Here is a 57,671-nt window from a genome sequence, read left to right as displayed (position 1 = left end):
GACTCACAATGAAAGTTTGATTAAGCCGTCAATTCCAGTCGATTGCCATCTGGATCAAACACGCAACTTTCATAGTAGCCGTCACCAGTGCGTCTCGGGCCGTCAATCTTCTCATATCCATCTTCCACTAAGCGTACTGTGAGCTCATCTACCGCTTCTTCTGAGCCTAAAGAAATCGCCATATGGATAAAACCGGTGAACTGTTCATATCGGTCGTCTTGAGACTGAGGAATAGAAGGCATTTCCATGATCTCTAAACGGCTACCGCTCTCGAAAGACAAGAAGTAAGAGGAGAACTTCTTCTTAGGATTAAAGTATTTATCGTTGGCTGTGGCATTAAAGTATTTGATGTAGAAATCTTTTAATGTTTCAAGTTGGTTGGTCCAAATCGCGATATGTTCAATTTTCATTCTCAAGTATTCCCATTAATTTCGAGACTGTTCGTTTCAGTACTGATGGTTTTCAGTACCGAACAATTCAATACAGATAGGTTAATGGGAAATAGAGGAACAAAAAACAGAACATAACTTGGTAATTATGTTCCGATTTTATTTTGTGCAAATTCGTAAGTTAGCGAAAGCTGGTTTATTCCTCACGGCAGCTTTCACTCGCCTCATGACGTAACCCTCGCTACATAGTTAAACGGATAATCACATCCAGCATTTGATCAAAGCATGGACCTAGCGCTTCTTCATCAACAGCATGGCAATACACCCCTTCTAACTGATCCGATTTATAATCACTGGCGAGATCAGCATCATCCAACATTGCAGGATCATTTGCCATTCTCAGAAGAAGATCTTCCCCATACTCACCATCAGGTCCTGAGGTCGAAGTTAACGATGATCCGAGCCCAAGCGTGAACACATAAGTACCTTCTAGCCTTGCGGCTTCAGCCATGTCTTCCACCAAATTACGCGCGACTCGATTCACTCTGGTAAAAAGCTGGCTGGTACTGTGGGTTGTGTACTGTGTTACGGGTCTCACCGTGTGGCTTGGATTCAATACTTTAAACTCAGCTTCATCTTCATCATGCGGGTTATAATGGTCAGGCAATTCTTCCAAGTCCGTGTAAATAGAACTACCAGAATACCCATCCCCAGATAGTCTTGTTGCCATCGAGTCATGCCGCCACAGTCCATAAGGGGTGCCGCTGCTTTCATCGTTAGTACGAATTGCACCCGCGTAGGTATTACCATCAGAAAACTCAAAATGAGAGGCGAATGTATTTGGTGCGCCATCCGTAAAAAATACGATGACCTTTAAGTTCGCAGGATTAGAAACATTTCTCATCTCATCAAGCGCACGGTACATCCCCTCAGATGCATTAGTATATTGAGCGTTCCAAAAGCTCCCAAAGCTGAACGCATCTATTGCGGTGGTGATATCGGATCTGCTGTGACCTCTTGCGTCAGTAAACTCAACTGGGACTTGCGCCCCGAAGGCAAATTTAACTAATGAAATACGGTCGAAGCTTTCATGAAAATTTTCTACAAATGATTTCGATCGCTCCACCACATCTTGGGTGACATCGCCAATGCTGCCGTAACGTAGAGAAGTGGTGTTATCAATGACTAAGACCAAATCTACAGGTCGCCGAACAGACTGAGCTTCAACATGCGATTCAAAGCTATCAAAACCTAGTATTCCTAAAAACAGGTTCTGCACTTCTACTGTGGCGTCAATATCGATTGAAATATTGCCAAACTCATCATACCCATAGTTCACATTATTTAAGGTAGCGGTACTTTTATGAAAATCAGCGGGCATATTTGCGGAAAAATATCGGTTGGCGGCTTCTCGCCCTGCATCTTCACCATTTGCGACCGCCCTTGCAGCCGCAATACTTGCCGCATCGACTGCAGAGAACAGCTTCGCTTTTACTAAGAAAGTACGACCGGTATCCACAGCTAAACCAATAACGGCAAGTAAAAGTGGTAACGTAAGAATGGTCAGTACTGCGACTAACCCTTTTGAACGTTTCCATTTTATTGGAGGTAACTTCTTCATAACCAGTACCTTCTATAAGCCCGTAACTTTATGAACCAGTGTCTTCTAATAAGCCAGAAGCTCTTATGACCTGTAGCTTCATGAACCTGTCGCTTTATGACCTATATCTTTACGACCTGTAAATTCTATAAATAAGTGGTATCAGTTATTGAAACACCACTTTCTAAGAAGAAGCTGAAAGCCGGGTTGTATTCATACAAAACTTCAACAACGTAGACAGATTCCCCTTCCCCTAAATCAATCGCAAAGTTAGATAAAGTAGGCAGATTATCTTCATCCAACTCACATTGATCGTCGCTATCCCAATTGGCACAATCACCCCATGTTCCACTGTCCACGGAGTAACCAAAATCATCCCATCGGTGTTGGCTACTTACATAAGGATCATCATCATCTTGACCAACAACCAAAGTGATATAGATATTTCCGTCCGCACTCAAATCTAATGGAGAGCTTGTACTAGCAACAATATCCATAATGTCTTGTGGAGTTTCAGTGCTACTCCTAGAAATGATATTCGCCCCTTCTCTACTCACACTTATGATTAGATAGTTCGCCTGAATCATTTGAATTAATTCAATCAACCCGACAAGAATCAGTAACAAAACAGGGCTAACAATAACGGTTTCAACCGCCGCAAAACCACGCTGTTTTGAGTAAACAGATTTGAGGTGACTGGCTTGGGAATGAGCTAAAGAAGAGGAAAAGTGATTAGACATAAGTACACCTAAAACAGCTCGTTTTTCATCGCGGCGCTGACCGTGAATTTGTAAGTACCATCGTCAACAAAAGGTAATATATAAGGGCTCGATGTTGCCCACTCACAATCTAAGTGGATTGCGATAAGATCACCAGGGCCACCAAAGCCTGTTACCGCATTACCATCAAGATCTTCAACACGTATTTCATCGACTTCGATAACTTGTGAGAACAAGCCGTTTGATGAGTTAGTCATTTTTTGGATGATTGCCGCTTCTCGGTTACTAGAAGCATCTGGGTCTAGCCCTGACTGACCTGTCACTGCATATCGCGCCCCTTCTCTCACAGCATTTTGCATGGTGAGTTTGACGTAACCGTACATACCTATATCAATGATCGTTAGGATAAGAGTTAAGAAAAAAGCAACGACCGCGGTAAATTCAATCACGGCAATACCGCTCTGTTTATCCTTATTGGCTACGGCAACTTTTCTTATGGGTGTGCTCTTCGCAGTGATACTTCCCACTGTTTGACTTTGTGACGTGTATTTGAGGTTTGAGGCAGCGGTAAAAGGCTCTTTATAGAGAACCAACGGTTGCTCAATTAAAGAGTCATACTTCTTAGCAAGATAAACTTTGGGGGGGTTGAAAAGGGCTTTCATAATCAAGTCATCACCCGTACTTTTAATTACACACAAACTCATGCAAATAAGTTATTGATGACACTTCTATAGATTAGATCTGGTGGTTTTACTAATGCAATTTACTTAATTATCAAAAGTGAGACAGTTAAGGATTTTAAGGAAAATGACTCACCAGACCTAACACCTTCTAAACTAGCCATTAAGTATGCTGAAGCTATTTTTGGCTAGTTTGTTCAAAAAAATTAATTTCTGCGCTGAGCTGTATCAACTTAGCTTTATCGACTGAGATTTATAGGCTGAATTCTCAGGGCTAGGAGCGACTGTAAAAGCAAAACACATGCGAAAGCCTGTACCTAAAGCTTATGCCAATTTAAGCCAGTTTGCGAACCTCAAGCCAATGAGCAAACTTCCCGTCAATGTGCAAACTTCCAGCCATCGTGCATTAGCCTTTAGAAGCATATTAATCTGGTCAATGACCACAATGTTTCTGCAGTTCGTCAATAAGCGGCCTAGGTTTCGCGATCCCAAAACCTTGGGCGTACACCACTTCTAAGGTTGTCAGCAATTCAGCGTGAGACTCAGTTTCAACAAACTCAGCGACCGTCAATAACCCCATATTTTGGGCAATATGGCTGATGTTTTTTACGATGGCTCGGTCGGTTTCATCCGTATTAATGTTTTTAACGAATGAGCCATCTATTTTAAGAATATCAACGGGGATACGGCGTAAATAGTCAAACGAAGCATAGCCAGTACCAAAGTCATCAAGCGCAATAGTGCAGCCAAAAGACTGCAGGCGAGTAAGGTTGTCGATAACCAAACATTCGTTGGTCAAAGGCATGCTTTCGGTTATCTCAAAACAAATCTTATTTAACGGAATATCAAATTCTTTTGCACAATCTAAAATGTAATGATCAAAATCGAGCTGCATTAATGCCTGCGCTGTCAGGTTGATGCCACATCGATCAATGCTTTCCCATTGGTTCACATGCTTCGAAAGCTGTTTAAAGGTATTTCTGATTACCCACTTATCGAGCTCTACTTCTAAACCAAACTCATTAATCAAAGGAAAAAAATCCGCAGGCGCTAACACATCACCGCTTTGCTTTGGCAAACGTAGCAAGACTTCAAATGAGAGTTCTGAACTTTCAGGGTTTTGTAAGTTTCGATATGGTTGGCAATACAGCTCAAACTCATCTTCATCAAACGCAGCTTGAATCTGACTTAATTTACGAATAGAAGGATCAGCCCCACTGGATAGAATGACTTGCGAAATAGGGCTTTGCGAGTGGATATCAATGGTTCGTGAACAAAGCTGTGACACCACTTGTTCGAATTCTAAATCGGTATCAAGGAACACATAACGCACTTGAGGTTCAAGGATTTTTATCGAGCGGTTATTCCAATCAAAAGAAAACTCTCCTAGCTGATTATGCAGCTGTTCAAGCTCATTATCTAAGCCTGAATTTTTGGGTAAAAGGTAGAGTAATGATGTAGTAAATGGAGCAACATAACCTTGGTGACATAAGCGATTGTTCTCTTGTAGGAACTCACTGAGTTGCTTGAGTAACTCACTTTTTTCAGCCAACCCTAACGCTTTTACGCGCCTTGATACTTGAGAAAGATCGATAACAGCAAGCACAGGGACCTCAGGGAAGGCTTTAGCATCTACTTTAAGTTGTGCAAGCGTATACAAGCGCGTATATGGGTCCCTACGCTCAGACTCGATTGCCGCTTTATTCGTGAGGTAGTTTTTGATGGCTTGCGTGATCATCAAGAAAATAGTCACACACAGTGAGAACAGCACCACAATCAAACCATAGAAAACACTACTATCAATTAACTGCTGTTCGTAGGCACTGACCGCTCTAGCAACATTAAACAGCACAATTATCGCGGTAAAAATTGCAGGTAGAATAAAGCCAAATTGCCCTAACCCTAATCCAACAATCGGCATAATTAATACGGAAAGTGCACTAGAGGTAACATGATTTTTAGCTCCAAACGCAGTTAATAGCACTAAGCCTATCGCTCCCAACCAGTACCAATGAAGCTTTGAACGATTAGATTGTTCATACATAGCGCGGTTGAGCGAAAGCAAATTTTTCCCTCCCTCAACCGAAGCAAACGCCAACATAAAATACAGTAAGGGAGTTAAGACTAACTGCGTCATCGAGCCGCTTAAAATAGCGTAACCGTAATAATTTAAGTCCGTCATTAGCGGGTAATCATACATGTATGCAATCAACGTCATTACTAGAGTATTGATAATCGGATAAAGCACGATCATCAAACCTGTGTAGGCAATTGCAACAAGAGTGAGGTTTTTATCAGATAGCCGTTTTTGGACATAAAGAAACAGTTCTGAAAACAGCATCATGACTATTGGCAATGCAAACGAGAAAGTTAAGGCAACCGCGAGCCCGCGCTGTGAAATGAACAAATAGTGTAAAGCGAGCCCTGAAATTATGCCAAGCAAGGCTTGTTTTCGGTAACGAAGAAGAAGGGCGGAAACTAAACCAGCAGTCAACGAAATAACATGCACTCTATCGGCTTCAAGCGTAAACCAAAAGGAAAGTTGGAAGCTCAGCAAGAGTAAAAAAGCGGTGGCAACACTTGATAGAGTAAAATTTAATGTCGAACGGCCAGTAAACAGCGAGGGGTACGAATTATTCATTATAAAATCTCAAGCATTACAAATAATAGTATGGCATTCGCATATTCTAATGCTAATACGCTTCTTTTACAGCCATTATGGTCGACTTTTCTTCAACCTTTCAGATTACCTCGTTCGGTTATCTGATTGACTTAAGACTCCGCGCACTCTGGAGCAATAACTATCAAAAATCAACCAGCCCATAAGCCTATGAAATCAAACAAACTAAACCAATAATAAAAATTAATCTGACATTTATTGTTATTAATTTCGTCTTTTCTTGTTGGTCACCGTCTTAAGGGTGCAACTACAAAATAATGAATAATTTCGGAGAAAAACCATGGTTAAATTGATTAGCTTTAAGAATTGCCCCTTTGTACAACGTGTTATGGGTGCGCTTGTTATGAAAAATGTTCCGTTTGAAATCGAATACATCGAACTGAATAACAAGCCTCAATGGTTCTTAGATATTTCACCAAATGGTCAAGTGCCAGTATTAGTCACAGAAAATGACACGGTGCTGTTTGAGTCTGATGCGATTGTTGAATACTTGGATGATAAATACGCACCGATCGAGGAAGTATCCGCAGAGCAAAAAGCATTAGATCGAGCATGGTCTTATCAAGCAAGTAAGCACTACATGCCTCAATGTGGCACCATGGCCAGTAAAGACAAAGAGACCTTTGAAACTCGTCTTACTAACCTTGCTAAAGCCTTCGCAAAAGCGGAAGGAAAACTCGGTGATACGCCATTCTTCAAAGGTGACTATGTGTCTAACGTAGATATTGCATGGCTACCACTACTTCACCGAGCATCGGTTATCAAAAATCACTCAGGCTACGACATGCTAGATGGTTTCCCTAAAGTCCAGAAATGGCAAGCGGCATTAATTGAATCGGGTCTAACGGCTAAGACAGTTCCAGCTGATTTTGTTGAGAAGTTTAGTGGTTTTTACCTAACCAATACTTACTTAGCAAGCTTAAAAGACAATAAAGAAGTAGCGTAACCAAGGCTCTCGGCTCTAGTAGAGATAAACTGCCGAAAAGGCTTAATCCATTCACTTACCGTTACTCGATCCCCCTGAATCGCGAGTTCTTACGACCTCGCGATTTTTCTATGCTCATCACTAATTCCCCAGCCATTCATTCGGCACTCTGACCGCCACCACATTCGCTGTGGCGCATACAACCCCTTTTGATAATAACTGGCAATCTATTGTGATTTTATTCTCTTTGGTTTCTTGAATCGTTGCCTGCAATTCTACTTCACAATCTATCGCGACAGGCTTTAAAAACGAGACATCTAATTTCCCCGTGGCAAACCAAATGGTTTCACCTTCACCAATTGAACGCCCTGCCAATTGGTAGCCTTTCGCAATGGCTGTACAGACACAGTGACAATCGATAATTGTGGAAATTATACCGCCGTTAAGAAAGTGGAGGGGTCCTGCTGAGTGGTGGGAAGATGGCATAAAAACACAAGAAGAGGCATCTTCCGCTGTCCAATAACTTTTGATTTGCAGCCCATCAGGGTTTTCTGCACCGCACCCGTAACAATGGTTATTTGGAATTTGGTCTTGAAACATCATTGGCTTAGTCATACTCCCCTCCCTTTTTACAAAGTATATAAGAGTATGAAAAAAGTGCAGGTTTCTATGCTTTACACGATGTCAGTTCCACTAGCTGATCAAGGACATCTTTATCTAATATTGGATGAGGCTTCACGCCCAAAACCAAAACAATATCCACAGAGGGTAATACTGGCATATTATCTAAGACTTTCAGATTCGAAGTCGTGCTCAATTTACCCAGCACACCTATAGCTAGGCCTTCTTGAACAATTCCCCGCAATGCTGAGGCAGTATTACAACATGCGAGCAATTGGTAAGGGGTGCCTTGTTTGGTCAGCACATCAACTGCCGCACCGTGGTATTTGCAATCTGTCTGAAACAACGCAAGCGGTAAAGGTTGTGATTCATCAACCTCATAATCGGGATGACTTATCCATACACCTACGTCATTGGTTAGCCAGTACCCTTCCTCAGTGCCAGGAGCACGAGTCAGAATTGCCGCGTCTAATTTTCCTTCATCTAACCATTCCCGCAGTGTAATGCTGGGTTGGCTGAATATTTGGATAGAACACGTTGGTTCTGACTGTTTTAAAATACGGATGACTTTTGGAAGAATGGCATCGTTGTAATCTTCAGGGCAACCCAGTCGAAGTGGTTGTTTATTTTCGTAACGCTTCACTTGTTTCAAAGCTTTGTTATGTAAAGCCACCAGTTGTTCAGCATGAGAACGTAATGCTAGCCCAGCTTCACTTAGCACTAAATTTCGCCCTTCTTTCTCAAACAGGGTGACACCAAGCTCTTCTTCCAACTTGCGCATTTGCGCACTGAACGCCGATTGGGTGCGGTTAATCTGCTTGGCTGCTCGAGTAAAGCTGCTGGTTTCAACAAACGCTAGAAAGCTTCTCAACGCATCAATATCCATATCTTTCGCTATCCATCGTTTCTATAAATGTATGACATCAAAATTATCCGTTAGTCCCGGATAACACAATCCCTTAATCTGAAAACACACAAGGCAAAACTCACACTCGCGACACACAAGGAAGAATCATGCAGCTTTTTATTGGTAATCAAAACTACTCCACTTGGTCATTACGCGCTTGGCTTATCTTTGCCCAATATAAGATTGAAGCCGACATTACTAAGCTTCAACTGTTTAGTGATGATTTTTACAACACATTGCAAACAGTGACACCTACGGCAAAAGTACCCACATTGGTCGATGGTGATATCCATGTGTGGGACTCTCTCGCCATTTTGGAATACGTGAATGAAACCTATCTAAATGGGCAAGCGTGGCCAGCTATCGCAAAAGACAAAGCTCACGCACGAGCCATTGCCGCTGAAATGCATTCTGGATTTTTTGACTTAAGAAATGAACTGCCAATGAATTGCCGCGCCAAGCGCAAGCTGGATCTAAGTAAGGGAGCATTAAGAGATTTAGCTCGTATTGATGAGCTTTGGTCGCAACAGGTGGAGCTGTACCCAGACGGATGGTTATTTGGCGAGTGGTCGATTGCAGACGCTATGTATGCGCCAGTTGCATTAAGAGTAGAAACTTACGGTATTAAGCTATCTGAAAAAGCGACTGTCTATCAAAAAAAGGTACTGAATAGCTCTGCGGTAAAGCAGTGGTTAGCCGAAGCAAGCCTAGAAACCGACATCGTAAAAGAAGACGAGGCTGGTTCTCCGGCTTAACCGCTCTAAGGTCACGTTAGGTAAAATCAGTTAAATCAAGCAGAGCCCAGCAAGGCAATGAATAAAACACCGCTCCAATTTCGAAGCGGTGTTTTATTTCTGGGGGTCGGTATAAATCGCTTTAGGTAAGTACAAATATTTTTAGGTAAGTACAAATCTATTTAGGTAAAACAAACCGTTCTAAATGCACAATACAATCGAGCCGCAAAGCATTAATAAGATGGTCGCATACCAAAATGCTTGCACTTTCTTATCAGCCACGTTCACTCGAATATAGTTAACCTCTTCATTTGCCATGGTGACAAACTCAGAATAATCGATTGATAACTCTCTGTTCGAATCTTTTAAATTTTGTTGAAGCTTACTAAAAACAGTATCAATAAAACCGCCAGCTCCCCCTTCTGTGCCCGCAGAAAGGGCTAGATTATCCCATACCACCATCCGAGATTCGTATTCACTCTCACTTACTCGGTTCATTGCACGTAAGTCATACTCACGTTTAGTACGTTCATAACCCATTTTTTTCAGGCTAAGGTTTTGTAAACCATTCACAGCTGGTACTCCAAAAATTTCATATAGATATAAAAGAGCATTTAAAGGCTCATAAACTGTGGCAAAACAGATCTTTAAAAGGGTTATCTAATGACAATTTTTTCAGGATAAATATATCTCAGAACTTGAGAGGACGAATTAAGTCGTACACCTGAAGCTCTTGGTTTAGGGCAGGCATAGTAGTTAGGTCGTTAATTCATCGCAACTAGGGGATTTTGTCTACACGATAAATAGTTTTACGCGAGTTTACTGTTAGCAAAAAATAAAGTGCAGAAGAGCCAATTTTGATTAACAGCAAACTAAAGCTGGTTATGCGAAAAAGAGAAGGCTGAGAAAGAAAGAGAATAGAGAGAAGAAATAATTTGAAGATAAGTACCGTAAAGCGAACGTTTACGATACTTATACCAACCACCTAAATCATGATGATCCGAGAAGTACGGGAATATCTGTCAGTGATTAATTCACCGCAGCGTGATGCCTTACCAGTTGTGTATGCAGTTTGTCTTTAAGCTCCATGCGTTCAACTTTAAGATTGTGCATATTATCGTCATCAATCGGGCTACCAGAAATTTCTAATTGGCGAATGTCATAATCAAGCTCATGATATTTTTGGAGAGCGGCTTTGAATACTGCATCATCATGATTTAGCTGGACAATATCGAGTTTAAGCTCTGGAAAATCTAAAATAAAAGCATGGTTTTCATTTAGCATCGGCATTTCCTTTTATAGTCTGATTGTTCGTTAGTATAGAAGTAAATCTCAACCAGAAATGCGGCTTAAAACGCAAAATTGCCAGCTTATTATGACTCTACTGTTTTTCAGTAAAAGTCACTTCATATTGACCCAACCCACTGTAGGTAACTTGGGTAAGTTGATTAAACTCAACAGCAACAACACCGCAGTAAGAACCTGTAATCAACGCTTCACCTGCTTGAAAATTAACGCCTCTGCGAGTCATGTAATTCACTAACCAGTAGATAGGACTGACTGAGTTATCATTTGGGTGAACACCAGCAAAAGACTGCGTGTTATCCCCCTGAGTAACTTCAATCGCGATAGAGGCTGCCGAGAACGCTTTATCACGCTCAATTTCAGGACCAATAAACAAACCTTGATTCGCTAGCCCATCAGCTAATAAATCTGGAAATTCTGCCCCGCTGTCTGCTGCATAGCGTGCTTGAATGAGTTCCAAAGCCATATGACAAGAGCCAATAGCATCATTGATTTGTGCCTCAGTGTAGCCTTCACTATTTGCAGGCAACCCTTTCGATAACACAAACGCAATTTCTGGCTCAATGCGTGCTACGCCTTTGTCTGCATAAAGCTCACAATGCTCGCCCTGCTGCATGTCATTGGCGAAGATAGGTCCCACAACCAACTTACCTCCCGCTAATGGTTGCAAGCATTTCCAACCCGCCACACTGTCATCATGCAGTTCCATCATTGCCGATTGAATGCACAGCGCGTCTTCAACATTACTCGGGCGGAGGTCTGCGCTTAAACATGGCGCTTTCTTTCCAGCGACTCGACGGCTTAATAGCTCTTGAGCGGCTTGCTTGTATACATTACTCATATTGGAACTTCTTTATTTGTGTTATTAAATTATATTTATGGTATATCAATTTCATTGTACAAAGTAGAAAATCATACTTGTTCTTTGACAGCCTGATTAAGGGTTCAAATAAACGTTATTCTTTATCAAAACTATCCACAATAATCGCGCCCATTGAAGCAGGCATGGTGATCACAATGACACGCTTAAACGAAACGATAGGATCGTCAATCAAAGGCAACTTATCAATACAGAACAGCACTAACGCAACGACAAAAGCCGCCATTAAATAAGCAATGACGATTCGAGAAACGAACACCCACTTCCTATTACTGATTTGTCTCTGAAAGACACTTTCATAGGTATATAACCCAAGGAACACAACAGACAGAGTAAACAGCAGCATTAAATTTGTGGCTGGTAAGGTTTCCCCCAATCGCCACGCTTCTTCAGAAAAAGAGATAGGTACAGCTAAAGCAAATGCGCCAACGAATATCTGGCTTGCATCTTCAATATTAAAGCTCCATTTCATTTTAGCCTCCGCTTTATCCGGTTTAGTTTCTAGCCCGTTTTAGTTTCTAGACAGCTTCAGTTTACTCAGCACATCATCTTAATAAACTATGCTTCGCTGTTAAATCCGCGGAAAATGTTCATCAACGTAATCATGGTAAATACAATAATCACGAAGGATAAGTGCCACGCTTCACCTAAACCTAACTTCACCAATCCCATACTGACTAGCGATGACACCACCATTTGCCCGCCGCCCGACATCGCAGCCGCTGCGCCTGCATTTTTCTTATAAGGCTGCATGACTAATGCTTGTGCACAAGGCAAGGCAATACCGTTACCCAAAATCATTAGCAGTTGACCAAGCATCAAATACAAAGGTTCAACGGGGCATAAAAAGAACCACAGAGCCGCTGATACATGCAAAACTGGCGTGCATAGCAGCATTTTCTTGCTACCTAAAATAGGGCGAAATCGATTACAAATACTGGTGCCGCCCAGCATACCCAACGCAGGAATCACCGCCCACATTGCATATTCATCTGAAGTCATTCCAATTTGATTTTGCATAATAAAAGGCATCACGGAAACCGTGGTGATCATTAAGCTAAAATTCAGCCAGCCAATACTCGCAAAACTCATAAAGTAACGTGAGGTCAACAGATCTTTGTATTGCAGCACCATATTCTTGACCGATGGAATACTTGAACGCTCAGTCACCGTTTCTTTAAAACGAAACGCAATCACCACCCACGCTAATGAGACATAACCAAACAAAGAGATGAACACCATACTCCAACCGAAGTGGAAGTTGATGAAACCGCCAAGCACAGGTGCAATTAAAGGAGTAATTGAGGCAGCCATAGCAATATAAGACATCGCAACAGGCAGTTCTGCACCACTGAAACGATCACGCGTTGATGCCCTAGCAAGTACGGCGCAACACCCTGTCCCTAACCCTTGTAGGAAACGCCCCATCACAATTCCAGTAAAGGAATCACTCAAAAAGATGATCATCAACAAACCGAGCAAAGCAATAAACAGCCCTGTCAGTAGCACTTTCTTACGCCCTAATGCGTCTGAAATAGGCCCGTAAATAAACTGAGAAGGTCCAAAGCCCAATAGATAAATACTGACAAGCAGTTGAGCTTCTTCAAGCGAGATAGAAAAGTCTTTCGCTATCCAAGGCAGTGACGGAAATACCAAACCCATGCTCAGTTGGCCAACACTGATAATTAAGCAGGCTAAAAGAATGGTTCTAAATTGAAATGGGCGGCTCATTACTTAGTGCCTTCGTCTTCAAATTCATCGACTAACCGCTGCGCACCATTTCCATTTTCATGCAGAATGTCTTCAGGGTTGAGTAAATGACATTTTTTCATGCTTAAGCAACCGCAACCTATACAGCCCGTTAAGTTATCACTCAAAGACTGGATTTGTTTCATTTTGGTATCGAGATCTTTTTGCCACTTCTTCGCGACCTTTTCCCAGTCTCGCTTAGTCGGTGTTTTGTTCATCGGTAAACTAGCAAGCTCAACCGTGATTTCTTCAAGCGTGAAACCGACAGATTGTGCGACTTGAATAAGAGCAATTCTACGCAGCATAGAGGTGTTATATCGACGTTGATTACCGTTGGTCCTTATCGACGAAATAAGATTCTTAGTTTCGTAAAAACGCAGAGCCGATGCCGCAACCCCACTTCTTTCTGAAAGTTGCCCTACGGTTAGGTAGTTATTATTTATCATGATGTTAAACCTAAAATACAACGATGAGGCGAATATAAAAAAGACATTAACTTGAAGTTAACTTTAATTATACACTATACGCCAACGGGCAAGTTTTGTTCGAATAATTAAACTGATCTCTTATATTTCCCTATTTATATTCACTCATAAAAGGACCTAACCGGTTTTGTATTCCCAATGATGCAGGATGACAAAATTGGGAATTATAAACATGAGTAAATAACGGATTAGTTACCGCCAAAACATAAATACTTCACATCCAAATATTCATCGATGCCTTGTTTAGCACCTTCTCGCCCAATACCCGACTGCTTGATTCCACCAAAAGGGGCAACTTCTGTTGAAATGATCCCTTCATTAATCCCCACCATGCCATATTCCAACGCTTCAGCAATTTTCCATACTCGATGAATATTCTGACTATAAAAATACGCCGCTAAGCCGTAAATAGTGTCGTTCGCCATATGGATTAACTCTTCATCACTGTCAAAGCGCATGATTGGCGCCACGGGACCGAAGATCTCTTGCTGGACGATATCCATATCATGAGACACATTTCGAAGTACCACTGGCTGCATGAATAATCCAGGAAGCGTTTTAAGTGGAGTGACAGGGATAGCACCTTGCTCAATAGCGCGGTCAATTTTAGATTGAATACTCGTCTTCGCTGATTCACTGATCACTGGACCTATATTCACATCGCTTTCCAAACCGTTCCCTACTTTTAGCTTTTGCACCTCAGCATCTAACTTAGTAACAAAAGTGTCGTACACATTGCTGTGAATATAAAAGCGGTTCGCGCAGACACAAGTTTGCCCAGCATTACGAAACTTAGATGCCAGTGCGCCTTTTACTGCGGCATCAATGTCTGCATCTTCAAATACAATAAACGGAGCATTGCCGCCGAGCTCCATAGATGTTCGCTTAATGTCATGCGCGCTTTGCTGCATCAACAGGCTTCCAACTTTAGTCGAACCAGTAAAGGACAGTTTTCGTATCAATGGGTGTGAGGTAAAAATATCTCCAACTTGAGGTGCAGTATTTCCTAGCACCACTTTTATCACGTCGCGCGGAATGCCCGCTTGATAGGCAAGTTCAACGACAGCAAACGCTGATAAGGGCGTCAGTTCTGAAGGCTTTACGATAAAGCTGCACCCAGCAGCAAGTGCAGGAGCCGCTTTGCGAGTGATCATCGCAATAGGGAAATTCCAAGGAGTAATCGCACATGCCACGCCAATTGGTTGTTTGATGGTAACAAAGCGTTTATCACCAGAATGAGCGGGAATGGTTTCGCCATATGTTCGCTTAGCTTCTTCTGCAAACCATTCAATGAAACTTGCCCCATAGAGCACTTCACCTTGCGCTTCATGTAATGGTTTACCTTGCTCTAAGGTCATTAAACGGCTTAAATCTTCTTGGTTCTCTAGCAGTAATTCAAACCAGCGCTGTAAAAACCCTGAACGAGTTTTCGCGGGTAGTGCTGCCCAGTGTTTTTGCGCCGTATGCGAACGCTCAATGTCAGCTAATATTTCAGCGTCACTTGAAACTGGAGCATAACCGATAATATCAGCAGTCGCGGGGTTGCTGACAGCAAGAGCACTGTCAGATTCTGTAACCATAAAAGACAGTAAGCTTTGGTTTTTTAACTGTTGCATACGAATACCTTTCGTTGTCTAACGTTCTTAGCATTAAGCAATTTTTCATACTTTAAACAAGCTTCATTCACTCATCATACTCGCTATAAACATCTCAATGACCGAAAAGTATCGAATTTTTATTTATACCACTACGTCTACCTTGCCTCTATATGTCTAGCTTGCCTCTATATGTCTAGCTTGCCTCTATATGTCTAGCTTGCCTCTATATGTCTAGCTTCGACCTATCCCCTACACCGCAACACACATTGGAGTGCCGGAAACAGGATCGCTGAAGACTTTGGCTTTTAGATCGAAAACATCATTAAGTAATGATTCGGTAAAGACTTCTTCGGGTGATCCCTGTGTGACTAAGGCTCCTTGCGCTAGAACGATCAAATGGTCACAGTAGCGGCAAGCTTGATTTAAATCGTGCAACACCACGACAACGGTTTTGCCATTGTCGTTCATTTGCCTCATTAAATTCATGAGCTCCACTTGATGAGACATATCCAAGTAAGTGGTCGGCTCATCCAGCATCACAATATCTGTATCTTGAGCCATCACCATTGCAATCCAAGCCCTTTGCCTTTGACCTCCAGATAGCGACTCAACCGGTTTATCTGCAAATTCCGCCACCCCTGTATCTAACATGGCTTGTTCAACGATCTTTTTATCTTCCTGATTCAGACGCCCCCAATGAGATAAATAAGGTGAGCGGCCGTACTCCACCAGCTTCCTAACAGTAATTCCTTCGGGGCTAACTAAAATTTGAGGCAATAGCGACAAAGAGCGAGCTAGAGATTTATCTTGATAACTGCTTATGGCTTTACCCTCAAACAGTACTTCCCCAGAAGACGGTTTATTTATACGCACCAAGGTTTTCAATAAGGTGGATTTGCCACAGCCATTAGGTCCTACAAGAGCCGTAATTTTCCCTTTAGGAATATTCAAAGACAAATCTTGAATGATGGTTTGTTTGCCGTACGCGACGGAAAGGTTCTGCGTTTGTAGCATGTTTACCAACCTCGATAACGATACAGTAGAAAGATGAAATACGGTGCGCCAATCACAGACGTTAATACACCTGCGGGTAGTTCAATTGGCGGCTGGATACCCCGAGCAAGGCCATCAGCGCAAACCACGAGTAAGGCACCGAGAATAGCGGCACTTGGGACTAAGAATTTATGATTATGACCAAACAACAAACGCGCTAAGTGTGGAGCAAGCAACCCAACAAAACTAATGGTACCCGCAACAGACACACTGACGCTGGCAAGCAAGACTGCTGCGATCAACGCCCATATTTGGATTTTTTTAGGAGCCACTCCAAGTGTTGTCGCACTTTCATCACCAAGCCCCATTACATCTAAACGCCACGCTAGCCAAAAAGCCAATGGCAGTAACAGAAGTAAAATGAACCAAATATAAGGGACTTGCTGCCAGTTTCGCCCCCACAAACTGCCCGTTAACCAGACCATTGCAGTGTTAATTTCAACCGGATTGACGATCAATAAAAAATCGATCCCACTCGCCAGAAAGGCACTGACCGCAATACCAATTAAAGCAAGTCGAGCCGCTGTGGGTTTTGACCAATAAGCCAGTACCGCAATCAAACCTGCTGCAAATAAACCACCAAACATAGCAACAAAAGGAAGAAGTGATACGGGGGCATTAGGGAACAACACTAAACATGCGGTCGCCGCGAGCCCTGCACCAGCACTTATTCCCATGAGATCGGGGGACGCTAGCGGGTTACGGATAACCCCTTGAACTAAAACGCCCGAGAGCCCTAACCCCGCGCCGACACCAATCGCCAGTACCATTCGGGGTAAGCGATATTGGTGAATAACAAAATCGGCATTCGAGAAGGCAAAGAGATGATCGATCACTTGTCCAGAAGGCATTTGAGCAGCACCAGCGAAAAGCGTCGCGAAAGAAGACACCATCAATAGTATCAATAAAGCCATCAACTTAGCGGTAAGGCTCATAAGGATCTCCTCACAGCAATAACAATGAAACAAGGCGTCCCAAGTAATGCAGTAATTACGCCGACGGGGGTTTCTGCCGGGAACGCAATCGATCGAGATAGCGCGTCAGACCACACGACCAATGCTGCTCCACTTAAAGCAGAAACGGGAATAAGCACGTGGTAATTATGACCGACTATTGGTCTCACTAAATGAGGGACAAGCAAACCGACAAAGCCAATAGGGCCGGCTATCGCCACGCAGCTTCCCGCGAGCAAAACTATCGCGACTCCGCTGACTAACCGAGTCATTGATACGTTACTGCCTAGCCCAACAGCCACTTCTTCACCTAACGATAATAGATTCAAGTTGCGCGCTAAACCCATGGCTAAAATCAGCCCTAATAATGCTGGCGGCCAAAGCAGCTGCCATTGAGAAGCATCGACACTTGAAAGCGATCCTGTTAGCCAATGCAATACGCTGTATGCCATGTCATCCGCTAAGATCACCGCAGCGCGAGTTAAACCAATAAGCAAAGCACTAACCGCAATTCCAGCTAAAACTAAACGTAGTGGGTGAAAGCGAGAAGAAAAAAAGCCGCCCAAAATCATGACTGTAATACCACTGAGCAGTGCACCTGTCACCGCATTTAAAACAGGGTTGATTTGGCTTAAAACTGGAACCCCGATAGAGGCAAGAGCCATAAAACATGCAGCACCAGCGTTGATACCAAAAATGGAGGGTGAAGCTAATGGATTACGAGTGAGCCCTTGCATTAACACACCCGCGACTGCCAGACATGCTCCAATCATTAAGCCGGCATGAGCGCGTGGCGCACGAAGCGTTGCTAAAATCTGCTGTATCATATTGGCTTCATCAAAGTGGAACCAATACTGAAATAGGCTGTTTAATGTTAATGAAAAATTCGACCAGCCCAGCATAGACGCGGCATAGCCAGAACAAGTAATGAACACCACCAAAACCGTAAAAGCGACGGTGCGCCAATGCGGCTTAACCATCGCTTTACCCTGTGTAAGAACAGACATATTCATTAGTGACCTAGTAAAGTCTCAAGCTCATGAGCAATTTCTTCAGCGGCAAGCATGCCACGATTTAAAGACCATAGTGCCGGAGACACTTCGACCACTTGCTCTTTTTTTGATGATTTTAGGATCTTGAATAAAGGGTTGTTTTTCCATTCATCCACAATATTGGGTTGTGAATAAGCACCAACCAACAGCCAATCAGGGTTTGTTTTTAATAAGAACTCAAAGCTTGTCGGTAGGTAGGCTTTACCTGAATGTAGATCTTCGGAAGGAGTTTTGTCTTCTTCCTGTTTAGCAAGAGGGCTTAAAATTCCAAGAGAACTTAACACCCCACCAGCGTAGGAAACAGGGCTATGAAGCCACATGCCTTTATCCGAAACGACTGCAAATTGAACCGTTTCTTTACTGACTAATCGGTTTTTGCTTTGAGCCATATGATGTTGATGCTGCTTTATACGCAGCGCCATTTTCACTTCTTTATCTAACGCAACGCCAATTTTTTGAGCCGATTCTAAGTTTTCTTCATATGTTTCACCTCGGCTTTTAAGCAATAAAGTCGGGGCAATGCGTTGTAGATCTTGATAAATAGTTCGGTGCCTTTCTGCATCTGCAATAATCAAATCAGGCTTCAATACCGCAATGGCTTCCAAGCTTGGCTGAGATCGCATACCAACGGATTGCCACTTACCAATTTTTGACCGAACAGAAGCAATCACCCGAGTTTCATCATTATCATCAGCCACTCCAATCGGCGACACTCCAACCGCAGCCAAAGCATCCACAAAAGAAAACTCAAGCACCACAATTCGTGTCGGTACTGATTCTATTTGAAACTGACCTTGTTCATCCTTTACCATGCGTATTTCTGCACTCGAAAAAGGAGACAGCAGCATCATTACAGCTCCGAAGATGGCATATACCCAGTTCCACTGTTTTTTATTATTCATCTTTTCACATTCCATAACCTGATAAATTAACAGGTTTATAAATTGATTCGCTTGTAAGCTGATTAACTTACAAGTCAAAAAGCTGCCAACTCACATTCCATGCTCAGATTGGCAACTTCTTGAGATAACTTTGATTTAACTTTATTTATCTCTTATTTAACCCTTACCTAACTCTCGTTTAACTAAAGTTAAAACTGGTAGTTAAGATCAAGCGTGTAAGAGCGTCCAGGTGCCGGATAGCGCCCAACAGGACTGGTATCAATTCCGCGGAAGTAATATTCCTCAGCAAAGAGGTTATTTACCGCAACATTCATACGTAACAGGTTGTTTTCATCTTTGTAAAGATCCGTGCCTAAATTAAAGTTCCAGACCATGTAAGACGGTACTTTTCCTTTCGCTCCGGTTGCATCTTCTTCACTCGTATTTGCATTATCGGTATACGCATCACTGAAGTAGAAACCTGATAACGTTGTATCAATTTTGGTGAATGCGTAAGTGGCATCCCAACTAAGTTGATGCTGTGATGTATGAGGAAGTTGATTTCCCTTATTCGCACCGTCTTCTTCAAGGGTTGCATCTAGGAAGTTATAGCTTGCCCCTAAGCTTAACGCCTGCATAGATTCAGGAGTGTAACGACCAGACACTTCAATACCTTGGTGAAGTGTCTTACCAATATTGTCAAAGGTTTGCGTTCCACTTTGCCACTGCAGTTGGTCTTTAAAATCAATGCGGTATAGCGCAACATTAAAGCTAGTGGATTGTTGAGTGTAACGCGCCCCTAATTCGTAGTTCCACGCAAGCTCACTGCCTTCTTCACCCAAGCCTCGGATGTACGCAATTTGCGGTGCTCTCAATGATTTCTGCGCGTTCGCATAGCTAACCCAATTTTCATTCAAGTGATAAGCAAGCGTTAAGCCTGGTAACCATTCCGTCACTTTGTTGTTCGCATTTTCACTCTTTCCAATGTCTTTAAATGCCATATCTACTGATTCATACCGAACCCCAGGCGTGACTTTTAAAGTATCATTCAAGAAGCCAATTTCATTACTGATATAACCTGCGAAGGCATCCGTATCCAAGTGCCAATCACGTGGTGTTGCGGTTGCACCACCCGCAATAGGTGTTTGAGTTAATTTGTAGTCCACATCTTCATTAACGTAACGCGCACCAACAATCCAGTTTTGGCTCACGGATTTACCTTGACCGACATAAAGTGCCAGTTTTGGCTCGATGCCGTATACATTGAATTCACGTGGCGAAGTTCGAATATGAGTAGATGGCAAAGCTGGATCAGCCCAATGCCCACCTGCGCTATTAAAGCCCCATTGGAAGAAACGTTCCGACTTATGACCAAAAGTCAGTAGTTCAAACTCAGCACCATCGGCAATATCTAAATCATGAAGATATTTCAGGCTCCAACGTGTAGATTGCCCTTGGTATTCGTCATAAGGGCGTTTAGATTGAGTGCGATCTTGCTTGTAGTCATCAGGCGATAATGCCCCTGGCATTTGAGTATCAGCATCGTAACGCTGAATAAAAGCTTGTAACTCTTGCGTATCACTCAGTAACCACTGAACTTTTGCTTGGAAGTTCTTAACGTCCGTATCGGAATGATCTCTGAAGCTTTCTCCCTTTAAGAAGTTACCCTCAAGCTGTAAAGCTAAGCTGTCCGTTAACCAACCGCCGGTTCTCAAGTAAAAATCATTAAGAGGCGTATCACCGTCTTCAAATACCGTTAATCGGTTACTGATCTCTGTCTGCCATTGGTGAGGTATCGGCTTAGTGACTAAGTTAATGACACCCCCAACGTTGTTTGGTCCGTATTGAACTGCAGCACCACCGCGAACAATATCAATCCTTTCAAGCATAGAAAGTGTCGCTGGGAAAATGGATTGCCCAGTATGACCATATGGAGCCAAAGTGAGTGGCACGCCATCCATCAAGAACTGAGCATGTCCACTTCGGCTTGCTTTTAAACCTCTAACTGAAATATTAGGCAAGACTCCAGTGCCCGTTTCATCTTGCACTTTGATGCCTGGAACGCTTTGCAAAGCAGAATCAATAGAATGAGCCGCAGTTTTTTCAATTTGTTCACTGGTCAGTACCGTACGAGCACCAGGGTACTCACGGACATCTTCCACTTGAGAGTTGCCGATAACACTTGCGGTAACCACCACCGTTTCCATCGCCGTCACATTGTCATTCGAGTCAGACGCCGCGAGAGCGTTCATCGAAGTGGCAGACATAACCGCAATGCTTAACAAACTAAGACGCGGAAAATGATTACGTAATGCACCATCCAAATTCTGGTAAGACATGGGAATCCTTAAAGAAAATTAGGCGACTTAATTGTTTTTTAAGTCGCCATAAAAAATTAAGACTCATATTGAGTAATAAGGTAAAAATGAATAATTTCGATAACAAGCTGTAAACGCTTATTTATTTTCGAGTTTTTATGGGTAAGCTATTGATGAAACTCTAGTATTTATGGAGCTCCAGTATTGATAGCTCTTTATTATTGATAAAGAGCTAGAATTGATATCCGTAACTCAACATGAATTCGACAGGAGCACCGTAACCAATCTGATTCAGACCCGACTTGCCATTCGTTGCACCCAAAATGTATTTTTCGTCAAATAGGTTATAAACGTTGGCTTGTATTTTATGTGATCCAGTGGTGTAAGCCGTCATCAGATCAACCGTGGTGTAATCGCCGAGAGCTACCGCTTCATCGTTACCTGAATAACGGTCACCTACATATTTCACCCCACCACCAAGACGCCAGTTGTCATCCAGTTGGTAAGTACTCCAAAGTGAAAACAGGTGGTCAGACACATCATTTGGCTTTTTACCTGTATCTTTGTCTTCCGCATCTAAGTAGCTATAACCGACAGAGATGTCCCACTCTTCCGTGATTTTTCCTCGGGCTTCAAGTTCTAGGCCTTGGTGACGAGCTTCAATTTTGGCAATCACATCCCCATCAGTATTCGTTTGAGGCTGCTCTTGATCGATTTGGAAAATAGCGGCATTAAGCATTAAAGCGTTATCAAGAAGGTAGGCTTTGGCTCCCACTTCCTTTAAATCTGTTTGGAAGAACTCTGCCAATTTAGGGTTAATGTAAATCCCTGAATAAGGCAACTGCCATGAACGCGCTAAGCTGCCGTAAACCGAAACATCATCACTAATTCGGTACACCAAACCGGCGCGATAACTTACTTTATCGTCATCTAAGTTTTCTTTTTCAGCACCGGCTTTTTGTTGTTCAAGATCCATGGAGTCATAACGCACATTACCGATCAGCGATAAATCACCTAGGGTATAAACGTCTTGAATATAAATGCCTGTAGTAGTGGTCGTGTTATCACGGAATGGTTTGAAGCCAGGGTCTGGAGTTGGTCCCACGACTGGATCATAAATATCTTTAGGAGGAAGAGTTTTATCACTCGCCAACGTTAAGTCGATATTGATCTGATTGTAATCCGCGCCAATCATCAGTTGGTTATCGCTGGTTTCCCATACCAATTCTGATTGGAGGGTGGTGGTGGTGCGGGGATCATAACCAAAGTTATTGACCGTTTGTGAGACTTCACCTGCGGTAACTGTCCCTTGGCGTGTACCTTTCTGCTCTAATTCTATATGGCTGTATGATGCTCGGTTATTCCACACCCAATCTTGATTCAACTGCCATTCATAATTGACCGCTAGACGTAAACTATCGGACTTTTGATAATCATTGGTGCCGCCATAGAAAGTTTCAACGGGTACATCGACTGGCTTACCATTATGTGAAGGAACGCCACGGTATGGCACCAATTCTTGATGAGCATATTCCACATCAATATCAATGATATGGTTTTGAGCGGGTAAGAAACGAAGAGTCGGTGCAATGAAGAAGTCATTCGAATCAACGTGATCAACGTATGAATCCCCTTCACGATACTCTAGATTCACACGTCCATTAACCTTATCTGAAAAGGAAAATGAGCTATCGACTTGACCAACATACTGGCTATTACTGCCAACACTGCCATTAACATGGGTAAACGTGTCACCATTCGCACGCTTGGTGACTAAGTTGATAATACCGCCCGCAGAACCTCTTCCATATAAAGCGCCTGCTGCGCCTTTAACCACTTCGACTCGTTCAATATTGGCTAAACTGCGGTAGGATTGAAGCGTACCGTCATCACGCATACCATCTCGGTACATATCATTTAAAGCATCAAAGCCACGAATGACAAATTGATCTCGGCTTCCTTCGCCCAGCGTGTTATTCACCCCAGCAACGCCGTCAAGTGCATCCACTAGACGTACCGCGCCTCGGTCTTCCATTTCAGTTTTTGTCACTACCGATACAGATTGCGGAACGTCTAACCACTCGACATCTGTTTTCGTTCCCGATTGCGGCATATGCTCAGCATAGCCCTCATATTGATGCCCATAAATTTGCATGGTCTCAACATCAGACTCTTGGCTAGAAGTCCCTGTATTCGCAAAGGCATAAGTCGTCATAACAAGAGTAGAAAATGAAGCTTTAATTGCTAAAGAGATAAAGCTCTTAGTGGGTAATAATGTAGTCATTCTTAATTCCATTTTAGGCTGTAAAAACCAACGGATGAGAATAAGAACAAATATCATTTATATTTGCAATAGATATTTTGTGGTTATTTATACATCAGAAATATGAAACCAAGCTAGTAATAAATCTAACAATATAAATAGATGAAAATAAGAGTAAAAAATTATTGGATAATGATGTTAGGAGCTAAGAAGTAGAAGTAGAAGTGTCAATTTCCACAGAGACAACTGCTTTAGTAAAAATAAACTCTACTAAAGCAAAAGTCGATCATATGAAAAGCTATCGCATAAAATGGGGAGTGGAACTAAAGTTGATTGACTCTGGTAGGCAAGAAGACTTCACCTAGCATGCAACGAACACTACCACCGCCAATATCTTCAATCGTTTTTACGTTGAAAGGCAGCAACTTTCCGTGAGTCGATAATTGCGCGAGCTGTGCGGGTGAAAAAGCATCGTAAGCTGACTGAGACATAGCAATAACTTTATCTCCGTTGATCGTCTCTAACTGTAAAATATTGCCACAAAAACGGTTCATTTGATCTAAAGAGATAGAGATCACTTGCTTATCTTTCGCTAAAGATTTAATCACAAAACGTCTTTCGAACTCAGGAATGACTTCATCACAAATTACGCAGAAATTGTCACCTATCGCCATCATTACGTTGGTATGGTAGATCGGGTGCCCTGAAGGCAAAGCAGTTTGAAAAGACACAACACGATTGTAGCCAATACGTTTGGCATAATCTTCTAGCACTTCACGATCACAACGTTGCGACAGTGCAGCATAAATGGTTTTATTGATGTGATCGATCACCATCACACCAGTACTTTCCAAGTAAGCGCCTTCTTTAAGGTAAGACTCAAGAGACTCCACTTGGTTAACAATACGACCAGACTCTTCCAGTGCGGTAACTAATGCATCAGGCTTAACTTCTTGCTGGCGGTTTTCACAAGCCATAGGAAACGTATACAAACTGCCATCAGAACATGAACTAAACCAATTATTAGGGAATACGGCATCAGGGGTTTCAACATCAGACTCAGGGTAGTCAAACTCTACAACTTGCACACCTTCTTTACGCAATAACATCACCATGGTTTTAAACTCATCCATAGTCTGTTGTTTCACTTCAGCTTCACTTAAATTCACTTGATGCTGAAATTCATTATCGCGCGCGGTTTCTTCATTAAAACGAAACTCTTTAGGTGGCACCATAACAACGCAGTTAGCATTTTGAACGTTGGTAACATGCAGTGGTTTTTTATGTAGGCTTAACATCTGGACTATCCCCCTCATTTAACTAACGAGAATTGTAAACAAGATGTTACGTTAAAATTCACTGAAATCGCAGCTATTTTCCCTTCTACAACGTTTTTTTACTGACTAATAAGTAAATAGCCGTAATTTTAACTGTTGTTTGAACCGCATTTAACATTACTAGGATGTTAACAACTCATTTATCAAGATAAACTAAATGTGTAAAAGCATTGATCTGGTTACATTTTAATCCAATAAACGGTAGGATTATAAAATCAGCAGCATAACGGACAGAGTCACGCGGTATCTCTTCTAATTTTCAAGCAAACTCCCTGTTTATTATAACGAAAACTTAACCCAGCACTTTTCTCGCCATCACAGCGAGAACACTAAACTTTTAACATTTAGATCGGCATTCAGATATGTAACGTCACAGAGTATATAAAAGAAATAAATAACAACAAAAATGGCTTTAAGCACTCATGAATGAGGCTTTGTAAGGAAACCTATATGTATAAGAAATTTGAAAGCTTCACCGAAGCTTTCCCTAAGGATGAGCCAATACAACCGCCTAGCGGGATATTGGCATTTTGTCGACATTACACCAAAGGCTTTGAAAAACCGTTAATTATCCTTGGCTTAATGAGCATGGCAATTGCGGTTATTGAAGTATCATTATTCGGCTTTATGGGACAACTTGTTGATTGGCTATCGACAAGCAACCCAGAAACTTTCTTAGCAGATAACCAATCAACCCTAATTGGCTTGGGTGTGTTGCTGCTAATCATTATGCCGGTGACCATCGCGATTTATTCATTGCTTCTTCACCAAACATTGCTTGGTAATTACCCAATGGCAATTCGATGGTTGGCTCACCGCTACCTTCTGAAGCAAAGCTTATCTTTTTACCAAGATGACTTTGCAGGGCGAATAGCAACAAAAGTAATGCAAACATCGCTGGCTGTGCGTGAAACGGTCATGAAAATGGTCGATGTGTTTGTCTATGTGATTGTCTACTTCACTGCCATGATTTTCATGTTAGCTGAAGCAGATTGGCGCTTAATGGCTCCAATGCTTATCTGGCTATTCATTTATATTAGTATTCAGCTGCATTATGTACCGAAACTAAAAGACGTATCTTCAGAGCAAGCAGATGCCCGTTCATTAATGACAGGGCGCATTGTAGATAGCTACACCAACATCGCTACAGTGAAGCTTTTCTCTCATAGTAAGCGAGAAACCGAATACGCTGAAGAAGGCATGGAAGGTTTCTTAGATACTGTGCATAGACAAATGCGCTTAGTTACAGCCTTTAATATTTGGGTAGAGATTGCGAACTATTTACTGGTCTTCAGTATTGCAGCAATTTCCATCATGCTATGGATGGACAGCGCGATAAGTGTGGGTTCAATTGCCATTGCGATCAGTTTAGCGCTACGTATTAATGGTATGTCTAAGTGGATCATGTGGGAAATTGGCGGTCTTTTCGAAAACCTTGGAACTGTAATCGATGGCATTAAGACTTTATCTAAACCTGTTGATATTTTAGATAAACCTGACGCTAAACCACTCACTGTTCCTCAAGGTGGTATCACGTTCGATAACGTCAGTTTTAACTACGGTGAGAATAAAGGTGTCATTAATAACCTAAACTTAGATATCAAGCCGGGTGAAAAGGTTGGATTAGTTGGGCGATCTGGTGCGGGTAAATCCACTCTGGTGAACTTACTGATGCGCTTCCATGATGTAGAAAGCGGTGAGATTCGCATTGATGACCAAGTCATTTCATCAGTGACACAGGACTCACTGCGCAGCAAGATTGGCATGGTAACGCAAGATACTTCTTTGCTGCATCGTTCCATTAAAGACAATATTCTTTATGGCAATCCAGATGCGAGCGACGAACAACTGTATGCCGCAACTAAGCAAGCCCACGCTCACGAGTTTGTGGAAACACTGACCGACCCGTTTGGTAATGTTGGTTATGATGCTCAAGTCGGCGAGCGCGGCGTAAAGCTTTCTGGTGGCCAACGTCAACGAATTGCGATTTCACGTGTATTACTGAAAAACGCACCTTTGTTGATACTTGATGAAGCTACTTCAGCCCTCGATTCAGAAGTTGAAGCTGCTATCCAAGAAAGTTTGATTGAACTGATGGAAGGCAAAACGGTTATTGCAATTGCACACCGCCTATCAACCATTGCTGCAATGGATCGTTTGATCGTACTTGACCAAGGTAACATTGTTGAACAAGGCAGCCATAAAGAGCTAATCAGCCAAGATGGTATCTATGCTCAATTATGGGCCCACCAAACAGGTGGGTTCATTGGCGACGACTTAGGACAAGAAAAAGAAGATTAAAAATGTTGGTTACAAAACATGCGATTCACTTCACTCTTTGTAGACCAGTAATTGCAAAGCAGCTATAGCAAAACGACATGTTGTAACATTATAATCACACAATAAACCAAGACGCTTCGCTTGCGCGTTTCTGGAATAAGGCTAGACTTCGGGGGGAGGCTAGCCTTGCTTTTACCTACCACCTCACGATGTTCTCCTTTCATATTTTATCTTTTTTTCTTAAAATCTCGGCCAATGACTTATATCGAGATCAATCATGAACAAAAGTATTCTTACTAACCTCCTTGCACTTGCTTTACTAGGTGCTGGTTATTCGCTAGCGAGCCAATATCTTTTATACGCCGGTTTATTCGCTTTTTCTGGCGCCGTCACCAACTGGCTAGCCATTCATATGCTTTTCGAAAAAGTACCGGGACTATATGGCTCAGGTGTTATCCCCGCTCGTTTTGAAGAATTCAAAGCCGCTATCAAGCATTTAATGATGGAACAGTTCTTCACTGACAATAATATTGACCGCTTTCTAAACAGCGAAATGTCAGGTAAGTCACTTAACCTAGAGCCAGTAATCAACAAGATTGATTTCAATCCCACTTTCGACTCTTTAGTAGAAGTGATCGCTAACTCTTCTTTCGGTGGAATGCTTGCTATGGTTGGCGGAACAGAAGCTCTTCAACCGTTAAAGGCTCCATTTGTAGAAAAGATGCAAGCTTCAGTTGTAGAGATCAGCCAAAGTGATGCGGTGAAAAATGCGATAAAAGAAGAGCTAGAGTCTCCAGCGATGATGGATGAGATTAAACAAAACATCGAAGCGATTATCGACCAAAGATTGAATGAACTGACACCTAAACTGGTCAAAGAGATGGTTCAACAAATGATTAAGCAGCACTTAGGCTGGCTTGTTGTTTGGGGCGGAGTGTTCGGCGGTTTAATCGGTTTAATCTCAGCAGCGTTAACTGTATAAGTCTATGCTGTGTGAATTACTCTGAAGCTCTGCAACTACAAAGCTGTTTAGCTCGGGATTGACACTAAACAATGGAAGTTGATTGATACATAGGTCAGCCTTCACGAATTAAAAATGGAAGCTCATGAGCTTCCATTTTTTATATTCGCTTAACAGTTGTCCTAAAGGCGCTCGTATTTTCTCAAGTAAGCCGCTTCTTAGGGCAAAGTGTCCAGCAGTTCAGCATTCACGCCAAAGCCAGTTTTGTGTTCTTCAATCACAACTTCACTTCGAGTTTGAATGACTCCAGGTAATGTCCCCAATTTTGTAGCCATAAAGGCTTGGTAAGCTTTCATGTCTTTCACTCTAACTTTAATCATAGTGTCAAAATCACCAGACAGTGAGTAGCACTCTTCCACTTCTGGCATCATTTCTACTGCCTGAGCAAATTTCTCAAAGATTGAAAAACTAGTTTGATCCAAGCGAATATGGATAAAAACTTGCACATCCAAACCCAGCTTTTCTGAGCACAGCTCTGCGTGATAACCCTTAATAAAACCTTCTTTTTCAAGTCGTTTCAATCGGTCTGAACACGGTGAAGTTGTCAAGTTAACTTGCTTAGCAAGCTCAACAACAGGCAAGCGCCCTTTCATATGTAAAATTCGTAGTATTTCTTTATCAATACGATCTAAATGATGCTGCGGCATAAAAACTCTAATGTGACGTTGAATATCGGATTATATTCTAAATGGTAAAATAGGAAGAAAAGTCCCTTCACAAATTAACAATTAAATTACATTTTGATTGCAGGGAAGTTTATCTCAGAGAAGAGTACATAGAGTAAGAATAAACAGTTTGAGATCACAATTCATGAATCGAATATTAAGTGAGGTAAGCAGCCAAGCCAAGGTAGAGCACTACCCTAATTAACAAAAATCACACTAAATTATAAATAATACAAATATTAAATGATCAACCATAAATATGAGAGCTCGATATTCATAACTTGAAATAATAATGACCTTTGTAACAAATAAGTTGAGCTATACAGACAAGTACTTAAATAAGGTAAAGCTAATAATAGAGAAAAATATGAGAAGGATACTCGATAATGATGACACAAGTACTTGCATACAAGCCTTACGGAATAGGCTCATGGACTCACACAACAGTCTCTAAAGACGTAGCGCGAGTCTTAGCTCTAGAATACGCAAGTTATGGTTGGCCAGTCATGATTGACGGTGAAGCAACACTACACTTCAGCAACGCTGCTTAATGCTTAATGCTTAATGCTTAATGCTTAATGCTTAATGCTTAAAAGAATAACTCAATAGCAATGTCAGGCTAGCCCAATCTGGGTTTGAGGGACAGTACTTTGGCTTTCAGAACGACAGTTACATGTTCTACAAAAGTGCTGTCTTTCCATTTCATAATAACACTCACCACTAAAAAACTTAGCTGCCCACTGCTGCATTCGACCGGGAAGGGTATCGGCTTCCAATTCACAACGTCTCATCACTGACTTATGTAACGTCGTTCTTTTACATGCTTTGCAATATAGATCTGGCATACCTTCGTCCTATCAGGTTTGTGTAGTTACTGACAATTGACACATCTTGTCCGATAGAGTTCCGTAATTCATCGTGGGGATTATAAAAATGAGGAGTGTGTTCAATAAATCGACATTTTTAAGTCCATTTATATGACATGAAACATCTGTCACGTTTCAAAAAACCTCAGAACTAAACTATTCACCAACGCTTTCCCTTATATAGCTTAAATTTACAATGTAAATCACTTGTTACGTAACAATGACCTCCCCTAGCCGTGAATAAAAAACCGCACCTCTAACTAAGTATAGAAGCGGTGTCCACCCACTCGTATTGCAGATGAAATAGGTTGTAGGTTGTCCAAAATGCTAGGCAATTAGCTCATCTTCAAAACGTAAACTGCAACACAAAGACAAGGCTACATATGGGTACCTTCAATGTAATCCACATAAAAAAATAGAGCCACCGAAGTGACTCTATTTAATTTACTTAATCATTATGTATCATTTACTTAGCCATAAGGTTTGTAAACTGAATTCAGTTCAACCTAATCTAGGTAAGCCTTAATCTAATTCAACTAAGTTCTTTTCAAATGCAGCGTGCTGTTTCTTAACTGAATCTTCTGGTTCACCAGTCATGTAACTTACTACCACAATTGAAATGGTTGAAAGGATGATACCTGGTACGATTTCGTACACATCGAACCAACCGCCAGTGAATTGCTTCCAAAGTACAATCGTCACACCACCCACAACAATACCCGCTAGAGCACCGTTACGGTTCATACGAGCCCAATATAGGCTAAGTACGATAGCTGGACCAAATGCAGCACCAAAACCAGCCCAAGCATAAGATACAAGACCTAGTACTGAACTATCAGGGGTCATAGCTAGGAATAGAGCAACTAGAGAAATAAGTACAACAGCAATACGACCTACGCGAACGATCTCTTCTGATGTTGCATCTTTTTTCAATAACTGCTTGTAAAAATCTTCTGCTAGAGCTGAAGAAGAAACAAGAAGTTGTGAATCAGCAGTACTCATGATTGCCGCTAGAATTGCAGCAAGTAAGATGCCTGCAATTACAGGGTGGAACATTGCATTCACAAGAAGCATGAAGATTTTTTCACCGTCATCTAATGCTGGAGAACCAGAATTAGTCACGTAAATCAAACCAACTAAACCTACCAGCATTGCACCAACCATAGACAATGCAGACCAAACAACCGCAATACGGCGAGCCGTAGTTAAGTCTTTATTCGAGCGTGTTGCTTTAAAACGAGCAAGGATATGCGGCTGACCAAAGTAGCCAAGACCCCATGCTGCAAGCGAGATAATAGCAATGGCTGAAAGTGGCTCACCTTTCGCATCATTCCAAAGTGTAAGAAGCTCTGGGTTGATGGTATGAAGGTCGCTAGAAAGTTGGCCTAAGCCACCATTCATTGCTGCAATAGGCACAATTAATAGTGCTGCCGACATCAGTAGACCTTGCACTAAATCCGTCCAAGATACCGCTAAGAAACCACCAAATAACGTGTACGATACAACACACACTGTGCCGATGATAACCGCTGTTGTGTAATCTAGGCCAAATACCGTTTCAAACAATTTACCACCAGCTACCAAGCCTGAGCTTGTGTAGAAAAGGAAGAATAAAAGAATGAAGAAAGCAGAAATTGTTTGGATCAGCTTCGAGTTGTCATTAAAACGACGAGCTAAGAACTCAGGTAAAGTCAGAGACTCAGTCGTAATACTGTAAGTACGTAAACGCTTAGCACTGATAAGCCAGTTTGCCCATGTACCAATTAATAAACCACCAGCAAGCCAAAACGCTTCAAAACCAGCAGCATAAGCATAACCAGGTAAACCAAGCAGCAACCAACCACTCATATCAGAAGCACCGGCAGAAAGTGCCGCAGGCCAAGGGCCTAAACTACGACCACCCAAGAAATAATCACTTGAGTTGGATGTACGTTTGTAAGCAATAACTCCGATCGCAAGCATCATGATCAGATACGCAATAAACGTGGATGTTATTGCAAAACTATTTTCTATCATTTGATAGTCCTCATTTTAAAATCGCCTTCCCTGCCCAGCACACTCTCGCCACTGCCGTATTGCACAGCATTAAAAATAGTACTGGGAACCCACTTAAACATTGATGCTTAAGTGGGAAAGTATTGAAGGTTAGTGGGCTTCGCTTCCAAGCTCTAGCAAGGTCGCATTACCACCCACGGCTGTTATATTTATAGTTCGCGTACGCTCTGTAATAAAGCGCAGCGATAGGTGTGGATCGTGGGCAATATTCATTGCGTTCAGATCCGTTTCAGACACTAAACCGACGATAGCACCGTCACGCTTAGCAAGTTGTAAATTGATAGCTTGTTCTGTTTCCGTGTTGCCAACATAGCCAACACTTCTTACATCGCATGACAACAGCTGTTGAGCCGCATCATAAGGTGTAACCTGAACAAGGTTTGAAGGAAAGCTAGCTTGCTGCACCGCTTTTTCAATTAAGTTTGTGAATTCCACATCATCACTACAAAGCTGCACGCTATTGCCAGCCAGTAACGCTGAAGTGAGCATTGCCATCGCTGTTTGTTGAGCTTGCAAAGAAGCATCACAATGATCGACAACCACTAATGCAACACCGCGACCAGCAGCATATAACTCATTTGTTTCACCGGTTGGACCAACCAATGAGTGCCCTTCTTCCAATAACGAAGACGCTTGCTGAAGATGGAAAGAAACCACTGCCGCTAGCTCTGGAGATACACTTTCGATTTCAGATTTAAGTGAAAGTACAAACGCACTTTTATGATCGAAATCGGTTAAATTCCACTGTTCCCACGCCAGCAAAGCATCAGAAAAACCCGTCACTTGATGAACCATGATACTGCTCCTTATGCCTTGCTTTGAGATTGAGAAAACTGAACGTCAGTAAAGCGGTACAAGTAATGTGGACCACCCGCTTTTGGACCCGTGCCCGATAGACCTTGGCCGCCAAAGGGTTGTACACCGACCACAGCACCGACTTGGTCACGGTTGATATAACAGTTACCCACTCGAGCATGTTTCTCGATCCAGCGGTAAGTCGTTTCATTACGGCTGTGGATGCCCATCGTCAAACCAAAGCCCGTTTGGTTAATTTGCTCAACCACTTGCGTTAATTCACTCGCCTTAAAACGAACGATGTGTAGCACAGGACCAAACTGTTCTTCTTTCAGGCAACTGATGTCGGAGATTTCAAATGCACTCGGAGGGACAAAATCACCATGTTCACAATCTGACCCTAATGTCAGCTGCGCGACTTTCTTCTGTGTTTGAGTCATGGTTTCTAAGTGAGCCAGCAGCTTAAGTTTGGCATTACTGTCGATAACCGGACCCACATCTGTCTTATGCAAATGCGGAATGCCTACGCTTAGCTCATCCATTGCACCTTGAATCAAACCAATCACACGGTCTGCAATGTCTTCTTGAATAAACAGAACACGTAAAGCAGAACAACGTTGACCTGCAGAAGCAAAGGCAGAACGCACCACATCACGTACTACTTGTTCAGGAAGCGCAGTACTGTCAACGATCATCGCGTTTTGACCACCCGTTTCCGCAATGAACGGAACTGGCTTAGCTTTACGAGTCGCAAGTGAAACATTGATACGCTGCGCCGTTGGCGTTGAGCCGGTAAAGGCAACACCAGCAATCGCATTGTGGCTGGTTAACGCGCTGCCAATTTCTGCACCACGACCTGGTAGCAATTGAATAGTACCAGCTGGGAACCCAGCCTCTGCCATCAACTCCATAGCACGAGCAGCAATTAAGCTGGTTTGTTCAGCCGGTTTTGCCACAACCGTATTACCTGCGACCAATGCCGCTGTAATTTGACCTAAGAAGATAGCCAGCGGGAAGTTCCAAGGGCTTATACAAACAAAGACACCGCGACCTTGGCGAGAAGCATTACGGGAAACACCATCAAATCCAGTCAACTCGAAAGCTTCAAGGTTACTTGCTTGCTTTGCGTAGTAACGGCAGAAATCAACCGCTTCACGTACTTCATCAATACTATCGTGAATGGTTTTACCCGCTTCTTGGTGACAAATCGCCACCAACTCCGCTAAGTTCTCTTCGAGCAAATCCGCCAATTTGTCTAGCGCAGCACTCTTTATCTCTATAGATGTTTCTTTCCAATCGCCAAACGCAGCTTCCGCACCCAGAATCGCTTCGGAAACATGATCAAGGTTTGCAAAAGCCACTTTTCCAACAGGAATGCGACGATCGTAAGGTGCAGTAATCAATTCTACATTGTGATCCGCCTTGATCATGCTTTCAGAAAGAGATTGACCATTGATCACTGGACCCGCTGTCCATTGCTTGTCTAGGAAAGAATGTACTTGTTTCTCAAATACCTGAGCTTCACTTTCAATATCAATGTTTACGCCATAAGCATTTTTACGCTCAGGGAAGACTTGTGAAGGCAAAGGGATTTTCGTGTTATTCAACGTATCAAACGCTAAAAGCATATCAACAGGGTGTTGAGTTAGCTCTGCCACTGGGCAACGCGCATCCACTAAACGGTGAACAAAAGAACTGTTCGCACCATTCTCAAGTAAACGACGAACAAGGTAAGGCAGTAGGTCTTTGTGGCTGCCAACAGGCGCGTAGATACGAACAGACTGCTGGTACGCTTCCATTGCATGGTTATAAAGTGAATCACCCATGCCATGTAAACGTTGGAATTCATAGTCTTTGTGCTCAGCCATCACTGCAATAGCAGATACTGTGTGAGCATTATGGCTAGCAAATTGAGGGAAAATATTGCCTCGGACGCCTTCACTTAACAAAAAGCGAGCACACGCTAAGTAAGCAACATCGGTTGCCTCTTTGCGAGTATAAACAGGGTAATCATCGTAACCAGCTTGTTGCGACCATTTAATTTCACTGTCCCAGTAAGCGCCTTTTACTAAACGAAGTGGGATTAAATCACCTTGCTCTTTCGCTAGGCGGTTCAACCACATAAGAACAGGAAGAGCACGCTTCGAATACGCTTGAATCACAATCCCAAGCTTGCCCCAGCCCTTAACTAAATCACAGCTGTACAGTTTTTTGAAAAGTTTAAGAGACAGTTCTAAGCGATCGGCTTCTTCTGCATCAATCGTTATTGCAACATTCAACTCTACTGCTCGGTTAAGCAATTGAATCACGGTGTCGTACAGTTCACTTAGGACACGATCTTCATTCGCGACTTCGTAACGAGGGTGAAGCGCCGATAGTTTTATTGAAACCGAAGGAAGCGGGCTTGTTTCGCTGCCATTGTTAGAGCTACTACTGTTAGAACTTAGGTTATCTCTACCAACAGCTTCAATCGCCATCAAGTAATCTTTAAAGTACTTGTTTGCATCTGCAGTAGTTAATGCCGCTTCACCCAACATATCAAACGAATAGGTGAAACCTTTTTCGCGCATTGGTTTACCGTTTTTCTGAGCTTCAGCAATGCTGCGACCAAGAACAAACTGGTGCCCCATGACTTTCATGGCTTGGTGCATCGCTTTACGAATAACAGGCTCAGAGAGTTTGTTTACTAAGCGATTAACCGCTTGAGTTGGGCTTTGCTGCTCTTTGCTAGATAAGCCAACCACTTTACCAGTGAGCATAAGCCCCCAAGTAGAAGCATTAACAAAAACAGAATCAGAGTTTTTAAGGTGAGATTTCCAGTCGGCCACGCTTAGCTTATCGCGAATTAAAGCATCTGCGGTCGCTGAATCAGGAATACGCATAAGAGCTTCAGCCAAGCACATCAACAAGATCCCTTCATGGGTATCTAAACTGTACTCAAGTAGCAGTGCATCAATCATTTGGATCGATGACTTATCGGCACGAATAGCTTCAATTAAGCTAGTCGTTTTATCCGTAATTTGCGCTTTTTCAGCCTCAGAAGGGGTTGCTAGCGGCAGTAGTTGCTTTAGCCATTGGGTTTCATCCACCATATATAATGGTGAGATAAGCGTCCAAAGTGTATCAAGCGGCTGCTCAATAAATTCTGGCTTTAACACATCAGTAGCTGTAAACATGCGTTTTCCTTAATCTCACACCCGAAATTAGTTCGGGATCTCTACAATGGCAGCAGTGTATTTTGAGTGTATAAGGAATACTTGTCAAAAACTCCGAGTTTTTTGCTAAAAACTCGCTTTATTAACAAAATAAAAACATGGTCACATGAAAAAGCTTAAAATAATATGTCGTTTTGTTTAACTATTTAACAAGTTTTTGTTTTTTATACTGAGATGGTGACATACCTTGCAAGCGAGAAAAGGTATGGGTGAATGAAGATTGACCTGAAAAACCGGAAAGTTCGGCAACTTGTCCTAAGGTTAAATTTCCTTGTTCTATGAGCTTACGTGAAAGATCAATTCTCTTCCCTAGGACATATTGATGGGGAGTAATGCCCATTTGATCTTTAAAGAGCATGTGGAACTGGCTCTCACCAAGAAACACGCTACCAGCCAGTTGAGCTACTGAGATCTTATTAGAAAGGTGCTGTTCGATATATCTGTCTAATGCATCAAGGTCGAAACGCGAATCTTTAACGGATGTTTCGAATTCAGAAATGTGTCTTTGAAGCAGGGCAATAACCGTGTCATTACATGCTCTGCTTAACAACAAATCATCAGGACTGGCTTGCATTTCCTGTACTAACATTTGTATAAGCTTTTGAATTTGCATGTCTAATTGAAAGTAGATATTCGATGAAGCCAGTTGATTAATTTTCTCTAGCATCAGTGGATCATCATTGGTTGGCATAGGCATATTCAATACTAAAATATCCGACTGACCAACAACTCCCCCGAAAGCATGATCAGAGCTAGCCGTCACTACACAACCTTGCCCAGGCCCCACTAAATTACCTTTACCACTAACCTCAAATTCGGCCTGACCTTTCAAGCCAATCACAACTTGTGAATACTGATGCTCATGGCAGTCCATATGTGAAGGCAGCGTGATGATTTCCGCAGGGCGCGGCATTGATAAACCAAGGGGTTGAAGGTCAATATTTGGAAAAAGTGGTGTTTTAGGCATGGCATAAATATTCCGGTCAACAAGATATGAATGATACTCCTAAATCGAAATAAGATGAATTTGTAAATTGCATCCTTTGTTATAGCTTCGGCTATAGCACCACATCTCGAAGATCAAGAATGAAAAAATAAAATGATCCTTATGATCATGCCTCCGGAAAGATGATCAAGAAGTGTTAAGTTACGGTTTATGTAAAATCAATTCAGGTAAAATAGCCCCTCCTTTACTTCACACTCTCTATTTTAAATTTCGTATAAAGCTCAAATTGCTGGTCTTAAATTCAAAAAATGCTGAGAAAGTACCGAAACAAGGCTTTAGAGTAGATTGGAATACAATAAAACGGTATAAAGGAGAGTATTGTGTTAATTGCTAATAACTGATGAACAACAACTAGAAATTTAACACTAAATGAATGAGCCAATTTAATTTTTACATGCTGCAGGGACCTATGACTAACTTTCGAATTTCAGCGCTTTTACTTGCGCTATCCCCTTTTTGGGTATCTGCATCGGTATCAGCTGAAGAACTGAATCAAGTCGATCCCGTTTCAGCTATCGATGCAAAATTACAGAATAAAAACTCAGATATTGAGCAACTTTCAGCGACAAAAATATCAGCGACTGAAGATCTACAGCAGCTAAAAAATACCAATATTAAGTTATTACGTGAAAGCGAAGAATTAAAAGCTAAGCGTAATAGAAGTAAGTCAGTACTGGACAAGCAGTACAGCCGCTTACTTGAAGACCCAGAGATTGACTTAATTTCTTTTCAGAAAAGCTACCAAGATGCTTGGGCCGCAGTTAAAGAGAATCAATCTTCTCTGCTTGATAACCAACAAGCGATGAGTGAAAGCGAAATTCGTCTTTCTCAAATCAAACAAAAGCAAGCTCGCTTGAATAATGAGTTAGCGAATCTGAAAGAATCAAAAGTTGAAGCACGTGTTAAACGTATCGCAACAGAGCTGCGTGAGAGTGCCGTTCTTGAAACCAGCTACACAACAACGTGTTCATCAACCATGACACTTGGTGAATGTACTTCGCAAGGTAAATACTTAACCAACCAAAAAGCAGTACAAACATTCAAAGCTCAGTTACTTGAACAGCTCACAGAGAACACGTTAGCAAAACAAAACTTGCAAGATGTTCAACTGAATATTCACGTTCAAGATAGCCAAACTATCAAAAGTGGCTTCTCTGGCAACAACTCTTACTTCATGCAGATTCAGGCTCAGCTTCAAGCAAAACCAGAAGCTGTTGCGGCATGTAACTTATTAAATGTATCGACTCGCTACTGTCTAACCGGTAGCCAAGCTGCTGTAGTCAAAAAAAATGACAAACAGTGGGCTAACGTGACGGTTCGTTCTGATCAGTACAATGACTCTGTCACCATCAATGGCATTAAATACGGCAGTACACCTATTGAGGTGGCTTTACCAAGTGGTCGTCATCAAGTCACTGTGTCTAAAGATGGCTACGAATCTTACAACCGCACTGTAACCATTAATGGCAGCGATACTATTTGGGTAAAATTACTTCCGAGTAAAGAAAGCTAATACTTCTAGATAGACGTGCCTATTTCACAAAGCTGAATGAATATTCGCCATTTTGTTGATAGTTATAAAAGATAACTTAAGACAAAATGGCGTTTTCGTTTAGAATATCTTATTCACCTAAATATTGATTGAAGTAGCCCAACATGCGACAAGGTTTTCCTGCTCTACTATTTGCACTTGCTCCCTGCATCATGACGCCTGCTGTCCTAGCGCAAACCTCTTCCTCACCAGTGACCAATGTTTCTACCGTCACGGAGATTGAAAGCTCGTTATTTGACGAACATGCAAGCCTTGCGTCTTTAAAGAAAAAACTCGCAGAGAAGCAGAATCAAGTTGATAACCGTGCGCAGCAAACGGTACGTTTAACGAAACTTGCAGACCAAGCTGAAAGCAGCCTAGCAAAAGCTAAATCAAGTTTAGAGCAAGACTACACTCGTATGATTGATGAACCTGATTTTGATATTGCTCCGGCTCAAAAGCGTTTCCAAGGGGCTTGGAAAACAGTAAAAGACAGCAAAAGCGCGGTGAGTGACTCAGAGCAAGTACATCAAACCTTATTGCTTGAACTAAACGCAATTCAAGCAGAAAAGTCTTCAATAGAAACTTCAATCGCGGCACTGAACAACACAAAATTAAGAGCAAGAGCAGAACGCCTTCGCGGTGAGTTGACTCAATCTGACACGCAAACCGTCAGCTTTACGAACAATTGCAGCAGCGATATGACACTTGCACAATGTTCAAATCAAACGGTTACCTTAGCGCTTCAAAAAGCCGTTAATCAATTTCAAAACAGCGTGATTGATAACACAACGGAAACGAAGCAAGTCAAAGATAACTTAGCATCAACGTCTTTAAATATTCATGTTTTAGATCATACCGTAACCACCGCAAGTTTTTACGAAGGCAGTAAATACAAAGCAATTGTAAAAGCTAATCTAGAAACTCGACCAGATAAGAATACGCCTTGTCGACTTCTCAATATTAAGTCATCAAGTTGTTTTACAAAAAGCGATGAGCAAACCAACGATCAGCAAAAAGAAGTGGCTTGGGTAAATTTGGTAGTTCGTTCAAACCAATACAACGACAACGTGGCTATCAATGGCGTTAAGTATGGTAGTACTCCTGTAGAAGTAATGCTTCCTACCGGCAAACATATGATCACCATTGCAAAGGAAGGCTACCTTTCTTTCCATCAAGAACTAGAGATTTCTCGCGACCATAATTTAAGAGCCGTTCTGCAAGCGAAACAAAACTCACTGAATGTTGGCAGCAAGTTTGCAGACCCAATGCCTGATCACAGCCAAAGCCCAGAGATGATTGTGGTTGGTGCGGGTCGTTACTTACTCGGTGAAAATAATGCGAGACAAGTGGTTGTGGATAAGCCTTTTGCTCTATCTGCAACTCCAACGACAGTTCAAGCGTTTAAATCATTCGTGGAAAAAACAGGCTATCAAACCGATGCTGAATTAACCAATACTTGCAATAGCATCAGTAATACTGAAATCACGCCAATTCCAGATAGCTATTGGCGTAACCCTGGCTTTAAACAGACCGATAGCTCACCAGTAGTATGCGTTAGCCGAAGTGATGCGGCGAACTACGCTCGTTGGCTATCGAAAGAAACGGGCTTCACTTACCGCTTACCACAAGCTGATGAATGGGAAGTGGCTGCTCGTGCAGGTCAAGAGACAAGTTTCTGGTGGGGAAATGACTTTGGTGCAGGGAAAGCGAATACCGGTTGGTCTGGTACACCTTGGTCTAATAACAGCACCTCTCCAGTTCGTGCCTTCCCACCAACACCGACAGGTTTCTACGATATGGTGGGTAACGTATGGGAATGGACACAAAACCCGCAAGGTAGTGCCAAAGGTGGAGCTTGGAGCTTCTCACCAAACGAAGCAAAAGTCTTTAATGAGCTAAATATCGCGCCATCAACTTCTGCAAACTACCTAGGATTTAGAGTACTTCGAGAGCTGTAATCCGAAATACTGTAATTAACTAGCTACCAGTCAACAAAGGGGGGATATCCCCCCTTTTTTCGTTTTGCCACACACTGTAAATTACGTTTCAGGGTAGTAAGTCACTCTGACATCGTTTGATGTCTCTAAATGGGTTTACATACCCTCGTGAACCCATTTAGAACTCTTCTACACGTCGACAAGGTTTTCCTTGTCCTTAGCCAGCCCTTCTTCAGGCTGGCTTTTTTTGTTTATATACCTTGCCGTCTATCTAGTATTGCCTTGCTTTCAAATTTCAGCGTCTAACACACCTAATCCCTTTATCTTTATCTTTATCTTTATCTTTATCTTTATCTTTATCTTTATCTTCAAAATAAGCTAAATCGACGTTGGATAATTACTAAACGAACAGTACTTTGAAGCGCACTGATACATGCTTTTCAGCACACACCACAATAAGAAACTGGTATCATTAAGTTTGACTTATATTAGAGATTTTAACTTTGTCGACACCTCCTCCTAATCTTCAACAATCCCTCTTTGAACAGTTACCTGGTTGCTGGGGGTGTAAAGATACTCAATCTGTTTTCGTTTATACGAATTCGGCTTACTTAGACTTAATCGGGTTAGGTGATAGCGACAGTTGTGAAGGGCTAACTGATTTTGACATGCCAAGCCAAACAGTTGAATGCGCGCAAGAGTTTCGAGACCAAGATCAGTACGTGATGGAAACACAAAAAACATTAAAAGTACTGGATATACACCCTTACCCTGATGGGCGTTGGCACGCTCATATCTTCACAAAAACACCTTGGTTTAATGAAGGTGGGAAAGTCCAAGGGACGATTTTCTATGGGCAAGAACTCACCGACACGGCGATTCTTGAAGTGGGACACTGGGTTTGTAGAGCAACTAGCACGGATGTAGGTGAAGGCTCACTATCGGGCTCTAAGCCTCGCCAATCTAAATTATCTAAATCACTTTCAACAAGAGAGTCTGAAGTTTTATTCCTTTTGCTCTATGGAAAGAAGCCCCAGTACATAGCCAACACATTAAACATTTCAATTAAGACAGTGGAAGGCCATGTTGCGCGGCTCAAAACCAAGTTTAACGCCACCAGCAAAAACCAATTAACGGATTATGCATTAGACTCAGGGTTAGGATCCGTCATACCTGAAACCTTATTAAAGAAGCAGATATCAGTCGTTTTACACAGTGATGCATCAAGCTCAAAAAGTATGAAGAAGTAATCCGTAATTTAATCAATTAAGAGGCTAAACGAATAAATGAGAACAAGTCACTCCATAGATTGAGTGACTTGAAATAATAGAAAAGTAGCGGCTTACATTACTGTCGATTTGATACGAGAGACTCGCTATGAATCGTGACCTATGGTGCTAGGCGATCAATATCCCAACGGCTGTCATCACGCGAAAATAAGAAACGGTCATGTAGGCGGTGTTCGCCACCTTGCCAAAACTCTATACTTTCAGGTTTCACTCTAAAACCACCCCAAAATGTTGGGACTGGTATTTCACCTTTAGCGAACTTTTGTTTCAGCTCTAAATATTTACCCTCTAAAACACCACGAGCTGAAATTCGGCTACTTTGCTTACTTGCAATGGCTGCTAATTGGCTCTCTTTTGGGCGAGAAGAAAAGTACTTCATGTTCTCCAAAGCAGTCAACTTTTCAGCAGTACCGGTAATATGAACTTGTCGCTCAAGTGGATGCCATGGGAAGTGTAGGCTGATCTTACTGCAATCTTCTAAGTGCTGCGCTTTTCGGCTACCAAGGTTCGTGTAAAAAATAAATCCATCTTCTTCTACATTCTTCAGTAGTACGATGCGTTGGAATGGTTGACCATTTTTATCCACCGTCGCCACTGTCATCGCAGTTGGGTCAGTGAGCTTAGCTTCAATCGCTTGTTCCAACCATAAATTAAATTGGTCGATTGGATCAGCATGTAAGTCTTTACGTCGTAACCCGCCTTTTGCGTATTCGCGGCGAATATCTGTCAGTTCCATTTGGTCGCTCCTTAGGATTTTCTGTGATTTTGCGCTCTAATCTATTGAAAAACAAGCCCATCACGTAGGATATTACACGGTATAAAACCTTGGTGTTAACAAGATCTCGTTACTTCATTCCCCATACTGATAACATATTAAAAATGCTGATTTGTACTGAGTTTATTTTGAACGTTAGACCTTTGTTTTTTTTGAAATCTTTTTTAATGTTATCTCTAATTTTTGGTGGGGTTGGGCTCTATGCTACCCACCATATCGCTACTCAATACCAAGATAAAGTGGTTTCAAAAGAGCTAAAGGACGCAGCCAACAAAGCTAACCTACAAATTGAATCTGAATTAGCTAAATTTAAGCAAATTCCGAATTTACTGCGACACGATCCAAGGCTACTAACTTTTTTAACATCAAATGAACCAAAGCAAAACCTGAATGAACTGCTACTTGAATGGTCAAATCAAAGTCTTGCTGATGCTATTTATATCCACGACCGAACAGGAAAAGTAATCGCATCCAGTAATTACTTAAAGCCACGCACCTTTTTAGGTGAAAATTTCTCTTTCAGACCTTATTTTAGTGAGGCCATCCAAGGTAACCAAGCTCAGTATGTTGCGCTTGGGGCGTTATCGAATATACGGGGTTATTTCATCTCATCCCCACTGACTGTTGACGGTGAAATCGCTGGCGTGATTACGGTAAAAGTTAGCTTGGAAAATATAGAGGCAATCTTAGCAAGCAATAGTTTTGAAATTATGATTCTTGATAGCAACAAAATAGTATTCTTATCAACGAATAAACGTTGGTTATATCAAGCCTTTCGTCCTCTTAATGAAGATCAACAATTTGAAGTTAATCAAAACCGGCAATACGGTCGCAACACCATTCAGATCATTAATGAATTTAAAACACTCATTGCACCGAATGCTTCTGTGCCCCACTCACAGTTACTAAGCCATCACGCATTTAAACTTTATCCAATCGCAGTAGAGAACCGTGATTATCAAGTTATCGCCCTTAAAGAAGCCCGAATTGGGCAAATCAAAGTGCTACAAGCCGACTTCATCTTTCTCATCATCTATAGCTTATTAGCGCTTATCGCTTGGTCATGGCGGCAAACATACACAGCCAAAATAGCGTTGACTGATCTTAATAAGCACTTAGAACATACGGTAGACAAACGCACTCAATATTTGCAGCACTCAAATCAGCAATTGCAGAAAACTATTTTTCAATACCAAGAGTCCAAACTAAAACTCAAGCAAACCGAACAAGAACTCACTCAAACCGCCAAACTGGCCGTACTGGGAGAGCTTTCAGCCAGTATTAATCATGAAATTAACCAACCCTTAGCTGCACTGAGGACTTACAGTGAAAATAGCTTAAAGCTGCTAGAAATGAACCAGACTGATATGGTGAAAAGCAATCTCCAAAAGATGATTGAGCTTAACTTGTCGATTGAAGAAATTATTGCTCGCTTGAAAGTCTTTACTCGTAAAGTTAACCAAGAAGAGCATCACGTAGCAAACTTGCACGACGCAGTTAGCAATGCCACCAGTATTCTCAGTGCCGCCATGATTAAACAAGGCATTACGCTAAGACTTTCGGCGATACCCGAAAACATCCTATTGAGCATTCATCCTACAGAATTGGAGCAAGTGCTCGTTAACCTGATTCACAATGCGGCTCAAGCGCTTAACCAACACCCTAGTCCACAAATAGGCATTGACTGGTATCTAAGTAATGATCAATGTGAGTTAGTCATCTGGGATAATGGACCAGGTATTGCTTCAGAACAGCTGCCTAAATTATTCGATCCTTTCTTTACGACAAAACCTGAAGGGTTAGGGCTCGGATTATCCATATCTAAACGAATTATCGAAGCTTACAGCGGTGAAATACAGGCTAAGACAAGAAAGCCATCCGGTATGCAGTTTTCTCTGTTGTTAACAGCCCAAACAATTTTCAACACCACAAACAACGCACCTACCAAAATTAACGAATGAAGAGATTCTGTGACGCATTCAGAAGGACTGAGTTAACATGCCAAATATCTACTTTGTAGACGACGAACCCGCAATTCGAGATTCAGTACAGCAAGCCATGCTTATTGAAGGCGTAATGATCACTTGTTTCCCCAACGCTGTCGAAGCTTTGCAGTGCATCGACACTTCGCAGGCAGGTATCGTTATCACAGATATACATATGCCAGTAATGACAGGCATTGAGTTTACTCAGCAGTTACTTGAAAAAAATGCCCACTTCCAAGTCATCGTTTTAACTGGGCATGGGGATGTTCAAACAGCAGTGTCTGCAATGAAAGCTGGCGCGTATGACTTTCTTGAAAAGCCTTTTGCGATTGATAAGTTGCAAACGGCAATCCAAAAAGCAACTGACAAGCTCGACTTGATGCAAGAAAATGTATTGCTTCGCAAAGAGTTAGATATGCAGACTCACGTAGGACCAAAGCTCCTTGGGCAATCTCCATCGATGGTCAAGCTGCGCCGGGATCTGGTCGCATTGAACCCAACGCAAGATAATTTCATGTTATTGGTCGGTGATACAGGTACAGGTAAACGCATCACCGCACAATATCTACACGACCTTCACCACCCATATGATTCAGAGCTCTACGCACTAGCGGCTCATGAATTACCAGCTCACAATGAAACAGAGTTTAAGCAATTTTTTTTTCAGAGGCTCTCTAAACCTCAGATCGGCACAATCTACCTCTATCAAGCAGACATACTAACCGTTCAACAATGGACTTGGCTTACTGACTTAAAATTAGAGTGCAACGAATGTGCAACTAGTATCATTATCGCGATCCACACCCCACCGACAACATTTCACAGTGAGTTCCGTCGCTTCGATTTGTTACCCTTGTGTGAACGTAAAGAAGACATTCGTATATTGTTTAAACACTTTGCACGAAGCGCGGCGAGTCGCTATCAATTACCACCACCAACTATTACCGAAGAAGAAATTCAGCAACTTACAAACAAATCATGGTCAGAAAATATCAAGCAGCTACGCCAACATGCGGAGCTAAGAGCACTCAAACCAAGTGACCTTTCAGGTATCAATTGCCTGGCCAGCGATGAGCAAAAATCACTCAATCAACGAATAGATCTGTTTGAGCAAACTCTATTGATTGAAGTTCTCCATCGATATCACGGACGATTAAAAGATGTGCAGCTAGAATTACAAGTATCTCGGAAAACGCTTTATGACAAACTGAAAAAGCACCAACTTGATAAAACCAATTTTAAAAATGGATGACTTGATAAAATACATTAAGTTGAAGGGCAAATAAAAACAAAGCCTTAACATTTATATTAACTAATAATACACTCAAGAAGCTTACTTTTATTACGTAAACAAGGACAATAAATGAGCCACAAAGGTTTTAATAAGCTTAGTACCACTGAATTGGAGTATGTCGACGACAAAACGGCGGCACTTCTACTAAATACTCCAACAAGTGCCCGCATCATGCTATGGGTAATGGTGCTATTTTTTGTGGCTGCTATTGGGTGGGCAGCATGGGCTGAAATAGACAAAGTGACAGTGGGACAAGGTAAAGTCATTCCCTCTTCGCAAATTCAAGTAGTGCAAAACCTTGAAGGTGGTTTAGTAAAAGAGATTCTGGTTAAAGAAGGTCAACAAGTTCAAAAAGGCCAGCAGTTACTATTAATTGATGACACTCGTTTTCGTTCTGATTTTCGTGAGCGTGAGCAGCAAGTTGCAAACTTAACAGCAAGTGTTTTGATGCTATCCGCTTCTTTAACCAGTGTGGTGATTGATGAAAATTCAGCTGAAAAAAATTGGGAACAAAGCATCCGCCTTGATTTCAATAAATTAGCCTTCCCTCCTAAATTTTACGAACTCCAACCAAAACTCGTTAGTCGCCAAAAAGCAGAATACAGACAAGACCTGAATAATCTTAAAAACCAATTATCGGTATTTGACCAGCAAGTCGAACAGAAACAACAAGACCTTGTAGAAATTCTTGCGCGAACTAAAAACTTACGAGAAAGCTACCGCTTTGCTAGAAAAGAGCTTGAGATTACAAAGCCTCTTGCTGATGAAGGCGTTGTACCGCGTATTGAGCTATTAAAACTGCAAAGACAAGTGAACGATACTCGACGTGAGATGACCTCTAGTGAGTTAAAGATCCCCCTACTTCGCTCCGCGATTAAGGAAGCCCAACTTAGCCGGATTGATGCCGCACTTAATTTCCGTTCAGACCAACAAGAGAAATTAAACCAAGCACAAGATAAGCTGTCTGCACTGACAGAATCTGCCGTTGGTCTTGCTGACAGAGTAAACCGAACTGTTGTGGTATCTCCTGTAACGGGAACAGTAAAAACATTAGGCATTAACACAGTCGGCGGTGTAATTCAGCCGGGTATGGACATTGTAGAAATCGTACCTACAGAAGATTCACTATTAATTGAAGCGAAGATTGCACCTCAAGATATCGCCTTCCTTCGCCCTCAGCTTGCAGCTATCGTGAAACTTAGTGCTTATGACTTTACCAAGTACGGCGGTTTAGAAGGAATTTTGGAGCATATCAGCGCCGATACAACTCAAGATGAGGAAGGTAATAGCTTTTATATCGTAAGAATTAGAACAGAGCAGCATTCATTTGGTAACAACGGAGAACTGCCGATCATTCCAGGAATGACCGCCTCAGTCGATATCATTACAGGTAAAAGAACCGTTCTAGAATATATATTGAAGCCAATACTAAGTGCTCAAAATAATGCCCTTAAAGAATAAGGTATATAGCCTCCGAGGAAAGAAGCTCGGCAATAAACACAACATTAAAAGCCTAAGCAGTGCTGCGCTTATTTTAACGCTGTGTGCTTCATTTGCCTCTTCAGCACTGAATACGAAAGATCAACAATGGGTTAGTGCAGTAACCCAAACATACGGTGAAAGAGCGGGCAAACGAGTTTCGACTTGGCGCTCAAATATTTCTGAGTATAAAAATTTAAGTGAAGCAGACAAGTTAACCTCAATTAACCGGTTTTTTAACCAACTGTATTTTGTGAATGATGACGTCTTGTGGGGGAAAAACGACTACTGGGCAACACCTTTAGAGTTTTTAGGAAGTAATGCCGGCGACTGTGAAGATTTCACAATTGCTAAATACTTTTCACTTTTGGAGCTTGGCGTACCTGATAAAAAACTACGTTTAGTGTACGTAAAAGCTCTTGAGTTAAACCAATTTCACATGGTACTGGCGTATTACTCTACACCAAGTGCCGAGCCGCTAATTTTAGACAACATTAACCCTGAAATAATGCGCGCTTCAAAACGAAGAGACCTATTACCTGTTTATAGCTTCAATGGTAAAAACCTTTGGCTAATGAAGTCCAAGGCAGGTAACGGAAAACTAGCAGGTAAGTCTTCACGATTGAGTCTATGGAACGACTTACGCTCACGTGAACGCTCTCTAAAATTAAACAAACCCATTATCAATTACGACGAGTAGGTACAATGACTTTATATAAACAGCTTGTGGTCGGAATGGTTGCGGTCTTTATCTTGCTTATGGCATCGGTATTTATGATCGAATTTGATACCACCCGCGATCACTTAGAAGAGCAACAACGCTCTGAAGTGAATAACACCATAAATACCGTTGGGCTGGCGTTAGCACCTTATTTGGAAGATAAAGACCCAATTGCGGTCGAGTCGGTCATTAATGCTCTCTTTGATGGGAGTTCTTACTCTGTCGTACGCTTAATTTTCCTTGATTCAAGTGATGAAATTCTACGCTCGTATCCTGTCAAACCTAGTGGTGTGCCGACTTGGTTTACAGACTTGCATCTCTTCGGACAAATTCACGAACGTCGCGTAATCACTAGTGGCTGGATGCAATTGGCTGAAGTTGAGATTGTAAGTCACCCAGGCGCTGCCTATGAGCAGCTCTGGCAAGCGTTAATTAAACTATTAACTATGTTTGGCTTAATTTTCATCATCGGACTAGCGGCTATTTCATGGATACTCAAACGCGCATTACGCCCGCTGTCTCTGATCATCGTGAAAATGGACCAAATCGCTAGGAACCAATTTGGAGAACCTCTCACTCGCCCTAAAACCAAAGATTTAATTATGGTGGTTGATGGTATTAATCAAATGTCGACTCAAGTTGAGATGGCATTCAAGAACCAAGCAAAAGAAGCTCAGAAATTAAGAGAGCGAGCATACATCGATCCTGTATCTCAACTCGGTAATCGTGCGTTCTACATGTCTCAACTAAACCAATGGCTAACGGAATCTAGTATTGGTGGTTTGGCCGTATTACAAGCTCAGTTCATTACCGATGAATACGAAGAAAAAGGCTATCAAGAAGGTGACTCTCTGGTACATCACCTTGCTGACCAACTGAAAACATCTATCACTTCCCCAGGTCTTACAATTGCTCGTATATCAAAAGATGAATTTGGCTTTATTTTGCCAAACGTAGATGAAAGCGAATTAAAGATTATTGCCGACAGCATTGTCGTATGCGTACAGGATTTACAATCAGATCCGACAGGTACAGCAAGCGCAGCTATTTCTTTAGGTGTGACTTACAGTAGTCAAAATAAGACCAGTACAGAAATTATGTCGTTGGTGGATAATGCTTTATCTATTGCAAAATCCAGCCCTGAGCAGAAGTACGGTTACATTTCCGGTGACGACCACGCAACAATAATGGGTAAACAGCAGTGGCGTGATCTAGTAGAAGAAGCGATCCACGATGAATTAGTGACCTTCCGCCTACAGTCTGCTAATAACACTTTCGGTTCTACCTACCACCAAGAAGTATTCTCTGCGATTGAAAAAGATGGGGTTCGCTACAGTGCCAATCAGTACTTGTTTGCATTAGAGCAACTGGAATCAAGCCATATTCTTGACCAATTTGTAATTGAGCAAATGATTAAGAAAATGAAAACTGGTGAAGTGACAAATCCTGTCGCAATTAACATTTCGCCTAGCAGCGTCGCACAACCAAGTTTCATTCGCTGGGTTGGTAATATTCTTGAGAAGAATCCGACTCATGCACCTAAGCTGCACTTTGAGATCCCTGAAAACTGCTTCATTCAAGAACCTCATTATACAGCTCTATTATGTAATACATTACGCAGTGCTGATTCAGTATTCGGGGTTGATAACTACGGTCGAAACTTCCAGTCACTGGATTACATTAATGAGTTCAGACCAAGTTACGTGAAACTCGATTACCTATTCACGCATAATTTAGATGATGAAAAACAGAAATTCACACTGACATCAATTTCTCGTACTGCGCATAATTTGGGTATTACGACTATTGCTTCACGTGTAGAGACTCAAACACAGTTGGACTTCTTGTCTGAGCACTTCGTGGAAGTGTTCCAAGGCTTCATTGTTGACAAATAGTTGTAAGGTCAAATTACATGCAAGATCCACTATTAAATTCGCTGATTTACGTAAGTCGTTATTACGGATTAGCCAATTCGCCGGAAGCTTTGGTCAATGGATTGCCACTGACAGACGGCAAGCTTACGCCTTTTTTATTCCCTCGCTCAGCAGAGCGTGCAGGGCTAGTAGCAAAAGAAAACCGAGCTGAGCTCGATAAAATACCACACCTGATCCTACCTGCTATTTTGCTCCTTAAACAAGGGGGAGCGTGTGTTCTTAACAGTATCGATTTAGAAAAATCAGAAGCTGAAGTTACAACAACTGAAAGCGGTATGGTGCCAATTGTAATCCCTTTGGAAGAACTCAAAGAGCAATTCATTGGACGTTACTTTCTAGTAAAAAAACAATTTCGCTACGACGAGCGATCACCTGAAATACTCAAAACACGTGATGGTCACTGGTTTTGGAGCACAATCTGGCAATCTAAAAACATTTACCGAGACGTATTAATCGCCTCGATTTTGATTAACTTGTTCGCTATTGCAGCCCCCATGTTTACGCGTTTGGTATACGATAAAGTTGTTCCTAATTTAGCGTTTGAAACTCTGTGGGTGTTAGCGAGTGGTATCTTTGTTGTCTTCCTTTTCGACTTTGCTTTGAAATTGATGAGAAGCTACTTCATTGATGTTGCCGGTAAAAAATCCGATATTCTGATTTCATCTAAAATCTTCAGCAAAGTTTTAGGGATCCGAATGGAAGCAAAACCGCCTTCTGTCGGGGCTTTCGCAAGACACTTACAAGAATTTGAGTCTATTCGTGAGTTCTTTACCTCTGCCACGATTAGTTCATTAATCGATTTACCTTTTGCTTTGCTGTTTTTATTACTGATCTGGCTAATGGCAGGCAACTTAGTACTGGTTCCAATTATTGGAGTCGTCATTTTGATTATTCACGCAATGCTCATTCAAGGACCATTGCGTAAAACCATTGAAGAAGGATCTCGTCTAGCTTCGCAAAAATACGCGAATTTAATAGAAAGCTTAGCTGGGCTAGAAACCGTAAAAATCTTCAGTGCTCAAAGTCAATTCCAATACCGTTGGGAAGAAGCTGTCGCGCACATGGCCGAATGGAATATCAAGAGCCGCCGAATCACTGACAGCATTCAAAATGCAGCCGGGTTTGTTCAGCAAAGCACCAATGTTGGTATGATTATTCTAGGTGTTTACTTGATTGCGGAAGGCGACTTGACTATGGGCGGGTTGATTGCCGCGACAATGTTGAGTGGTCGTGCTATTGGTCCTCTGGTTCAATTATCTTTGCTTTCGACACGGTATAATCAAGCGAAATCATCCATGACAATTATTGAACAGGTTATGGATATGCCAGATGAGCAAGAGGAAGGTAAGCGCTATATTCACCGCCCTATAGTTCAAGGACGTGTAGAACTTGATAAGGTCAGCTTCAGCTACCCAGAAGCATCAGTAGCATCAATCAGAGATCTCAGCTTAACCATCAACCCTGGTGAGAAAGTTGCCATTATTGGGCGAATTGGTTCGGGGAAAACGACTTTGGAACGCCTCATTATGGGGCTATATAAGCCTACAGCAGGACATGTTCGTATTGATGATACTGACATCGAACAACTGCATCATGTCGACGTACGACGCAACATAGGCTGTGTACCTCAAGACAGTAATTTATTCTTTGGCTCAATTCGCGACAACATAACATTAGGACGCCCACTTGTGGATGACAGAGATGTTATGGACGCTGCCAACCGAGCTGGTGTGACGGTATTTACTCAGCAAGACCCTGCTGGTTTAGAGAGGCAAGTAGGAGAAGGTGGGGCTCAGCTTTCCGGAGGTCAGCGCCAAGCAGTTGCCATTGCCCGTGCAATGCTAGGTCGTCCACCCGTATTATTAATGGATGAACCGACCAGCGCCATGGATAACCGTTCTGAAATGCATATAAAACATCAGCTTGGGCAAATGAAGAAAAGTGAGACTCTTATTCTCATCACTCATAAAACATCGATGCTTGATATTGTCGACCGAGTAATTGTGATGGAAAAAGGCAGCATTATTGCTGACGGACCTAAACAGCAAGTTTTGTCTGACTTGAAGCAAGGAAAAGTCAGGGCTGTTAGTTAGTTAGTTAGTTAGTTAGTTAAGCGAAACAAAAAGGGAGCGATTACGCTCCCTTTTTATTTTTCTAATTCATTATGATTCAATATTAAAAATCGACCTTACGATTCAATGAGATACCATTTCCAATCTATACAAAGTCAAAGCTGTATCGCACCAAATATAACACCTATAGAAGCCTACTAAACCGCGACGTCTTCATCATCCATCTTGAATGAACACTGAATCTCATACTGGTTAAATGTGAACACGCTACCGCCATGGGTGCGCTTTGTCGTGACCACTTCATCACCAAACTGAACAGACACTCGCGTATATACTTTATCGAAAGCCTCAATATTGCAGTTTTGTAAGTGTTCTTCGAAATCCATTTCAAGTAGTTCGAGTTGAGATTGCCCAGCATCGAGTGCTTGGCTATTTTGAACCTTCATATCTTCGATTGAACGTTGTTCTTCTTCTGTTCTTTCCGCTTTTGGCTTTTTCTTAAATTCTAATTCTTTGCGGATGACTTCCATGGTCGCTTCTTGGGCTTGTTTATACGTATCTTTCAAAGCCACAATTTTTTGTTTATAGCTGTCATATTTTGCAAACGCGTGTACTTTCGTCGCAGTGTCGCCCTCAACACCCAATAGAACACATTTCACGCTTCCACCAACTTTGGCTTCACCACCGCTTAATGTGCCATGCTTTTTCATCGCATCCATCACAAGCAAATCATGCCCGCAGCGAATATCATTACTCATGCTATGTACGCTTAACTGAATATCTTGTCCTGCTTGCAATTCAGAAAATTGAGCATAGTTGGCGGTAATATTACCTTTAGTAAAAACCTTACAGCTTTTCGGCTGACCATCGCTGACTGTATGCCCGATAATCCCTTTACCTACCGTGATATCACCTTGAGCCTGAACCTCCGCCGATTCAATAAAGCCACCGACAGTGACACTGCCTGAAGCTTTCACCACCATACCAGCTTCTATGTCACCAGAAACAAACACATTACCCTTGAATTTCACATGCCCGGTTCCCACTCCCACACTATTTAGACAAAGCGCATTATCCACTTCAATGCTCTTTTCTTTGATAATGGGAAGGCCAGAGTTTGTCGCGACTAATACGTTCGGATCTTCAGAAGAAATATGAGTGCCTTTACCGGCTTTTAACAGGCTGTCTTTGCCTGGAAGAGGGGGAATAATTCTACCTTGAACCGTAAAGCCCGCTTGCCCCTTTGTCGCAGGTATGCGTTTCATGACCTCATCGTTTTCACCTACGGTAATGGTTTTACCTAGGTCTCTCATGTCGAGTTTGCCGGAGTCATTACTTCTTGGTTTTAGCACTTGTTTAGAGACATCTTTTACAAGTGGGATGAACTGAGCATCTTTACCTTTTGTCGCTTGTTTGCCTTGCGCCACCGCCTGTGTAAATTGCTCACCAGGTTTAAGCTGATTACTCATCAGTAAGACTTTCTTTAGCGCCAGCTTGTTTATACCTTTAGTGATATGAGCTTGAGCCAAACAATGTACAATTTCATTACCACGTAAGCCTCGACCTTTAAAAGCCCCCGTGACAATAATACTTGCTAGCATCTCATCAGTAGAAACTTCAACCTCAGCAGATGCATTACGTACTTCGGCTATCACTACACCGTCATAGGCTTCGCCTTTACCTTCTTTCGCTAAGTTAACGAATCTAAGTACCTCATCTTCCATAAGGAAGTAATCCGTTACTTTTAGCGTTTCTAATACTTCAGGTAAACCTTTAGGGTCAAACACAGCATCAACCACAAAGCCAGACTGTAGCTTGGCTACAACCTGTTGCTTATTTTCTGATAATGTAACGATGCTATCCCACATAAGGTTACGGCTTCCAAGAAAAGTGTCTAAGGATTAGTCTATATAATAAATAAATTTGATAAAATGCTCTGATTACAATTATCAGGGTCACATCACTTACTTTAATTCCTGAAACAACATCTCAATAATGAGAATTACATAAAAATACTTAAATAATCATGGATCATTCACAAAATTCATTAGCGGACCCTAAACAATAGACAGCAGTAACGCCTTTTCCTTCATTGTAGTAGTGAAGTGAATGGCATAAATGAGACACCAAAATGATCCCTCTTCCATAAGACTGCATGTCATCAGGTTGGTTATACCGATTGATATCAAACCCACTGCCGTTGTGCTCTAGTTGCATAATAAGCTGGCTTTCTTCTGGTTTGAAATCGAGTTTCAGTTGCACCCACGCACTTTCATCAAGCTTTCTTAATCGCTGCTCACGTAACTGGTAAAATGAGTAAAAACCATCAGGGTCATCTTTCATTTTCGAGTCCAGGTTCAATAAGCCATGTTCAATGGCATTCGCAAATAGCTCCGAAAGTACCGAACAGACTAAATCAAGATCTTGCCCACCAGATATGATCCCTGTCAGGTATTGCCTGACTTCCGCCATAACCGTCACCTGAGTAAGCACCGACTTTGGAAAAAACAGAGAAGCACTACTAGGGACGTGACTAATACCACTCGCTTGAGTTGTACTCACTTGTGGCTGGCGGTTTTTGATCGGAAAATTCATTTGCAAAATAGACACATCATCACTTTCTCTCTCAGTCGAAAAATGATGCACTTCTTCATACAAGGTTTCGATAATGGAGCCCGACTGTACCGCACATGGCTGCTGAAAGGTCGATTCCAAACGGTCTTGACCAAACTGTTCACCGTCCAAATTCACAGCTTCAGTAACCCCGTCGGTGTAGCTAATAATTTGATGCCCTTTTTCAAGCTTCATATTAACTAAGTTCACTTCGAACTCATGTTTATCTAGTACACCTAACGGCATATGGCTTGATCTTAGTTGGTGAAGAATATTTCCTTCACTATCTAAAACATAACTATCGGGTAAGCCCCCTCCCCACCAACTCACATCAAGACCATTGCTTTTAATTTCGAAGACACTGGCCGCTAACATCATTCCCATAGGTAAAAACCGAACAAGAGAATCATTCACTTCAGTGACAATTTCCCCTAGTGACAAGCCTTTGGCTGCCATAGAAAAAAATGCACGAGTAGCAGGAATTGCAGAAATAGCGGCGGGTAAACCATGCCCAGTGGCGTCTGCTATCATGACGTAAACACCACCATGAGGGCGGTTAGCCACAAGAATAAGATCGCCATTAAAAACCGTTGAAGGTGTCGATATGTATTTGAGCCCTGAAATATTCGAGAGTAGTGAACTCATTTCATCCATCAAATTGGTAAAAATTGATTCTGCTATCGAATGGTCATAATTGACTTGTTCGTGAAAGTGGTGGAGCTCATCTCTCTGCTCACGAAGCTCATTATGCATGCGCGCAATTCGAAAGTGCGCTTGAACCTTCGCTAATAAAACAGACCGGTCAATAGGCTTAGGAATAAAGTCGTCCCCAAGGTTTAAACACCTTTTATAGGAATCTTTATCGTCTAATACGCTCAGAAACAAAATGGGGATATGGTGATCAGGGAAAGCCTTTCGAATATCTTTGGCGGTTTCGAATCCATCTTTAACAGGCATCATTACGTCTAAAATGATGATATCCGGCAATATTGACATCTCTTTCATGGATTCAACGACACTTGCACCATCTTCGAAAGCATAAAACTGCTCAGCGATATCATTGAGCATAAACCGACACAGTTCTCGGTTTGTTTCATGATCATCCACAACAACTATTCGCATACTTGCTCTCCTTAGAACGGTGCTATTCGATCATAAATTTCTTATCAAACCTCGATATCAGTAAAATCTTTTTTACCTGAGGCATCGTGTTGGTAATCGTGATTTTTTGGTTAGGAGAAAGATACTTTTGCATATTAAGAAGCATGCCGAGCCCCGCACTATCAATGTAATCCACTCGTCGAAAATCAATGGTGTAGTTGAAATCCTTTTTCTCGTAATAACATTGGCGAAACTCCTGCACTAAGTTAAAGCCAAAAGCGCCTTCAATCGCAATTTCAATATTGTTATTTCCGTGATTTACCGTGCTTGTTAGCGACATCGCTTACCCCCGCTTGTTTTCGACAAAAGCTGCTCTGAACTCACAACTTTCTCTAAAAGATTTCTCGGTATACCTTCTAAAACAATTTACCGTCTAAAACAGCTCCACTTCACCTTCATCAATGCTGCTTTGATTCGCAGCCGGGCCGCCTCTATTTCGTGAAGCATCCAGTAATCCTTCAAGCCTTAACGAAAACTCATCTTCCGAAATTTCCTGTCGATTGAAAACATTCACTAGCTGTACGACCTCATCAAACAAGTACAACGTTTTATTCGCATACTCCCCTTGCTGGGAAACAATATCGGCAAACTGCAATGCACGAATGCCATTCCCTACTTGCTGTGAAAGCTCTTGCCCAAGCGCTCTAATTTTCAGTACTTCTTTCTCTACCGCGACATTCACTTTTTGAACACCAGTAAGCATGTCATCCACTTGTTCTTTTGATTCAATGGCTATGGTCATATCAATAGATGCCATATCCCCTACCGTAGAGTTCGCCTGTTTTACGGTTTCTTGGGCTATGTTTATTTCGCTCTCTATTTGATCATTCAATGTTTTCGCTTTGACTGACAATTCTCGAACTTCTTGCGCCACAACAGCAAAGCCTCGCCCTGCATCACCAGCTCTCGCCGCTTCAATTGCTGCATTCAACGCTAACAAATTAGTTTGCTCTGAAAGCCCTCTCACTCTTTCTAGTAGCTTGAATACCGTATCCAATTTGTCTGACATGTCATGAATACTGTGGACCGCAGAGATACTTTTTTCAGAAATGTCGACCAGCGTTTTTACGAATTGATCAATAATTTCTTCGGTACGAGGCAGTACTCTCGACAGGCTGTATTCACTATCTTGATTAGCAAGCATGTCATTCACTAATCCTTCAGATACTTGGCTTTGTTCTTCGCTGACTTTCTGTAATCCAAAAAAACTATCATTTAGCGTTTCCGCTGATTCTTCGATGATTTGAGTTTGTCGATTTAAAGACTGATGAATGTTAGGTAAGTTATCGGAGTAAAAGCGATTCACCGTGTTCATCAACTGCGCGCTCACCTGATCGGATTTTTCTTGTGAAAGGTCAGGATCACTCTCTTTGACATGTAAACCCGAAGGGAAAGTGAACCAAGGCAGAGCCGCTGCAACTATCATTAGCCCTATCTGAATACTCGATGTTGCGTACAACACCGCAATTGCTAACAATATGACTTGTGTCGTGATTACGACTGCATATTTCATTTTTGACTGTAACGTCATTTCATTGTTCATAAGCCGTCCCTGACATTCTTCTATTTCTGCATTCTAATTTTTGAAGTTATCTCGAGTATTTATTCGCTAGATACACACTTTCGAATCTCCTTGTGGATCTTTGATAACGCTCTAACATGCTGCACAGCCCCTACTTCAACCGCGACTCTGGGCATCCCCCATACCACTGAAGACTGCTCATCTTGTGCGATAGTAATAGCACCGTTTTGCATCATTCTTAACATGCCATTTGCGCCATCGCTGCCCATTCCAGTTAAGATAATGCCCAGCGCTTTATCGCTCACCACTTCAGCAACTGAGTC

General features: G+C 42.0%; 46 protein-coding genes and 1 pseudogene (1 of these 47 only partly in view). 14 read left to right on the top strand and 33 right to left on the bottom strand.

From position 1 onward, the window contains the following. Positions 1-20 precede the first annotated feature (20 nt). From L4C37_RS02810 to L4C37_RS02790, 5 genes are all read right to left on the bottom strand, one after another. Positions 21-410, bottom strand: a complete 390-nt coding sequence (locus L4C37_RS02810) for a VOC family protein (RefSeq protein WP_137371854.1) — start codon at positions 408-410, stop codon at positions 21-23. A 220-nt stretch (positions 411-630) separates the two neighbouring features. Next, positions 631-2,010 carry a vWA domain-containing protein gene (locus L4C37_RS02805; RefSeq protein ID WP_429767799.1) on the bottom strand — a complete coding sequence of 460 codons (1,380 nt, stop codon included), beginning with the start codon at positions 2,008-2,010 and terminating at the stop codon, positions 631-633. Between the two features lie 125 nt (positions 2,011-2,135). Beyond that, positions 2,136-2,729: a TadE/TadG family type IV pilus assembly protein gene (locus tag L4C37_RS02800; protein WP_273294267.1), complete on the bottom strand. Its 594-nt coding sequence runs from the start codon at positions 2,727-2,729 to the stop codon at positions 2,136-2,138. A gap of 8 nt (positions 2,730-2,737) precedes the next feature. Next, positions 2,738-3,205 carry a TadE/TadG family type IV pilus assembly protein gene (locus L4C37_RS02795; RefSeq protein WP_240701694.1) on the bottom strand — a complete coding sequence of 156 codons (468 nt, stop codon included), beginning with the start codon at positions 3,203-3,205 and terminating at the stop codon, positions 2,738-2,740. A 616-nt stretch (positions 3,206-3,821) separates the two neighbouring features. Then, the gene (locus tag L4C37_RS02790; protein ID WP_429767798.1) at positions 3,822-6,029 is read right to left on the bottom strand and encodes an EAL domain-containing protein; all 2,208 of its coding nucleotides are present in this window, start codon (positions 6,027-6,029) and stop codon (positions 3,822-3,824) included. 319 nt (positions 6,030-6,348) lie between these two features. On the opposite strand from L4C37_RS02790, the gene L4C37_RS02785 reads away from it, so the two are divergent. After that, positions 6,349-7,014 carry a glutathione S-transferase family protein gene (locus L4C37_RS02785; RefSeq protein WP_137371849.1) on the top strand — a complete coding sequence of 222 codons (666 nt, stop codon included), beginning with the start codon at positions 6,349-6,351 and terminating at the stop codon, positions 7,012-7,014. 120 nt (positions 7,015-7,134) lie between these two features. On the opposite strand, the gene L4C37_RS02780 is transcribed toward L4C37_RS02785, so the two are convergent. Then, complete coding sequence (locus L4C37_RS02780; RefSeq protein WP_429767797.1) at positions 7,135-7,608, bottom strand: PaaI family thioesterase; 474 nt, start codon at positions 7,606-7,608, stop codon at positions 7,135-7,137. A gap of 52 nt (positions 7,609-7,660) precedes the next feature. Beyond that, positions 7,661-8,500, bottom strand: a complete 840-nt coding sequence (locus tag L4C37_RS02775; protein ID WP_429767796.1) for a LysR family transcriptional regulator — start codon at positions 8,498-8,500, stop codon at positions 7,661-7,663. Positions 8,501-8,628: 128 nt separating this feature from the next. Between L4C37_RS02775 and L4C37_RS02770 the strand changes: the two genes are divergently transcribed. After that, positions 8,629-9,276 (top strand): glutathione S-transferase, encoded by a 648-nt coding sequence (locus tag L4C37_RS02770; protein ID WP_429767795.1) that lies wholly within the window; start codon positions 8,629-8,631, stop codon positions 9,274-9,276. A gap of 180 nt (positions 9,277-9,456) precedes the next feature. Here L4C37_RS02770 and L4C37_RS02765 read toward each other — a convergent pair whose 3' ends face one another. From L4C37_RS02765 to L4C37_RS02700, 14 genes and pseudogenes are all read right to left on the bottom strand, one after another. After that, positions 9,457-9,795: a thiamine-phosphate diphosphorylase gene (locus tag L4C37_RS02765; RefSeq protein WP_137372258.1), complete on the bottom strand. Its 339-nt coding sequence runs from the start codon at positions 9,793-9,795 to the stop codon at positions 9,457-9,459. A gap of 489 nt (positions 9,796-10,284) precedes the next feature. Then, positions 10,285-10,539 (bottom strand): HP1242/YdcH family protein, encoded by a 255-nt coding sequence (locus tag L4C37_RS02760; RefSeq protein WP_137371845.1) that lies wholly within the window; start codon positions 10,537-10,539, stop codon positions 10,285-10,287. Positions 10,540-10,636: 97 nt separating this feature from the next. Next, entirely contained in the window at positions 10,637-11,401 is a 765-nt protein-coding gene (locus L4C37_RS02755; RefSeq protein ID WP_429767794.1) for a 2-keto-4-pentenoate hydratase, read from the bottom strand. Positions 11,402-11,516: 115 nt separating this feature from the next. After that, positions 11,517-11,912, bottom strand: coding sequence for a DUF2391 family protein (locus tag L4C37_RS02750; RefSeq protein ID WP_137371843.1), 396 nt, complete (start codon positions 11,910-11,912; stop codon positions 11,517-11,519). A gap of 86 nt (positions 11,913-11,998) precedes the next feature. After that, the gene (locus L4C37_RS02745) at positions 11,999-13,171 is read right to left on the bottom strand and encodes a multidrug effflux MFS transporter (RefSeq protein ID WP_273294255.1); all 1,173 of its coding nucleotides are present in this window, start codon (positions 13,169-13,171) and stop codon (positions 11,999-12,001) included. Then, on the bottom strand, positions 13,171-13,635 hold the full coding sequence (gene soxR, locus L4C37_RS02740; RefSeq protein ID WP_429767793.1) for a redox-sensitive transcriptional activator SoxR: 465 nt from the start codon (positions 13,633-13,635) through the stop codon (positions 13,171-13,173). The genes L4C37_RS02745 and soxR overlap by 1 nt, the downstream gene beginning before the upstream one ends. A 227-nt stretch (positions 13,636-13,862) precedes the next feature. Then, on the bottom strand, positions 13,863-15,290 hold the full coding sequence (locus L4C37_RS02735; RefSeq protein WP_429767792.1) for an NAD-dependent succinate-semialdehyde dehydrogenase: 1,428 nt from the start codon (positions 15,288-15,290) through the stop codon (positions 13,863-13,865). Between the two features lie 231 nt (positions 15,291-15,521). After that, positions 15,522-16,286: a Fe(3+) dicitrate ABC transporter ATP-binding protein FecE gene (gene fecE, locus L4C37_RS02730; RefSeq protein ID WP_273294048.1), complete on the bottom strand. Its 765-nt coding sequence runs from the start codon at positions 16,284-16,286 to the stop codon at positions 15,522-15,524. A 2-nt stretch (positions 16,287-16,288) separates the two neighbouring features. Next, positions 16,289-17,260, bottom strand: a complete 972-nt coding sequence (locus L4C37_RS02725) for a FecCD family ABC transporter permease (RefSeq protein WP_429767791.1) — start codon at positions 17,258-17,260, stop codon at positions 16,289-16,291. Then, a complete protein-coding gene (locus L4C37_RS02720) occupies positions 17,257-18,258 on the bottom strand; it encodes a FecCD family ABC transporter permease (protein WP_429767886.1) in 1,002 nt (333 codons plus the stop codon). Before L4C37_RS02720 ends, L4C37_RS02725 begins: the two co-directional genes overlap by 4 nt. Positions 18,259-18,290: 32 nt before the next feature. After that, the gene (locus L4C37_RS02715) at positions 18,291-19,232 is read right to left on the bottom strand and encodes a Fe(3+) dicitrate ABC transporter substrate-binding protein (protein ID WP_429767790.1); all 942 of its coding nucleotides are present in this window, start codon (positions 19,230-19,232) and stop codon (positions 18,291-18,293) included. Between the two features lie 188 nt (positions 19,233-19,420). Beyond that, positions 19,421-21,550: a TonB-dependent receptor family protein gene (locus tag L4C37_RS02710; RefSeq protein ID WP_429767789.1), complete on the bottom strand. Its 2,130-nt coding sequence runs from the start codon at positions 21,548-21,550 to the stop codon at positions 19,421-19,423. A gap of 211 nt (positions 21,551-21,761) precedes the next feature. Beyond that, a pseudogene (locus L4C37_RS02705) lies at positions 21,762-23,690 on the bottom strand (TonB-dependent receptor); the annotation flags it as partial. A gap of 425 nt (positions 23,691-24,115) precedes the next feature. Continuing rightward, positions 24,116-25,090 carry an arginine deiminase-related protein gene (locus L4C37_RS02700; protein ID WP_137371834.1) on the bottom strand — a complete coding sequence of 325 codons (975 nt, stop codon included), beginning with the start codon at positions 25,088-25,090 and terminating at the stop codon, positions 24,116-24,118. A gap of 489 nt (positions 25,091-25,579) precedes the next feature. On the opposite strand from L4C37_RS02700, the gene L4C37_RS02695 reads away from it, so the two are divergent. Further along, on the top strand, positions 25,580-27,430 hold the full coding sequence (locus L4C37_RS02695; RefSeq protein WP_273294054.1) for an ABC transporter ATP-binding protein: 1,851 nt from the start codon (positions 25,580-25,582) through the stop codon (positions 27,428-27,430). A 256-nt stretch (positions 27,431-27,686) separates the two neighbouring features. Continuing rightward, positions 27,687-28,391 carry a DUF445 family protein gene (locus L4C37_RS02690; protein ID WP_273294055.1) on the top strand — a complete coding sequence of 235 codons (705 nt, stop codon included), beginning with the start codon at positions 27,687-27,689 and terminating at the stop codon, positions 28,389-28,391. Between the two features lie 197 nt (positions 28,392-28,588). On the opposite strand, the gene L4C37_RS02685 is transcribed toward L4C37_RS02690, so the two are convergent. Next, a complete protein-coding gene (locus tag L4C37_RS02685) occupies positions 28,589-29,077 on the bottom strand; it encodes an Lrp/AsnC family transcriptional regulator (RefSeq protein WP_137371831.1) in 489 nt (162 codons plus the stop codon). A gap of 404 nt (positions 29,078-29,481) precedes the next feature. On the opposite strand from L4C37_RS02685, the gene L4C37_RS02680 reads away from it, so the two are divergent. Further along, positions 29,482-29,646, top strand: coding sequence for a hypothetical protein (locus tag L4C37_RS02680; protein ID WP_167493981.1), 165 nt, complete (start codon positions 29,482-29,484; stop codon positions 29,644-29,646). 63 nt (positions 29,647-29,709) lie between these two features. Here L4C37_RS02680 and L4C37_RS02675 read toward each other — a convergent pair whose 3' ends face one another. The 5 genes from L4C37_RS02675 to L4C37_RS02655 form a co-directional block, all read right to left on the bottom strand. Next, positions 29,710-29,940 carry a hypothetical protein gene (locus L4C37_RS02675; RefSeq protein ID WP_137371830.1) on the bottom strand — a complete coding sequence of 77 codons (231 nt, stop codon included), beginning with the start codon at positions 29,938-29,940 and terminating at the stop codon, positions 29,710-29,712. A 543-nt stretch (positions 29,941-30,483) separates the two neighbouring features. Continuing rightward, positions 30,484-31,974 carry a sodium/proline symporter PutP gene (gene putP / locus L4C37_RS02670; protein WP_137372256.1) on the bottom strand — a complete coding sequence of 497 codons (1,491 nt, stop codon included), beginning with the start codon at positions 31,972-31,974 and terminating at the stop codon, positions 30,484-30,486. A gap of 132 nt (positions 31,975-32,106) precedes the next feature. Next, positions 32,107-32,811, bottom strand: coding sequence for a 1-pyrroline-5-carboxylate dehydrogenase (locus L4C37_RS02665; protein ID WP_273294056.1), 705 nt, complete (start codon positions 32,809-32,811; stop codon positions 32,107-32,109). Positions 32,812-32,822: 11 nt separating this feature from the next. Next, positions 32,823-35,987, bottom strand: a complete 3,165-nt coding sequence (gene putA, locus L4C37_RS02660; protein ID WP_429767788.1) for a bifunctional proline dehydrogenase/L-glutamate gamma-semialdehyde dehydrogenase PutA — start codon at positions 35,985-35,987, stop codon at positions 32,823-32,825. 181 nt (positions 35,988-36,168) lie between these two features. Beyond that, complete coding sequence (locus L4C37_RS02655; protein WP_137371827.1) at positions 36,169-36,993, bottom strand: AraC family transcriptional regulator; 825 nt, start codon at positions 36,991-36,993, stop codon at positions 36,169-36,171. A 448-nt stretch (positions 36,994-37,441) separates the two neighbouring features. On the opposite strand from L4C37_RS02655, the gene L4C37_RS02650 reads away from it, so the two are divergent. The 3 genes from L4C37_RS02650 to L4C37_RS02640 all read left to right on the top strand — a co-directional run bounded on the left by L4C37_RS02650 (position 37,442) and on the right by L4C37_RS02640 (position 41,753). After that, a complete protein-coding gene (locus L4C37_RS02650; protein WP_429767787.1) occupies positions 37,442-38,545 on the top strand; it encodes a PEGA domain-containing protein in 1,104 nt (367 codons plus the stop codon). A gap of 143 nt (positions 38,546-38,688) precedes the next feature. Continuing rightward, positions 38,689-40,524 (top strand): SUMF1/EgtB/PvdO family nonheme iron enzyme, encoded by a 1,836-nt coding sequence (locus L4C37_RS02645; protein WP_429767786.1) that lies wholly within the window; start codon positions 38,689-38,691, stop codon positions 40,522-40,524. Between the two features lie 482 nt (positions 40,525-41,006). Next, a complete protein-coding gene (locus tag L4C37_RS02640; protein ID WP_273294061.1) occupies positions 41,007-41,753 on the top strand; it encodes a helix-turn-helix transcriptional regulator in 747 nt (248 codons plus the stop codon). Between the two features lie 139 nt (positions 41,754-41,892). On the opposite strand, the gene pdxH is transcribed toward L4C37_RS02640, so the two are convergent. Next, positions 41,893-42,528, bottom strand: a complete 636-nt coding sequence (gene pdxH, locus L4C37_RS02635) for a pyridoxamine 5'-phosphate oxidase (protein ID WP_273294062.1) — start codon at positions 42,526-42,528, stop codon at positions 41,893-41,895. Between the two features lie 143 nt (positions 42,529-42,671). Between pdxH and L4C37_RS02630 the strand changes: the two genes are divergently transcribed. The 6 genes from L4C37_RS02630 to L4C37_RS02605 all read left to right on the top strand — a co-directional run bounded on the left by L4C37_RS02630 (position 42,672) and on the right by L4C37_RS02605 (position 52,073). Continuing rightward, the gene (locus tag L4C37_RS02630) at positions 42,672-44,528 is read left to right on the top strand and encodes a sensor histidine kinase (protein ID WP_429767885.1); all 1,857 of its coding nucleotides are present in this window, start codon (positions 42,672-42,674) and stop codon (positions 44,526-44,528) included. A 37-nt stretch (positions 44,529-44,565) separates the two neighbouring features. Further along, a complete protein-coding gene (locus tag L4C37_RS02625) occupies positions 44,566-45,804 on the top strand; it encodes a sigma-54-dependent transcriptional regulator (protein WP_429767785.1) in 1,239 nt (412 codons plus the stop codon). Between the two features lie 111 nt (positions 45,805-45,915). Beyond that, the gene (locus tag L4C37_RS02620; protein WP_137371821.1) at positions 45,916-47,307 is read left to right on the top strand and encodes an HlyD family type I secretion periplasmic adaptor subunit; all 1,392 of its coding nucleotides are present in this window, start codon (positions 45,916-45,918) and stop codon (positions 47,305-47,307) included. Then, on the top strand, positions 47,291-48,025 hold the full coding sequence (locus L4C37_RS02615) for a transglutaminase-like cysteine peptidase (protein WP_137371820.1): 735 nt from the start codon (positions 47,291-47,293) through the stop codon (positions 48,023-48,025). The genes L4C37_RS02620 and L4C37_RS02615 overlap by 17 nt, the downstream gene beginning before the upstream one ends. 5 nt (positions 48,026-48,030) lie before the next feature. Beyond that, the gene (locus L4C37_RS02610; protein WP_429767784.1) at positions 48,031-49,941 is read left to right on the top strand and encodes a bifunctional diguanylate cyclase/phosphodiesterase; all 1,911 of its coding nucleotides are present in this window, start codon (positions 48,031-48,033) and stop codon (positions 49,939-49,941) included. A 17-nt stretch (positions 49,942-49,958) separates the two neighbouring features. Continuing rightward, complete coding sequence (locus L4C37_RS02605) at positions 49,959-52,073, top strand: type I secretion system permease/ATPase (RefSeq protein ID WP_273294065.1); 2,115 nt, start codon at positions 49,959-49,961, stop codon at positions 52,071-52,073. A gap of 176 nt (positions 52,074-52,249) precedes the next feature. On the opposite strand, the gene L4C37_RS02600 is transcribed toward L4C37_RS02605, so the two are convergent. From L4C37_RS02600 to L4C37_RS02580, 5 genes are all read right to left on the bottom strand, one after another. Next, entirely contained in the window at positions 52,250-53,920 is a 1,671-nt protein-coding gene (locus L4C37_RS02600; RefSeq protein WP_137371817.1) for a flagellar assembly protein A, read from the bottom strand. A gap of 163 nt (positions 53,921-54,083) precedes the next feature. Next, positions 54,084-55,787, bottom strand: a complete 1,704-nt coding sequence (locus L4C37_RS02595) for an ATP-binding SpoIIE family protein phosphatase (protein WP_429767783.1) — start codon at positions 55,785-55,787, stop codon at positions 54,084-54,086. 22 nt (positions 55,788-55,809) lie between these two features. Then, positions 55,810-56,106 carry an STAS domain-containing protein gene (locus L4C37_RS02590; protein WP_137371815.1) on the bottom strand — a complete coding sequence of 99 codons (297 nt, stop codon included), beginning with the start codon at positions 56,104-56,106 and terminating at the stop codon, positions 55,810-55,812. Positions 56,107-56,199: 93 nt separating this feature from the next. Beyond that, positions 56,200-57,369: a methyl-accepting chemotaxis protein gene (locus L4C37_RS02585; RefSeq protein ID WP_429767782.1), complete on the bottom strand. Its 1,170-nt coding sequence runs from the start codon at positions 57,367-57,369 to the stop codon at positions 56,200-56,202. A gap of 59 nt (positions 57,370-57,428) precedes the next feature. Beyond that, a protein-coding gene (locus tag L4C37_RS02580) for a protein-glutamate methylesterase/protein-glutamine glutaminase (protein ID WP_429767781.1) crosses the window boundary here: on the bottom strand, positions 57,429-57,671 show its 3' portion. Its footprint extends 807 nt past the window's final position; the window shows 243 of its 1,050 coding nt (coding positions 808-1,050); its start codon lies off the right edge, out of view — the gene reads right to left on this strand; its stop codon occupies positions 57,429-57,431.

Source organism: Vibrio kagoshimensis, assembly GCF_050337535.1.
GTDB lineage: Bacteria > Pseudomonadota > Gammaproteobacteria > Enterobacterales > Vibrionaceae > Vibrio > Vibrio gallaecicus.
This window is presented reverse-complemented; position numbering and strand designations above follow the sequence as displayed.

What these genes read in the sequence shown, in the direction of transcription:
- L4C37_RS02605 (WP_273294065.1), top strand. Translation starts at nt 49,959, where the DNA reads ATGCAAGATCCACTATTAAATTCGCTGATTTACGTAAGTCGTTATTAC.
- soxR (WP_429767793.1), bottom strand. Translation starts at nt 13,635, where the DNA reads ATGATAAATAATAACTACCTAACCGTAGGGCAACTTTCAGAAAGAAGT.
- L4C37_RS02755 (WP_429767794.1), bottom strand. Translation starts at nt 11,401, where the DNA reads ATGAGTAATGTATACAAGCAAGCCGCTCAAGAGCTATTAAGCCGTCGA.
- L4C37_RS02650 (WP_429767787.1), top strand. Translation starts at nt 37,442, where the DNA reads ATGACTAACTTTCGAATTTCAGCGCTTTTACTTGCGCTATCCCCTTTT.
- L4C37_RS02600 (WP_137371817.1), bottom strand. Translation starts at nt 53,920, where the DNA reads ATGTGGGATAGCATCGTTACATTATCAGAAAATAAGCAACAGGTTGTA.
- L4C37_RS02585 (WP_429767782.1), bottom strand. Translation starts at nt 57,369, where the DNA reads ATGAACAATGAAATGACGTTACAGTCAAAAATGAAATATGCAGTCGTA.
- L4C37_RS02665 (WP_273294056.1), bottom strand. Translation starts at nt 32,811, where the DNA reads ATGGTTCATCAAGTGACGGGTTTTTCTGATGCTTTGCTGGCGTGGGAA.
- L4C37_RS02595 (WP_429767783.1), bottom strand. Translation starts at nt 55,787, where the DNA reads ATGCGAATAGTTGTTGTGGATGATCATGAAACAAACCGAGAACTGTGT.
- L4C37_RS02765 (WP_137372258.1), bottom strand. Translation starts at nt 9,795, where the DNA reads ATGGGTTATGAACGTACTAAACGTGAGTATGACTTACGTGCAATGAAC.
- L4C37_RS02655 (WP_137371827.1), bottom strand. Translation starts at nt 36,993, where the DNA reads ATGCCTAAAACACCACTTTTTCCAAATATTGACCTTCAACCCCTTGGT.
- L4C37_RS02775 (WP_429767796.1), bottom strand. Translation starts at nt 8,500, where the DNA reads ATGGATATTGATGCGTTGAGAAGCTTTCTAGCGTTTGTTGAAACCAGC.
- L4C37_RS02715 (WP_429767790.1), bottom strand. Translation starts at nt 19,232, where the DNA reads ATGAATAATAAAAAACAGTGGAACTGGGTATATGCCATCTTCGGAGCT.
- L4C37_RS02700 (WP_137371834.1), bottom strand. Translation starts at nt 25,090, where the DNA reads ATGTTAAGCCTACATAAAAAACCACTGCATGTTACCAACGTTCAAAAT.
- L4C37_RS02735 (WP_429767792.1), bottom strand. Translation starts at nt 15,290, where the DNA reads ATGCAACAGTTAAAAAACCAAAGCTTACTGTCTTTTATGGTTACAGAA.
- L4C37_RS02590 (WP_137371815.1), bottom strand. Translation starts at nt 56,106, where the DNA reads ATGTCGCTAACAAGCACGGTAAATCACGGAAATAACAATATTGAAATT.
- L4C37_RS02725 (WP_429767791.1), bottom strand. Translation starts at nt 17,260, where the DNA reads ATGAGCCTTACCGCTAAGTTGATGGCTTTATTGATACTATTGATGGTG.
- putA (WP_429767788.1), bottom strand. Translation starts at nt 35,987, where the DNA reads ATGTTTACAGCTACTGATGTGTTAAAGCCAGAATTTATTGAGCAGCCG.
- L4C37_RS02760 (WP_137371845.1), bottom strand. Translation starts at nt 10,539, where the DNA reads ATGCTAAATGAAAACCATGCTTTTATTTTAGATTTTCCAGAGCTTAAA.
- L4C37_RS02610 (WP_429767784.1), top strand. Translation starts at nt 48,031, where the DNA reads ATGACTTTATATAAACAGCTTGTGGTCGGAATGGTTGCGGTCTTTATC.
- L4C37_RS02710 (WP_429767789.1), bottom strand. Translation starts at nt 21,550, where the DNA reads ATGTCTTACCAGAATTTGGATGGTGCATTACGTAATCATTTTCCGCGT.
- L4C37_RS02645 (WP_429767786.1), top strand. Translation starts at nt 38,689, where the DNA reads ATGCGACAAGGTTTTCCTGCTCTACTATTTGCACTTGCTCCCTGCATC.
- L4C37_RS02770 (WP_429767795.1), top strand. Translation starts at nt 8,629, where the DNA reads ATGCAGCTTTTTATTGGTAATCAAAACTACTCCACTTGGTCATTACGC.
- L4C37_RS02680 (WP_167493981.1), top strand. Translation starts at nt 29,482, where the DNA reads ATGATGACACAAGTACTTGCATACAAGCCTTACGGAATAGGCTCATGG.
- L4C37_RS02625 (WP_429767785.1), top strand. Translation starts at nt 44,566, where the DNA reads ATGCCAAATATCTACTTTGTAGACGACGAACCCGCAATTCGAGATTCA.
- fecE (WP_273294048.1), bottom strand. Translation starts at nt 16,286, where the DNA reads ATGCTACAAACGCAGAACCTTTCCGTCGCGTACGGCAAACAAACCATC.
- L4C37_RS02780 (WP_429767797.1), bottom strand. Translation starts at nt 7,608, where the DNA reads ATGACTAAGCCAATGATGTTTCAAGACCAAATTCCAAATAACCATTGT.
- pdxH (WP_273294062.1), bottom strand. Translation starts at nt 42,528, where the DNA reads ATGGAACTGACAGATATTCGCCGCGAATACGCAAAAGGCGGGTTACGA.
- L4C37_RS02685 (WP_137371831.1), bottom strand. Translation starts at nt 29,077, where the DNA reads ATGCCGCAGCATCATTTAGATCGTATTGATAAAGAAATACTACGAATT.
- L4C37_RS02805 (WP_429767799.1), bottom strand. Translation starts at nt 2,010, where the DNA reads ATGAAGAAGTTACCTCCAATAAAATGGAAACGTTCAAAAGGGTTAGTC.
- L4C37_RS02720 (WP_429767886.1), bottom strand. Translation starts at nt 18,258, where the DNA reads ATGGTTAAGCCGCATTGGCGCACCGTCGCTTTTACGGTTTTGGTGGTG.
- L4C37_RS02800 (WP_273294267.1), bottom strand. Translation starts at nt 2,729, where the DNA reads ATGTCTAATCACTTTTCCTCTTCTTTAGCTCATTCCCAAGCCAGTCAC.
- L4C37_RS02630 (WP_429767885.1), top strand. Translation starts at nt 42,672, where the DNA reads ATGCTGATTTGTACTGAGTTTATTTTGAACGTTAGACCTTTGTTTTTT.
- L4C37_RS02620 (WP_137371821.1), top strand. Translation starts at nt 45,916, where the DNA reads ATGAGCCACAAAGGTTTTAATAAGCTTAGTACCACTGAATTGGAGTAT.
- L4C37_RS02785 (WP_137371849.1), top strand. Translation starts at nt 6,349, where the DNA reads ATGGTTAAATTGATTAGCTTTAAGAATTGCCCCTTTGTACAACGTGTT.
- L4C37_RS02695 (WP_273294054.1), top strand. Translation starts at nt 25,580, where the DNA reads ATGTATAAGAAATTTGAAAGCTTCACCGAAGCTTTCCCTAAGGATGAG.
- L4C37_RS02790 (WP_429767798.1), bottom strand. Translation starts at nt 6,029, where the DNA reads ATGAATAATTCGTACCCCTCGCTGTTTACTGGCCGTTCGACATTAAAT.
- L4C37_RS02615 (WP_137371820.1), top strand. Translation starts at nt 47,291, where the DNA reads ATGCCCTTAAAGAATAAGGTATATAGCCTCCGAGGAAAGAAGCTCGGC.
- L4C37_RS02675 (WP_137371830.1), bottom strand. Translation starts at nt 29,940, where the DNA reads ATGCCAGATCTATATTGCAAAGCATGTAAAAGAACGACGTTACATAAG.
- L4C37_RS02750 (WP_137371843.1), bottom strand. Translation starts at nt 11,912, where the DNA reads ATGAAATGGAGCTTTAATATTGAAGATGCAAGCCAGATATTCGTTGGC.
- L4C37_RS02690 (WP_273294055.1), top strand. Translation starts at nt 27,687, where the DNA reads ATGAACAAAAGTATTCTTACTAACCTCCTTGCACTTGCTTTACTAGGT.
- L4C37_RS02810 (WP_137371854.1), bottom strand. Translation starts at nt 410, where the DNA reads ATGAAAATTGAACATATCGCGATTTGGACCAACCAACTTGAAACATTA.
- L4C37_RS02745 (WP_273294255.1), bottom strand. Translation starts at nt 13,171, where the DNA reads ATGAGCCGCCCATTTCAATTTAGAACCATTCTTTTAGCCTGCTTAATT.